General features: G+C 74.8%; 52 protein-coding genes (1 of these 52 only partly in view). 32 read left to right on the top strand and 20 right to left on the bottom strand.

The window, feature by feature from the left end:
• The 4 genes from MJ876_RS14835 to MJ876_RS14820 form a co-directional block, all read right to left on the bottom strand.
• Window positions 1-418: the start of an FtsX-like permease family protein gene (locus MJ876_RS14835; protein WP_240237376.1), read on the bottom strand. Its footprint begins 2,069 nt before the window's first position; the window shows 418 of its 2,487 coding nt (coding positions 1-418); its start codon is at window positions 416-418; the stop codon falls past the left edge of the window.
• Window positions 415-1,191 (bottom strand): ABC transporter ATP-binding protein, encoded by a 777-nt coding sequence (locus tag MJ876_RS14830; protein WP_240237374.1) that lies wholly within the window; start codon window positions 1,189-1,191, stop codon window positions 415-417. The genes MJ876_RS14835 and MJ876_RS14830 overlap by 4 nt, the downstream gene beginning before the upstream one ends.
• Before the next feature lie 598 nt (window positions 1,192-1,789).
• Window positions 1,790-2,434 (bottom strand): response regulator transcription factor, encoded by a 645-nt coding sequence (locus tag MJ876_RS14825; RefSeq protein WP_240237386.1) that lies wholly within the window; start codon window positions 2,432-2,434, stop codon window positions 1,790-1,792.
• A 29-nt stretch (window positions 2,435-2,463) separates the two neighbouring features.
• Window positions 2,464-3,636 (bottom strand): sensor histidine kinase, encoded by a 1,173-nt coding sequence (locus MJ876_RS14820; RefSeq protein WP_240237372.1) that lies wholly within the window; start codon window positions 3,634-3,636, stop codon window positions 2,464-2,466.
• Between the two features lie 70 nt (window positions 3,637-3,706).
• Between MJ876_RS14820 and MJ876_RS14815 the strand changes: the two genes are divergently transcribed.
• The 5 genes from MJ876_RS14815 to MJ876_RS14795 all read left to right on the top strand — a co-directional run bounded on the left by MJ876_RS14815 (window position 3,707) and on the right by MJ876_RS14795 (window position 6,722).
• Window positions 3,707-3,865 (top strand): DUF4177 domain-containing protein, encoded by a 159-nt coding sequence (locus MJ876_RS14815; protein WP_240237370.1) that lies wholly within the window; start codon window positions 3,707-3,709, stop codon window positions 3,863-3,865.
• A gap of 9 nt (window positions 3,866-3,874) precedes the next feature.
• Complete coding sequence (locus MJ876_RS14810; RefSeq protein ID WP_240237368.1) at window positions 3,875-4,345, top strand: RidA family protein; 471 nt, start codon at window positions 3,875-3,877, stop codon at window positions 4,343-4,345.
• Complete coding sequence (locus MJ876_RS14805) at window positions 4,345-5,226, top strand: NUDIX hydrolase (RefSeq protein WP_240237366.1); 882 nt, start codon at window positions 4,345-4,347, stop codon at window positions 5,224-5,226. The genes MJ876_RS14810 and MJ876_RS14805 overlap by 1 nt, the downstream gene beginning before the upstream one ends.
• The gene (locus MJ876_RS14800; protein ID WP_240237365.1) at window positions 5,223-6,035 is read left to right on the top strand and encodes an MBL fold metallo-hydrolase; all 813 of its coding nucleotides are present in this window, start codon (window positions 5,223-5,225) and stop codon (window positions 6,033-6,035) included. Before MJ876_RS14805 ends, MJ876_RS14800 begins: the two co-directional genes overlap by 4 nt.
• 249 nt (window positions 6,036-6,284) lie before the next feature.
• Window positions 6,285-6,722, top strand: coding sequence for a DUF6069 family protein (locus MJ876_RS14795; protein ID WP_240237364.1), 438 nt, complete (start codon window positions 6,285-6,287; stop codon window positions 6,720-6,722).
• A gap of 64 nt (window positions 6,723-6,786) precedes the next feature.
• Here the strand turns inward: MJ876_RS14795 and MJ876_RS14790 are convergent, their stop codons facing one another.
• Window positions 6,787-7,464 carry a Crp/Fnr family transcriptional regulator gene (locus MJ876_RS14790; RefSeq protein WP_240237363.1) on the bottom strand — a complete coding sequence of 226 codons (678 nt, stop codon included), beginning with the start codon at window positions 7,462-7,464 and terminating at the stop codon, window positions 6,787-6,789.
• A gap of 189 nt (window positions 7,465-7,653) precedes the next feature.
• On the opposite strand from MJ876_RS14790, the gene MJ876_RS14785 reads away from it, so the two are divergent.
• The 5 genes from MJ876_RS14785 (at window position 7,654) to MJ876_RS14765 (ending at window position 12,620) form a co-directional block, all read left to right on the top strand.
• On the top strand, window positions 7,654-9,168 hold the full coding sequence (locus MJ876_RS14785; protein ID WP_240237362.1) for a hypothetical protein: 1,515 nt from the start codon (window positions 7,654-7,656) through the stop codon (window positions 9,166-9,168).
• A gap of 62 nt (window positions 9,169-9,230) precedes the next feature.
• A complete protein-coding gene (gene nth / locus MJ876_RS14780; RefSeq protein ID WP_374202479.1) occupies window positions 9,231-9,923 on the top strand; it encodes an endonuclease III in 693 nt (230 codons plus the stop codon).
• The gene (locus tag MJ876_RS14775) at window positions 9,920-10,573 is read left to right on the top strand and encodes a TlpA disulfide reductase family protein (RefSeq protein ID WP_240237361.1); all 654 of its coding nucleotides are present in this window, start codon (window positions 9,920-9,922) and stop codon (window positions 10,571-10,573) included. Before nth ends, MJ876_RS14775 begins: the two co-directional genes overlap by 4 nt.
• The gene (locus MJ876_RS14770; protein ID WP_240237360.1) at window positions 10,570-11,448 is read left to right on the top strand and encodes a CoA pyrophosphatase; all 879 of its coding nucleotides are present in this window, start codon (window positions 10,570-10,572) and stop codon (window positions 11,446-11,448) included. Before MJ876_RS14775 ends, MJ876_RS14770 begins: the two co-directional genes overlap by 4 nt.
• Window positions 11,445-12,620 carry a MarP family serine protease gene (locus tag MJ876_RS14765; protein ID WP_240237359.1) on the top strand — a complete coding sequence of 392 codons (1,176 nt, stop codon included), beginning with the start codon at window positions 11,445-11,447 and terminating at the stop codon, window positions 12,618-12,620. Before MJ876_RS14770 ends, MJ876_RS14765 begins: the two co-directional genes overlap by 4 nt.
• Window positions 12,621-12,669: 49 nt before the next feature.
• Here MJ876_RS14765 and MJ876_RS14760 read toward each other — a convergent pair whose 3' ends face one another.
• Window positions 12,670-13,074 carry a phage holin family protein gene (locus MJ876_RS14760; RefSeq protein WP_240237357.1) on the bottom strand — a complete coding sequence of 135 codons (405 nt, stop codon included), beginning with the start codon at window positions 13,072-13,074 and terminating at the stop codon, window positions 12,670-12,672.
• 67 nt (window positions 13,075-13,141) lie between these two features.
• Entirely contained in the window at window positions 13,142-14,464 is a 1,323-nt protein-coding gene (gene nhaA / locus MJ876_RS14755) for a Na+/H+ antiporter NhaA (protein ID WP_240237355.1), read from the bottom strand.
• A gap of 236 nt (window positions 14,465-14,700) precedes the next feature.
• On the opposite strand from nhaA, the gene MJ876_RS14750 reads away from it, so the two are divergent.
• Complete coding sequence (locus tag MJ876_RS14750) at window positions 14,701-16,032, top strand: S1 family peptidase (RefSeq protein WP_240237353.1); 1,332 nt, start codon at window positions 14,701-14,703, stop codon at window positions 16,030-16,032.
• Window positions 16,033-16,326: 294 nt separating this feature from the next.
• On the opposite strand, the gene acs is transcribed toward MJ876_RS14750, so the two are convergent.
• The 3 genes from acs to MJ876_RS14735 form a co-directional block, all read right to left on the bottom strand.
• On the bottom strand, window positions 16,327-18,315 hold the full coding sequence (gene acs / locus MJ876_RS14745; RefSeq protein ID WP_240237351.1) for an acetate--CoA ligase: 1,989 nt from the start codon (window positions 18,313-18,315) through the stop codon (window positions 16,327-16,329).
• 108 nt (window positions 18,316-18,423) lie between these two features.
• Window positions 18,424-20,019: a cation acetate symporter gene (locus MJ876_RS14740; protein WP_240237350.1), complete on the bottom strand. Its 1,596-nt coding sequence runs from the start codon at window positions 20,017-20,019 to the stop codon at window positions 18,424-18,426.
• Complete coding sequence (locus MJ876_RS14735; RefSeq protein WP_240237349.1) at window positions 20,016-20,378, bottom strand: DUF485 domain-containing protein; 363 nt, start codon at window positions 20,376-20,378, stop codon at window positions 20,016-20,018. Before MJ876_RS14735 ends, MJ876_RS14740 begins: the two co-directional genes overlap by 4 nt.
• Window positions 20,379-20,766: 388 nt before the next feature.
• Between MJ876_RS14735 and MJ876_RS14730 the strand changes: the two genes are divergently transcribed.
• From MJ876_RS14730 to MJ876_RS14695, 7 genes are read left to right on the top strand one after another with little or no spacing between them, the layout of a single operon-like run.
• Window positions 20,767-22,269 carry an MFS transporter gene (locus tag MJ876_RS14730; RefSeq protein ID WP_240237348.1) on the top strand — a complete coding sequence of 501 codons (1,503 nt, stop codon included), beginning with the start codon at window positions 20,767-20,769 and terminating at the stop codon, window positions 22,267-22,269.
• Window positions 22,269-24,350 carry a molybdopterin oxidoreductase family protein gene (locus tag MJ876_RS14725; protein WP_240237347.1) on the top strand — a complete coding sequence of 694 codons (2,082 nt, stop codon included), beginning with the start codon at window positions 22,269-22,271 and terminating at the stop codon, window positions 24,348-24,350. Before MJ876_RS14730 ends, MJ876_RS14725 begins: the two co-directional genes overlap by 1 nt.
• Window positions 24,347-25,795 (top strand): FAD-dependent oxidoreductase, encoded by a 1,449-nt coding sequence (locus tag MJ876_RS21840; protein WP_275695047.1) that lies wholly within the window; start codon window positions 24,347-24,349, stop codon window positions 25,793-25,795. The genes MJ876_RS14725 and MJ876_RS21840 overlap by 4 nt, the downstream gene beginning before the upstream one ends.
• The gene (gene nirB, locus MJ876_RS14710) at window positions 25,792-28,362 is read left to right on the top strand and encodes a nitrite reductase large subunit NirB (RefSeq protein ID WP_240237346.1); all 2,571 of its coding nucleotides are present in this window, start codon (window positions 25,792-25,794) and stop codon (window positions 28,360-28,362) included. The genes MJ876_RS21840 and nirB overlap by 4 nt, the downstream gene beginning before the upstream one ends.
• A gap of 8 nt (window positions 28,363-28,370) precedes the next feature.
• Window positions 28,371-28,742 (top strand): nitrite reductase small subunit NirD, encoded by a 372-nt coding sequence (nirD, locus tag MJ876_RS14705; RefSeq protein ID WP_240237345.1) that lies wholly within the window; start codon window positions 28,371-28,373, stop codon window positions 28,740-28,742.
• Window positions 28,743-28,764: 22 nt separating this feature from the next.
• Entirely contained in the window at window positions 28,765-29,898 is a 1,134-nt protein-coding gene (locus tag MJ876_RS14700; protein ID WP_240237344.1) for a uroporphyrinogen-III synthase, read from the top strand.
• A 17-nt stretch (window positions 29,899-29,915) separates the two neighbouring features.
• A complete protein-coding gene (locus tag MJ876_RS14695) occupies window positions 29,916-30,581 on the top strand; it encodes a sirohydrochlorin chelatase (RefSeq protein ID WP_240237342.1) in 666 nt (221 codons plus the stop codon).
• On the opposite strand, the gene MJ876_RS14690 is transcribed toward MJ876_RS14695, so the two are convergent.
• The 6 genes from MJ876_RS14690 to MJ876_RS14665 form a co-directional block, all read right to left on the bottom strand.
• Window positions 30,562-31,995, bottom strand: a complete 1,434-nt coding sequence (locus MJ876_RS14690; protein WP_240237382.1) for an NCS2 family permease — start codon at window positions 31,993-31,995, stop codon at window positions 30,562-30,564. The genes MJ876_RS14695 and MJ876_RS14690 overlap by 20 nt on opposite strands.
• Before the next feature lie 223 nt (window positions 31,996-32,218).
• Entirely contained in the window at window positions 32,219-33,268 is a 1,050-nt protein-coding gene (locus MJ876_RS14685; protein WP_240237340.1) for an MFS transporter, read from the bottom strand.
• A 156-nt stretch (window positions 33,269-33,424) separates the two neighbouring features.
• The gene (locus MJ876_RS14680) at window positions 33,425-34,945 is read right to left on the bottom strand and encodes a cation acetate symporter (RefSeq protein ID WP_240237338.1); all 1,521 of its coding nucleotides are present in this window, start codon (window positions 34,943-34,945) and stop codon (window positions 33,425-33,427) included.
• Window positions 34,942-35,322, bottom strand: coding sequence for a hypothetical protein (locus MJ876_RS14675; RefSeq protein ID WP_240237336.1), 381 nt, complete (start codon window positions 35,320-35,322; stop codon window positions 34,942-34,944). The genes MJ876_RS14680 and MJ876_RS14675 overlap by 4 nt, the downstream gene beginning before the upstream one ends.
• A gap of 7 nt (window positions 35,323-35,329) precedes the next feature.
• The gene (locus tag MJ876_RS14670; RefSeq protein WP_240237334.1) at window positions 35,330-36,082 is read right to left on the bottom strand and encodes a LytTR family DNA-binding domain-containing protein; all 753 of its coding nucleotides are present in this window, start codon (window positions 36,080-36,082) and stop codon (window positions 35,330-35,332) included.
• A complete protein-coding gene (locus MJ876_RS14665; protein WP_240237332.1) occupies window positions 36,079-37,212 on the bottom strand; it encodes a sensor histidine kinase in 1,134 nt (377 codons plus the stop codon). Before MJ876_RS14665 ends, MJ876_RS14670 begins: the two co-directional genes overlap by 4 nt.
• Window positions 37,213-37,320: 108 nt before the next feature.
• Here MJ876_RS14665 and MJ876_RS14660 point away from each other — a divergent pair, with 108 nt between their 5' ends.
• Window positions 37,321-38,076 carry an oxidoreductase gene (locus tag MJ876_RS14660; RefSeq protein WP_240237330.1) on the top strand — a complete coding sequence of 252 codons (756 nt, stop codon included), beginning with the start codon at window positions 37,321-37,323 and terminating at the stop codon, window positions 38,074-38,076.
• Window positions 38,077-38,746: 670 nt separating this feature from the next.
• Here the strand turns inward: MJ876_RS14660 and MJ876_RS14655 are convergent.
• A complete protein-coding gene (locus MJ876_RS14655) occupies window positions 38,747-39,235 on the bottom strand; it encodes a MarR family winged helix-turn-helix transcriptional regulator (protein WP_240237328.1) in 489 nt (162 codons plus the stop codon).
• Between the two features lie 67 nt (window positions 39,236-39,302).
• On the opposite strand from MJ876_RS14655, the gene MJ876_RS14650 reads away from it, so the two are divergent.
• The gene (locus MJ876_RS14650) at window positions 39,303-39,743 is read left to right on the top strand and encodes an OsmC family protein (protein WP_240237326.1); all 441 of its coding nucleotides are present in this window, start codon (window positions 39,303-39,305) and stop codon (window positions 39,741-39,743) included.
• Between the two features lie 136 nt (window positions 39,744-39,879).
• Here the strand turns inward: MJ876_RS14650 and MJ876_RS14645 are convergent, their stop codons facing one another.
• Window positions 39,880-40,680 (bottom strand): HAD family phosphatase, encoded by an 801-nt coding sequence (locus tag MJ876_RS14645; protein WP_240237324.1) that lies wholly within the window; start codon window positions 40,678-40,680, stop codon window positions 39,880-39,882.
• Window positions 40,681-40,810: 130 nt separating this feature from the next.
• On the opposite strand from MJ876_RS14645, the gene ssd reads away from it, so the two are divergent.
• The 7 genes from ssd (at window position 40,811) to MJ876_RS14610 (ending at window position 45,673) form a co-directional block, all read left to right on the top strand.
• Window positions 40,811-41,887, top strand: coding sequence for a septum site-determining protein Ssd (ssd, locus tag MJ876_RS14640; RefSeq protein WP_240237322.1), 1,077 nt, complete (start codon window positions 40,811-40,813; stop codon window positions 41,885-41,887).
• Window positions 41,884-43,062, top strand: coding sequence for a TadA family conjugal transfer-associated ATPase (locus tag MJ876_RS14635; RefSeq protein ID WP_240237320.1), 1,179 nt, complete (start codon window positions 41,884-41,886; stop codon window positions 43,060-43,062). Before ssd ends, MJ876_RS14635 begins: the two co-directional genes overlap by 4 nt.
• Window positions 43,059-43,865, top strand: coding sequence for a type II secretion system F family protein (locus MJ876_RS14630; RefSeq protein ID WP_240237318.1), 807 nt, complete (start codon window positions 43,059-43,061; stop codon window positions 43,863-43,865). The genes MJ876_RS14635 and MJ876_RS14630 overlap by 4 nt, the downstream gene beginning before the upstream one ends.
• On the top strand, window positions 43,862-44,584 hold the full coding sequence (locus MJ876_RS14625) for a type II secretion system F family protein (RefSeq protein WP_240237316.1): 723 nt from the start codon (window positions 43,862-43,864) through the stop codon (window positions 44,582-44,584). Before MJ876_RS14630 ends, MJ876_RS14625 begins: the two co-directional genes overlap by 4 nt.
• Window positions 44,585-44,733: 149 nt before the next feature.
• Window positions 44,734-44,925 carry a DUF4244 domain-containing protein gene (locus MJ876_RS14620; protein WP_240237315.1) on the top strand — a complete coding sequence of 64 codons (192 nt, stop codon included), beginning with the start codon at window positions 44,734-44,736 and terminating at the stop codon, window positions 44,923-44,925.
• Entirely contained in the window at window positions 44,922-45,305 is a 384-nt protein-coding gene (locus MJ876_RS14615) for a TadE family type IV pilus minor pilin (protein WP_240237314.1), read from the top strand. Before MJ876_RS14620 ends, MJ876_RS14615 begins: the two co-directional genes overlap by 4 nt.
• A complete protein-coding gene (locus tag MJ876_RS14610) occupies window positions 45,302-45,673 on the top strand; it encodes an Rv3654c family TadE-like protein (RefSeq protein ID WP_240237313.1) in 372 nt (123 codons plus the stop codon). The genes MJ876_RS14615 and MJ876_RS14610 overlap by 4 nt, the downstream gene beginning before the upstream one ends.
• Window positions 45,674-45,702: 29 nt before the next feature.
• Here the strand turns inward: MJ876_RS14610 and MJ876_RS14605 are convergent, their stop codons facing one another.
• Window positions 45,703-48,027, bottom strand: coding sequence for a DEAD/DEAH box helicase (locus tag MJ876_RS14605; RefSeq protein ID WP_374202478.1), 2,325 nt, complete (start codon window positions 48,025-48,027; stop codon window positions 45,703-45,705).
• A gap of 250 nt (window positions 48,028-48,277) precedes the next feature.
• Between MJ876_RS14605 and MJ876_RS14600 the strand changes: the two genes are divergently transcribed.
• From MJ876_RS14600 to MJ876_RS14585, 4 genes are all read left to right on the top strand, one after another.
• A complete protein-coding gene (locus tag MJ876_RS14600) occupies window positions 48,278-48,616 on the top strand; it encodes an STAS domain-containing protein (RefSeq protein ID WP_240237312.1) in 339 nt (112 codons plus the stop codon).
• A 192-nt stretch (window positions 48,617-48,808) separates the two neighbouring features.
• Entirely contained in the window at window positions 48,809-51,151 is a 2,343-nt protein-coding gene (locus MJ876_RS14595; protein ID WP_240237311.1) for a sodium-translocating pyrophosphatase, read from the top strand.
• A 100-nt stretch (window positions 51,152-51,251) separates the two neighbouring features.
• Window positions 51,252-52,739: a methyltransferase gene (locus MJ876_RS14590; protein WP_240237310.1), complete on the top strand. Its 1,488-nt coding sequence runs from the start codon at window positions 51,252-51,254 to the stop codon at window positions 52,737-52,739.
• A gap of 10 nt (window positions 52,740-52,749) precedes the next feature.
• A complete protein-coding gene (locus MJ876_RS14585) occupies window positions 52,750-53,274 on the top strand; it encodes a hypothetical protein (protein ID WP_240237308.1) in 525 nt (174 codons plus the stop codon).
• On the opposite strand, the gene MJ876_RS14580 is transcribed toward MJ876_RS14585, so the two are convergent.
• Complete coding sequence (locus MJ876_RS14580; protein ID WP_240237306.1) at window positions 53,271-54,047, bottom strand: hypothetical protein; 777 nt, start codon at window positions 54,045-54,047, stop codon at window positions 53,271-53,273. The genes MJ876_RS14585 and MJ876_RS14580 overlap by 4 nt on opposite strands.
• Before the next feature lie 164 nt (window positions 54,048-54,211).
• Here MJ876_RS14580 and topA point away from each other — a divergent pair, with 164 nt between their 5' ends.
• Window positions 54,212-56,947: a type I DNA topoisomerase gene (gene topA, locus MJ876_RS14575; RefSeq protein WP_240237304.1), complete on the top strand. Its 2,736-nt coding sequence runs from the start codon at window positions 54,212-54,214 to the stop codon at window positions 56,945-56,947.
• The last annotated feature ends 122 nt before the right edge of the window (window positions 56,948-57,069 follow it).

Genomic DNA, 57,069 nt, shown 5'->3' with positions numbered 1-57,069 from the left:
GGGTCTCGGCGGTCCGGGCGGCGACGACGGCCTCGCCGTCCGCGGCGGGGAGGCGGCCGTCGACGACCTCGGGCCAGGCGGGGGAGTCGGTGAGGCCGGGCACCGCGCCGACGAAGAGGTCGTCGGGGACGCCGTCGTCCGGGGTGACCGGCAGCTGCGCGGACCCGATGACGGAGAGGCGCGCGCCGTCGTCCGCGGCGAGCTCCTGGACGCGGTCCAGTCGCCGCGGGTCGACGTCGGTGGCGACGACGTCGGCGCCCTCGAACGGCGCGCCGACCGAGGCCGACAGCCCGTCGCGGGTGGCGCTCGTGATGGCCCCCGTGACCACCACGAACGCCACCCCGATCCCGACCGCGACGCCCACGGCGACGTAGCGCCGCAGGTGCGACCGCAGCGCGGCCAGCAGCACGGTCCTCATCGCCCGGCCTCCCCGGCCAGCGCTGCGACGAGCAGGTCACGGTCGGGCGTGACCAGGTGCTCGCGCACCCGCCCGTCCGCGAGGACGACGACGTCGTCGGCGTACGCCGCCGCCTCGAGTTCGTGGGTGACCATCACGACGGTCTGCCCCATCTCCCGCACGCTGCGCCGCAGGAAGCCGAGGACCTCGGCGGACGTCGTGGAGTCGAGGTTGCCGGTGGGCTCGTCGGCGAAGACGATCGAGGGGCGCCCGACGAGGGCGCGGGCGATGGCGACGCGCTGCTGCTGGCCGCCGGACAGCTCGCCGGGGCGGTGGCCCAGGCGGTCGCCCAGCCCCAGCACGTCGACGACCTGCGCCAGCAGCTCCGGGTCTGGCGTGGTGCCGCCGAGGGCGGCGGGCAGCGCGATGTTCTGCGCGGCGGTCATGGTCGGCAGCAGGTTGAACGCCTGGAACACGAAGCCCAGCTGCTCCCGCCGGAACCGCGTGAGCGCGGCGTCGTCCATCCGGTGCAGCGGGTGCCCGGCGACGGTGACGCTGCCGCCGGACGGTGCGTCGAGGCCGGCCAGGCAGTGCATCAGCGTGGACTTGCCGGAGCCCGACGAGCCCATCACCGCGGTGAACCGGCCGGCGGGCAGGTCGAGGTCGACACCCCGCAGGGCGTGCACCTCCGCCGAGCCGGAGCCGTAGGTCTTCGTCAGGCCGCGCGCCTGCGCGGCGAGGTGGTCGGTGTCGCGGGGTGGCTGGGTGAGTTCCCCCGAGCTGGTCGTCGTCATGTCCCGGACGCTATTTCGGCGAGGACCCCCGCGGCGTCCGGCGACGGGATGGTCCCGAGCCCTTCGCGGGGACCCGGTGTCATCCCGTGGTCGTACGTCCGCAGGGGCGTCGAGTCGGCCCGAACAGGCGTCTCAGGGGTGTCGAGTCGGCCCGAACGGGTGTCTCAGGGGTGCCGAGTCGGCCCGAACGGGTGTCTCAGGGGTGTCGAGTCGGCCCGAACGGGCGTCTCGGGGGCGTCGAGTCGGCCCGAACGGGTGTCTCAGGGGCGTCGAGTCGGCCCGGACGGGCGTCTCGGGGGTGTCGAGTCGGCCCGGACGGGCGTGTCAGGGGCGTCGTGCCGGCCCGAATAACCGTGGCACCACGGTCTTGATCGGCCCGACCAGTGCTGGCCGGGCCCATGGGGGCTTCGGGGAGGGGAGTTCGGGACGACTCGGCGTCGTACCGGGGGCGCGTTCGGGACGGCTCGGCGTCGTCCGGGGGTGCATTGGGGACGACTCGGCGTCGTCCGGGGGTGCATTGGGGACGACTCGGCGTCGTACGGGGGTGCGTTGGGGACGACTCGGCGTCGTACGGGGGTGCGTCGGGGACGACTCGGCGTCAGGAGCCGGTGACCAGGCCCGTCTCGTGGCCGAGGACGACGAGGTGCACGCGGTCGCGGGAGCCGGTCTTGTGCAGCAGGCGCGAGACGTGGGTCTTCACCGTCGCCTCCGCGACGACGAGGTCGGCGGCGATCTCCGCGTTCGAGCGGCCGCGGGCCACGAGCACCAGCACCTCGCGCTCCCGCTCGGTGAGGCCGGCGAGGCGGGCGTCGTCCGCGGCGGAGGCGGTGGCGGAGGCGGTGGGGGAGGCGGGCTGGGCCGCGGCCACGTGGTCCAGCAGCCGCCGCGTCGTGGACGGCGCGACGACGGCGTCCCCGGCGTGGACGACGCGGATCGCGGCGAGCAGGTCGGGCGGTGTGGCGTCCTTGAGCAGGAACCCCGAGGCGCCGGCGCGGATGGCGGCGAAGGCGTACTCGTCGAGGTCGAACGTGGTCAGCACCAGCACCTGCGGCGCCCCGGGGCGGGCGGTGAGCAGGCGGGTGGCCTCGACGCCGTCCAGGCGGGGCATCCGGACGTCCATGAGGACGACGTCGCACGCCACGTCCGCCAGCAGGTCGAGGGCCTCCTGCCCGTCGCCCGCCTCGCCGACGACCTCGAGGTCCGGCTGGGACTCCAGGAGCATCCGGAACCCGGCGCGCACCATCTGCTGGTCGTCGACGAGGAACACCCGGATCACAGCGGGATCCTCGCCGACACGGCGAAGCCGCCGCCCGACGCGGGTCCGGCGGACACCTCGCCGCCCAGCGCGGTCACCCGCTCGCGCATCCCGACCAGCCCGTGCCCGGGCCCGTCCGTCCCGGTCGGGGTCGCCGCCGCGCCACGGCCCCGGTCGCGCACCCGGACGACGACCTCGGTGGCCCCGACCTCGACGTCCACGGTGGCGCCGGCGTCGGGGCCCGCGTGCTTGCGGACGTTCGTCAGCGCCTCCTGCACCACCCGGTACGTCGTCAGCGCCACCACCCCGGGCACGTCCCGCTCGAGGCCCGCCAGCCGCGCCGGGACCTGCGAGTCCTCGACGAGCGCGCGCAGCGAGCCGAGGTCCGGCACGGGCGCCGTCCCGGTCTCGCCCTCCCGCAGCAGCCCGAGCATCCGGCGCATGTCGGCGAGCGCCTCGCGGCCCGTCCGCGCGATCGTGCCGAGCGCCGTGGGCGCGGCGGCGGGGTCGTGCTCGGCGGCGTAGCGGGCGCCGTCCGCCTGCACGATGATCACCGACAGGCCGTGGGCGACGACGTCGTGCATCTCCCGGGCGATCCGCGTCCGCTCCTCCGTGGCCGCCAGCGCCACCCGCTGCTCGGCCTCCCGGCGGATCTGCTCGTTGCGCTCCAGCAGCGCCCCGACGTACGACGCCCGCACCCGCCCCAGCGTGCCGAGCACCCACGTCGTGGCCACGATGCCCAGCAGGGCGAGCAGCCAGGGGGTGACCGTGCTCGCGTTGACCACCGCGGTGTCCGCCGTCGTCCAGTCGTACCCGGCGAACCACGCCGCCAGCACGCCGACGCCGAGCGCCACCCACCCGGTCGCGGGCGCCCCGAAGCGCGCCGCCGAGTAGACGGCGATCGGGAACGCCGGCTGGGTGACGAGCGGGATGTCGAGGACGGGCAGCTGGGCCGCCGAGGCCACCGACACCGCAACGAGGACGACGGCCGGGTACCGCCGGCGCCACCAGAGCGGGAGCGCCTGCGCGAGACCGAGGGCGAGCCAGGACAGCGGCGCCCCGGCGAGGACGACCACGGCGGCGGCCGCCACGACCAGGACGGCCACGATGGTGGCGTCCAGCGCACGGCGGAGGGGCTCGGGCAGGCTGCGCGGCGGGCGCACCGGCTCCAGGGCGGTGCCGTCGGTCACGGGTTCACCGTAGGCCGGTGCGGCGGCCGAGGCGTCCGCCCACGGGATGACGTGCGGCATAGTGACCGCCATGACGAAGTGGGAGTACCTGACCGCCCCGATCCTCACGCACAACGCGAAGATGATCCTCGACAACTTCGGCTCCGACGGGTGGGAGCTCGTGCAGGTCGCGCCGGGGATGAACCCGGAGAACCTGGTCGGCTACTTCAAGCGCCCGGTCCAGGGCTGAGGCCGCGCCGTGAGTGACGCGAGCACGCCCGAGGAGCGCCTCGCCGCGCTCGACCTCGCCGTTCCGGAGGTGGCCACGCCGGTGGCGTCGTACGTGCCCGCGGTGCGCAGCGGGGACCACGTCTTCACCTCCGGCCAGCTGCCGATGCGGTACGGCGAGCTGCTGCTCACCGGCAAGGTCGGGGCCCAGGTCGGGCTCGAGGAGGCGCAGCGCTGCGCCCAGCAGTGCGCGCTGAACGCGATCGCCGCGGTGAGGTCCGTGATCGGCGACCTCACCCGGGTGCGCCGGGTCGTCAAGGTCGTCGTCTTCGTGGCCTCGACGCCGGACTTCACGGGCCAGCCCCAGGTCGCCAACGGCGCGTCCGAGCTCTTCGGCCAGGCCTTCGGCGACGCCGGCGTGCACGCCCGCTCCGCGGTCGGCGTCCCGGTGCTGCCGCTGGACGCCCCGGTCGAGGTCGAGCTGGTCGTCGAGGTCGACTGATGTCGACGGGTCGCCGCCCGGCCCTGCCGCAGAAGCTCGTCGAGCAGGCCGCGGCGTTCGCGTCCGGCGAGGCCACCCCGGCCGAGCCCCGCAACGCCGCGACCGTCGTCCTGCTGCGTCCCGGCGCCGACGGCGGGTCCGAGGTCTACCTGCTGCGGCGCCAGACGTCGATGGCGTTCGCCGGCGGGATGTGCGTCTTCCCCGGCGGTGGGGTGGACCCCCGCGACTTCGGGGACGACGGCGGCGACCTGCGCTGGGCCGGCCCCACCCCCGAGGAGTGGGCCACCCGCCTCGGTGTTCAGGTCCCGCTCGCGCGGGCCCTGCTGTGCGCCGCGGTGCGCGAGACGTTCGAGGAGTCCGGCGTCCTGCTCGCGGGGGAGGGCCCCGACTCGGTGGTCGCCGACACCGCCGGCGACGACTGGGAGGCCGACCGCGTCGCCCTCGAGGACCGCGACGTCTCCCTCACCGAGCTCTTCGGTCGACGTGGCCTCGTCCTGCGCACCGACCTGCTCGGCGCGTGGTCCGCCTGGTGCACCCCGGTCTTCGAGCCGCGCCGCTACCGCACCTGGTTCTTCGCCGCCCGCCTCCCCGACGGCCAGCGCACCCGCGACGTCTCCTCGGAGTCGTCGGCGGTGATGTGGGTGCCGACCGCCGAGGCGCTGCGGATGGCCGACGACGGCGAGGTCGGGATGATGCCGCCGACCTGGTTCAACGTCCTGGACGCCGACGCCCACGACGGCCCGGACGCCGTCCTCGCGGCCTCCCGCGACCGCAGGGTCGAGGTCTTCATGCCCGAGGCGGCGCAGGTCGACGGCGAGTGGCGGCTGACCTCCCCGCCCGGGTTCGAGGCGCTGCTGGCCGCCCGCGGGGTGGAGGCATGAGCACGCCGGGTGACGCCTGGGCCGGCGGCACCTTCGGCGAGCGGGCGACCTGCCTGCTCGCCCCGAACCCCTCGATGATGACGTTGGACGGCACCAACACCTGGGTCCTGCGCGAGCCCGGCGCCCAGCGCTGCGTCGTGATCGACCCCGGCCCCGTCACCGACGGCCACCTCGAGCTGCTCACCGAGTCCCTCGACGACGTCGCGCTGGTGCTGCTGACGCACCACCACCTCGACCACTCCGAGGTCGCCGCGACGTTCGCGGACCGCAAGCACTGCGCCGTCCGCGCCCTCGACCCCGACTGGTGCCACCGCGGCGAGCCGCTGCGCGACGGCGAGGAGATCGACGTCGACGGCCTCGGGCTGCGCGTCGTGACCACCCCGGGGCACACCGCGGACTCCGTGTCGTTCGTCGTGCCCGCCGAGCGGGCGCTGCTGTCCGGCGACATGGTGCTCGGTCGCGGCACGACCGTCGTCGCCCACCCGGACGGCCAGCTCGGCCCCTACCTCGACTCGATCGCCAGGATGCGCGCGCTCGCCGAGGACGAGGTCGACGTCGTGTGGCCCGCCCACGGCCCCGTCCTGGACGACGCCGCCGGCGTCCTCGACTTCTACGCCGCCCATCGCCGCGACCGCCTCGCTCAGGTCGAGGCCGCCCTACTGGAGCTGGGGGAGCCCGCCTCCTCCGAGGACGACGGCCTCCCGCGACGGGTCGTCGAGGTCGTGTACGCCGACGTCGACCGGTCGCTGTGGGTGCCGGCCGAGCTGTCCGTCAGGGCACAGCTGGCGTACCTGGCGTCGGGGTCCTAGTCCCGAGCGGCCAGGCCGACACTCGTCCCGCCAGGTCTCGACACGCCCCGTCGCCGGGGACCGACCTTCGTCTCGCCGGGACTCGACACGCTCCGTCGCGACCTCGTTCCTCGGTCGCGGTCGCTGCTCGACCACCATCGAGAGCGAGTTCGTTCCTCACTCGCTCTCAGCCGCGTACGCCGATCTGCGTACGCCGCGGCCTCCCCGCGCCGGACGACCGCCGCGTCGTCGCCGACGAGCCTGGTCGCCATGACCACTCTCCAGCAGACCAGCACCCCGACCACCACCACCGCGGGCCGCGTGGCCACCGGGATCGCCGCCGCGATCGCAGCCGCCGCCGTCGTCACCACGGCCGTCGCCCTCGCCGCCGGCGCGCTCGGCGCCTCCTCCGAGTTCGCGCCCCTGCAGGCGCCCGGCTACGTCGTCGCCGGCGCGATCGGCGTCGTCGCCGGCGCGGTCGGCTGGGCCGTCGTCCGCCGGCGGGCGCGCGACCCCCGCGCGGTGCTGCGCTGGCTCGTCCCCACGGTCGTCGCCGTCAGCCTCGTGCCCGACGCGCTCCTGCTCGTCACCGGCGAGCCCGGCGCCGACGCGCTCGGCGTGGGCGCGCTCATGGTGATGCACGTGCTCGTCGCCGCCGTCGCCGTCCCGGCGCTGGCGTGGGGGATGCCGCTCGGGCGGCGGGGCTAGGCCGGAGCCAGCCCGACGTCCGCGTCGCCGGGTCTCGACCACCAGTGGTCGCGTCGGCGTTCCTCTAACGCGACCGACGGCCCAGGCGCTCGATGTCCATGATCACGACGGAGCGGGGCTCGAGGCGGAGCCAGCCGCGCGACGCGAAGTCGGCCAGGGCCTTGTTGACCGTCTCGCGGGAGGCGCCGACCAGCTGGGCGAGCTCCTCCTGGGTGAGGTCGTGGTGCACGTGGACGCCGTCGTCGGCGGTGCGACCGAAGCGGTCGGCGAGGTCGAGCAGGGCCTTCGCGACGCGGCCGGGGACGTCGGAGAACACCAGGTCGGCGACCACGTCGTTGGCCTTGCGCAGGCGCGCGGCGAGCTGCGAGAGCAGGCCGCGGGCGACCATCGGGCGACCCTCGAGCCAGCGCAGCAGGTCCTCGTGCGACAGCGAGGCGAAGCGGGAGTCGGTGACGGCGGTGACCGTCGCGGAGCGGGGGCCCGGGTCGAACAGCGACAGCTCGCCGAACATCTGGCCGGGGCCCAGGACGGCGAGCAGGTTCTCGCGACCGTCGGACGACGTCCGGCCCAGCTTCACCTTGCCGTCGAGGACGACGTACAGCTTGTCGCCCTCGGCGCCCTCGTGGAACAGCACCTCGCCGCGCGAGAGCGTGCTCTCCGTCAGCGAGCCGAGGAGCGCGGTCGCCGCCTCGTCGTCCAGGGCGCTGAACAGCGGCGCCTGACGCAGTACGTCGTGGTTCACGCTGCCTCCACTCCGGGCGCGGCACGGGGACCGACCCTCGACATGAGATTTCTCTCGATCCTATCCAGCGCGCGCCGGTGGGGCGAAGGCGACGCGGCCACGGGCTGGCACTCGTCGGGCGCGTGACGCATGATCACCTCGCGCACGAGACATCGGTATGGGGCCGGTGTCCCTCGGGGGAGGTGACGTGTGGCGGCCGGTCGGAACGCGAACCAGCACGAGGACGAAACGCCGCTCAACGGCGCCCACCCCGACGTCGCCGCCCGCATCGGCTGGCTCATGCGCACCGCCCGAGTGCTGCACGGCGGGGAGTCGCTGCGCCGCATCGAGGACATGGCGCGCGCCACCGGCGCCGCGGGCTCCCGCGTCCAGCGGCTCGAGGCGGGGCGGCTGCGGGACGCCGACCTGGTCCTGGCCTGCGAGAGGACGCTCGGCCTGAGGGAGGGGCAGCTGCTCGCCCCGGTCGAGGTCCTCTGCCGCACCTTCCCGGCGGTCAGCCCCCGGGAACGGGCCGTCGCCGGACCGCCACCGGACCCCGCCGTCCTGTCGGCGCTGACCGAGCGGCTCATGGACGACGGCATCCCGACGACGGCGGGGGAGTGGCTGCGCTGGTCGCGGCTCATGGCGGCGCACGGGGGCATCAGCCTGCCCCACCAGATGGCGTCGGCCCTCGTCGTCCGGCTCATCGGGGAGCTGTCGCGGGCCGCCGCGCTGGGGTACGTCGGCCGCTACGAGGCCCTCGCGCTGCTGCGGTGCGGCGGGTACGGCGGGCTGGTGCTCGACCGCGCGCGGGCGTGGGTGGCCGACCCGGACGTGCAGGCCATCGCGGACCTGGTGAGCGCGGTCGGCGAGCGGCACACGCCGGAGGCGGTCGGGTGGTTCCTGGACCTGCTGGACTCCGACCGCGACCGCCTCGTGGTGTCCGGCGCACTCGGGATCGAGGCCTCCGCCGCGGTCACCGACGAGCCCGACTTCTGGTCGGCCCTCCTGCCCGAGCTCGCCCGCCGCCTCGACGCCTCGACACCCCAGTCGGTGCGCTGGGAGTGGCTCAGCCACCTGGTGCGGCTCGTCCCGGCAGGATCCTGGCGCACCGCCGGCGTGCGCCTGGCGCGGCCGTTGGCGCCGAAGCCCGTCGTCCGCGACTGGAGCCAGTCGCGGGCCAACGCGCACTGGCTGCACTGCCGTGGCCGGGCGGAGGCCGTGGCCGCCCGGATCGGCCTGCCGCCCGCGGACACGATGCTCGCCCGGCTGCTGTTCGACGTCGCGGTGAGCCCGCGGGAGACGCACGCGGTGACGTCATACATGCTCCTGGGCGGCCTGCCGCGGCTCGCCCACGAGGTGGGGTGCGAGCTGGCCGCGATGGCCGAGTCCGAGCAGGACCCCGTGCTGCGCGCCCGGGTCCTGCGACGGCTGCCCGGGATGCTCCCCGCGACCGTCCCGCCCCAGATCGACCGGTGGATCGCCTCCGTCGACCAGCCCGACCTCCGCCGGGCCGGCCTGCACATCGCCGGCTCCGCGGGGCACCCGGTGGCGGCCGGGGTCCTCGCCGCCGAGACCGGGCAGCCCGGGTTCCCCGCGGGGGCCATGTACTGCGCCGGGATGACCGGCCACCCGATCCTCGCCGACTGGCTCTCCCACGAGCGTCCCGACGTCCGCGGGGCCGCACGCTGGTGGTTGCGACGCGGCTCGAGGGTCGTGGACTGAGCGGGTGCGCCCCACGCCGCTCCGGCCCGGCCCGGTCGCGGCGGGGTCCGTACCCTGGGGCCGTGCCCGACACCTCTCTGGTCCGCCGGGCCCGGAAGATGAACCGGGTCCTCGCCGAGACCTATCCCGACGCGCACTGCGAGCTCGACTTCGCGAACCCCTTCGAGCTGCTCTGTGTCACCGTTCTGTCCGCGCAGACCACCGACCGGCGGGTCAACGCCGTCCGCCCCGTGCTGTTCGCGACCTACCCCGACGCGGAGGCGATGGCGGCCGCGGACCGCGGAAAGCTCGAGGGCATCCTCGGCCCGCTGGGGTTCTTCCGCGCCAAGACCGAGTCGATGCTGAAGCTGTCGGCGCAGCTGGTCGAGCAGCACGGCGGCCAGGTGCCGCCGCGCCTGGAGGACCTCGTGAAGCTGCCCGGCGTGGGCCGCAAGACGGCCAACGTCGTCCTGGGTGACGCGTTCGGCATCCCCGGCATCACCGTCGACACCCACTTCGGTCGGCTCGCGCGCCGCTTCGGATGGACCACCCAGACCGACCCGGTGAAGGTCGAGCACGAGATCGGCGCCCTGTTCCCCAAGAAGGACTGGGTGAAGCTCAACCACCAGGTCATCTGGCACGGACGTCGCCGCTGCCACGCCAAGAAGCCCGCCTGCGGCGCCTGCCCGGTCGCCCGCTGGTGCCCGTCGTACGGCGAGGGCCCGACCGACGCGGAGACCGCGGAGAAGCTCGTGAAGACGCAGGGCCCCGCGTGACGCGGACCGGGCGGCTGACCGCGCGGCGGGCGGTCTCGCTGGTCGCCGTCCTGCTGCTCGTCGGTGCCGCCGTCGTCGCCTGCTCGGGCGAGGACGGCGGCTCCAACTGGTCCATCCCCGCGATCGGCCCGCCCGACGTCGAGGTCGACACCCCCGAGCTGCGGGAGGCCAAGGCGGACGCCGGCATCGAGGACTGCCCCGAGACCACCGGGGACGTCACCGGTGAGCTCCCCACGCTCACCCTCGAGTGCTTCGGCGGCGGCCCGTCGGTCGACCTCTCCGAGCTCCGCGGGCCGATGGTGATCAGCGTCTGGGCACAGTGGTGCACGCCGTGCCGCAACGAGATGCCGGAGCTCGAGAAGTACCACCAGCGCTACGGCGACGAGGTGCCGGTCCTGGGCATCGACTTCCAGGACCCGCAGGCCGACGAGGCCATGGACTTCCTGGCCGAGACCGGCGCGACGTACCCGCAGCTGGCCGACCCGGGCGGGGTCATCGACGGGGCGGAGCCGTTCCCGCGGCTGCAGGGCATCCCCTTCCTGCTGTTCCTGGACGCCGACGGCCGGGTGGCGAGGAAGCAGTTCGTCATCATCGACTCGCCCGACGAGCTCAAGGGTCTCGTCGAGGAGAACCTCGGGGTCAGCCTGTGATCCCCGAGTGGCTCCGCCCGGTCGAGGACGGCGCCCGCACCATCACCGCCGAGCAGCTGACGCGGTTCACGGTCCCGCCCGGCGAGGACGCCCGGCCGTGCGCCGTCCTCGTGCTGTTCGCGGACGGGCCCGAGGGGCCCGAGGTGGTCCTCACGGAGCGCGCCCACGACATGCGGTCCCACCCGGGCCAGGTCTCCTTCGCGGGCGGCGCGCTCGAGCCCGGCGAGAGCGTCGAGGAGGCCGCGCTGCGCGAGGCGTGGGAGGAGATCGGGCTCGAGGCGGACGGCGTCGAGACGTTCGGCCGCCTGCCGGAGCTGTGGATGCCCCCGTCGAACGCCGCCGTCACCCCGGTGCTCGCCTACTGGCACACCCCGGGGCCGCTCACCGTCAGCAGCCCCGCCGAGGTGCACGCCATCCACCGCGAGCCGATCGCGCACCTGCTCGACCCGGCGTCCCGCTACACGGTGCGGCACCCCAGCGGCTTCCGCGGACCGGCGTTCCGCATCGGTCCCGACCGCGACGTCGTCCTGTGGGGGTTCACGGGCGGGATCCTGTCCCGCACGTTCGACCACGTCGGCTGGACCCGGCCCTGGGACGAGTCCGTCGTCGAGGACCTCCCCGAGCACATGCTGGAGGACGGCCCGCGCCGCCGCCGTCTCAGCCCGCAGCAGGAGCAGGCGCTCCGCGACAGCGGGACCCAGGGCCCGGAGCAGCGGACGCAGGGCGAGGATCCCCGCCCTGCCGAGCCGGCCCAGGTCGACGACGGGGCGGCCGACCTCGAGGGCATCGCCGACGACAGGCCGGAGGGGGGTGAGCCGGGTCCGTCGGTGCCCTCTGGCACGATCAGCGCGAGCCCGGCGGAGGAGGCGCGGTGAACCTGCTGGACTGGCTGCTCGTCGTCCTGCTCGGCGCCTACGCGCTGTCCGGCTACTGGCAGGGTTTCATCACCGGCGCGTTCGCGACGGTGGGCCTGCTGCTCGGCGGCCTGCTCGGGATCGTCCTGGCGCCCATCGCCCTCGGCGACGCCGAGCCGTCGCTGTGGGTCTCGCTCGGCGCGCTGTTCATCGTCATCCTCGGCGCCACCCTGGGCCAGGCGGCGATGCAGTACACCGGGGCGCGCCTGCGGGACCGCGTCACCTGGCAGCCCGCCCGGGCCCTGGACGCCGTCGGCGGGGCCGTGCTCTCGGCGGCCGCCGTCCTCGTCGTCGCCTGGGCGCTCGGGCTGGCCGTCACGGGCAGCCGGATCGGCTCCGTCACGCCGCTGGTGCGCGACTCCACGATCCTGTCGGAGGTCGACCGGGTCCTGCCCGACCAGGCCGGGCAGGCGCTGCAGGCGTTCAACGGCGTCGTCGGGACCACCTTCTTCCCCCGCTACCTCGAGCCGTTCGCCGACGAGCAGATCCGTGAGGTCGGCCCCGGTCCGCGCCGCCTGCTCACCGACCCCGACGTGGTCGACGCCGCCGAGAGCGTGCTCAAGGTCCGCGGCGCCAACGAGTGCGGCCGCGGCGTCGAGGGCAGCGGCTTCCTGTACGCCGACGACCGGCTCATGACCAACGCCCACGTCGTCGCCGGCGTGGACGACCCCGAGGTCGAGATCGGGGACACGACCGTCGCCGCGGACGTCGTCCTCTACGACCCGGGGCTCGACATCGCCGTCCTCGCCCTCGACGACCAGGACCGGCCCACCCTCGAGTTCAGCACCGAGGGCCGCCGCGGCCAGGGCGTCGCCGTCCTCGGCTACCCCGAGGACGGCCCGTACGACGTCCAGCCCGGCCGGATCCGCGCGCAGCAGTCGCTGCGCTCGCCCGACATCTACGGCGAGGGCACCGTCGTCCGCGACACCTTCTCGATCCGGGCGCTCGTGCGCCCCGGCAACTCGGGGGGACCCATCGTGTCGTCGACCGGCAACGTGCTCGGCATGGTCTTCGCGGCGTCCGTCAACGACGACGACACCGGCTACGCCCTCACCGCCGACCAGGTGGCCCAGTCCGCGGCCACGGGCGTCAGCAGCACGGCACCGGTCGACACCGGCACCTGCACGGGCTGACCCCCGCGACCGAGCCCACGAGGTCGTGACCCGGTGGGACGGGCGACCGTCAGGAGCGGTTGGTCAGCGCCTTCTTCGTGTCCTGCGCCTGCTTGATCGCGCGCTGGGGGCCACGGACCTTCTTGACCTTGCGGACGCCCAGCAGGGCGAGGACCGCGGCGATCAGGACGTAGCCACCGAAGACGATGAGGAAGGCCCAGTGCAGCGCCAGGCCGTCGCCGTTCCAGTTGATGAAGTAGGCGATGGCGACCGACAGCATGATGATCGCCAGCACCGCGAGGAAGCCCGCGACCGCGAAGAAGCCGACCCCCACAGCCCCGTTGCTGACGCTCACCTTCAGCTCGGACTTCGCGAGCTGGATCTCCTTGGAGACCAGGGTCGAGATGTCCCGGCTGACGTCGGCGACGAGCTTGCCGATGGTGGGCTCGGTGTCCGGTGCCGGTGCGTGTGCCATCTGCGTCCTCGTGTCGGCGGCGGTGGTGCGCCACGACCCTACAGAAGGGGGGCCCCGGCGGGCGCGATCAGGTGTCGCGCTGGTAGACGTCCGGTACCCCGTCCGCGTCCTCATCGAGGGACTCGCGCGCGGCGATCCTGCGGTAGACGCCGTTGCGGAGACGCAGGACGACGCTGGCGAGCAGGACCGCGGTGAGGGACCCGAGCAGCACCCCGACCTTGACGTGCTCGTCCCGCTCGCTGCCCTGGCCGAACGCCAGCTCGCCGATCAGCAGGGACACGGTGAAGCCGACCCCGGCCAGCATCGCCATCCCGATGACGTCGATCCACGCGAGGTCGTCGTCCAGGTCGGCCCTGGTGAACCGGGCCAGCAGCCACGTCGAGCCCGCGATGCCGACCGTCTTGCCGACGACCAGGCCCGTGAGGATGCCCAGCGCGACCGGGTCGCGGAGCGAGTCCAGCAGGCCGGAGAGGCCGCCGACGGTCACGCCGGCGGCGAAGAAGGCGAACACGGGGACGGCGATACCCGCCGAGATGGGGCGCACGAGGTGCTCCAGGTGGCTGGCCAGCCCGTGGTCGGGCCCGCTGCCGTCGCGCGCGAGCACCGGCACGGTGAAGCCCAGGAGGACGCCGGCGACGGTCGCGTGGACGCCGGACTCGTGGACCAGGCCCCAGGTGAGCACCGCGAGCGGCACCAGCAGGAGCGGGTGCGTGACGCGCTTCTGGACCAGCAGCGCGAAGAGCCCGAGCGGGACCAGTGCCGCGAGGAGGAACAGCGGGGCCAGCTCCTCGGTGTAGAAGAGCGCGATGATCGTGATGGCCAGCAGGTCGTCGACGACCGCGAGGGTCAGCAGGAAGGTCCGCAGGCCGGTCGGGAGGTGGGTGCTGATCACCGCCAGGATCGCCACCGCGAAGGCGATGTCCGTCGCGGTCGGGATCGCCCAGCCGCGCAGGTCACCGCCCGGCCCGACGTTCCAGGCCACGAAGACCAGCGCGGGCGCGACCATCCCGCCGACCGCGGCGGCCATGGGCAACGCGGCGCGTCGGGGGTCGCGGAGGTCGCCGGCGACGAACTCCCGCTTGAGCTCGAGGCCGACCACGAAGAAGAAGATCGCGAGGAGACCGTCGGCCGCCCAGGTGCCGATCGAGAGGTCGAGGTGCAGCGACGCCGGGCCGACCACGACGTCGCGGGCGCCCTCGTACAGGTGGGCCCAGGGGGTGTTGGCCCAGACGATGGCGACGACCGCCCCGGCGATGAGGAGCATCCCGCCGGCGGTCTCGGTGCGCAGCACCGCGGCGATGCGGGAGTCCTCCAGCCACGAGCCGCGCGTGAGCAGGCGGCGGCGCCCGGAGGCGGGCGGGGTGCCGGGTGGGGTGCTCGGCGCGGTCATCGGGTCCTCCCAAGGGGTCGGCGGCAGACTGCCGACCAGACTTCCCGGCGCACCGCCCACCAGCGTAGGTGATGGTGGGGCGCGGAGGTTTCGTACCGCCAACCTCGGGTATCCGACGCAGAGGCCGTGGCAGGGTGTCCTCCGGACACCGCCGCCCCCGGGCAACCTCCCGGGGGTCACGGCGCGTACTGCAGACACGGGCGCCTCGGGCGCCGCCCCACAGACTGGAGGTCCCCATGGGGAGCACACGCACGGCAGGGAGGCGGTTCGTCGCCGTCTCGGCGACGCTCGGGATCGCGGCCTCGTTGACCGCGGCCTTCTCGCTGAGCGCGTCGGCCGCCGACGAGCCCGGCCAGGACGGCGCCGCCGCGCAGGGCCCGGACGTGCTCGTCCGCGAGGCCCCGGCCCGCACCGGCTCGTTCGTCGTCCGGGCGCAGCGCGCGTCCACCGACTCGGTGTCGCCGGCGCTGATGGAGGACCTGCGCACCTACGCGCGCTCCTCCGGCGAGGACCTCGCCGACCTGGTCGAGACCCACCGCGGCGTCGACGCGTTCGCGGCGTACCTCGACTCCTACGCGCAGCGGAACCCCGACCAGTACGTCACCGGCGGCATCGCGTCCGAGCCGGGCGAGCCGAACTGGATCCAGACCACCACGCGCCCCGGCGCCTCCGAGGTCGCGCGGATCGAGAAGCTGCCCGTCGACGTCGAGGTCACCTTCGGCGCCCCGGCCAGCTACCGCGAGCTCGAGGAGCTCTCCCAGGAGCTCGTCGAGTCGGCCGGCGGCGAGGCCCTGCAGTCGGTGACCGCCGGGTACGACGCCGAGACCCAGACGATGGACCTGGAGTACACCCCGGCCGAGGGTGCCGCGGGTCGCGCGGTGGAGGGGGCCGTGGACGGCGTCCTCGGTCGCGCCTCGCAGGCGCTGCCCGGCGCGGCCCTCCCGCTGGAGGTCACGACCACCGAGACCGACAGCCCGCTGACGTTGCAGCGCAAGATCGTCGGCGGCCGCCCGGTCAACAGCAACAAGTTCATCTGCACCGCCGGCTTCACGGCGAAGCGCAAGGGCCGCCCCGGCGTCATCACCTCGGGCCACTGCCCGAACCGCCTGCGCTACATCAACAAGCCGGGCACCCTGAAGAAGGCCGTGAAGGCGAAGAGCCGCCGCACCGACCTGCAGTGGAACCAGGTGAACCGCAGCAACGGGCACAAGGCCGTCGCGAAGTTCCGCTACAAGAGCGGCCGCAAGGACCGCGCCGTCCTGAAGGTCCGCAACGCCCCGCGCGGCGCGACGGTCTGCAAGTGGGGCCGCACCAGCGGCTACAACTGCTCGAAGATCGTGCGCACCAACATCTGCGGTCGCTTCACCAACGGTGAGACCTACTGCGGCCTGGACAAGACCCGCCGGAAGATGAGCAGCCCCGGCGACAGCGGTGGCCCGAACTTCTCCGGCAACACCGCCCGCGGCATCACCACCGGCGGCACCAACAGCTACAGCCTCATCACCCGGGTGGCGCGCATCGACAACATCGGCAGGACCCACATCATGAGGAAGAAGCGCCGGCGCTGACCCCTCGCGACGTAGGACGGCCCGTCACCCCTCCGGGGTGGCGGGCCGTTCGTCGTTGCGGGGTCTCGGTCAGCGTGAGCGATGCCGTTCCTGACGTTGTGACCCTCAGGGGGGCCTCTCGAGGGTCGAGACGTCAGGAACCGGACACGGTGGACTCGATGGAGGACGTCGTCGTCGCGTGAGCGGGGCGCTCGACCAGCGGAGGTCGGCGGGGCAGGACGCGGAACGGGGCGGGTCCGGCGCCGTGCGCCGGTCCCGCCCCGTCCTCCCCCCGGACCCCGGGGGAGCGAGGTGCTAGCCCTCGTCCTTGCCGCTGGAGGCGCCCTGCTGGATCAGGTCCATCACCGTGGAGTCGGCCAGCGTGGTCACGTCGCCGACGTCCCGGTTCTCGGCGACGTCGCGCAGCAGGCGGCGCATGATCTTGCCCGAGCGGGTCTTCGGCAGCTCGGGGACGATCATCACCTGACGCGGCTTCGCGATGGCGCCGATCTGGGTGCGGACGTGGTTGCGGAGCTCCTCGACGATGTCCTCGCCGCCGTCGCCGGCCTCGTCACGCAGGATCACGAACGCGCAGACCGCCTGGCCGGTGTCGTCGTCCGCCGCGCCCACGACGGCCGCCTCGGCGACCTTCGGGTGCGAGACGAGGGCCGACTCGATCTCGGTGGTCGACAGGCGGTGGCCGGAGACGTTCATGACGTCGTCCACGCGGCCCAGCACCCAGACGTCGCCGTCGTCGTCCTTCTTCGCGCCGTCGCCGGCGAAGTAGAAGCCCTGCTTCTTGAAGCGCGACCAGTAGGTGTCCTGGAAGCGCTGGTCGTCGCCGTAGATCGTGCGCAGCATCGAGGGCCACGGCTCGGTGAGCACGAGGTAGCCGCCGGAGCCGTCCGGCACCGAGTTGCCCTCGTCGTCCACGACGTCGGCGGAGACACCGGGGATGGCGATCATGGCGGAGCCCGGCTTGCCGTGGGTGACGCCGGGCAGCGGGCTGATCATGATCATGCCGGTCTCGGTCTGCCACCAGGTGTCGACGACGGGGACCTTCCCGCCGCCGATGACCTCGCGGTACCAGACGTACGCCTCGGGGTTGATCGGCTCACCCACCGAGCCGAGCACGCGGATCGACGACAGGTCGCGCCCGTCGGGGATCTCGCGGCCCTGCTTCATGAACGACCGGATCGCGGTCGGCGCGGTGTAGAAGATCGTCACCTTGTACTTCTCGATGACGTCCCACCAGCGGCCCTTCTCCGGGTGGTCGGGGGTGCCCTCGTACATCACCTGGGTGACGCCGTTCGCGAGCGGCCCGTAGACCAGGTAGGAGTGCCCGGTGATCCAGCCGACGTCCGCGGAGCACCAGTAGACGTCGGTCTCCGGCTTCAGGTCGAAGATCGCCCAGTGCGTGTACGACGTGCCGGTGAGGTAGCCGCCCGTCGTGTGCAGGATCCCCTTCGGCTTGCCGGTGGTGCCCGAGGTGTACATGACGAACAGCGGGTGCTCGGAGTCGAACGACTCCGCCGTGTGCTCCGGGGACGCCGAGCCGACCGCGTCGTGCCACCAGACGTCGACGTCGTCGTCCCAGCCGATGTCCTGGCCGGTGCGCTGGACGACGAGGACCTTGCGGACCTTGTCGGTCTTCGTGCGCGCCTCGTCGACGGCGGGCTTCAGCGAGGACGCCGAGCCGCGTCGGTAGCCACCGTCGGAGGTGATGACGACCTCGGCGCCGCAGTCCTCGATGCGCGAGGCCAGCGCGTCGGCGGAGAACCCGCCGAACACCACGGTGTGGGGGGCGCCGAGGCGGGCGCAGGCGAGCATCGCGACGGCGACCTCGGGGATCATCGGCATGTAGATGGCGACGCGGTCACCGGCCTTGACGCCCAGCTCGGTCAGCGCGTTCGCGGCGCGGCAGACCTCGTCCTGCAGCTCGGCGTAGGTGATGGACCGCTCGTCCTCGACGGGCTCGCCCACCCAGTGGATGGCGACCTGGTCGCCCTTGCCGGCCTCGACGTGCCGGTCGACGCAGTTGTACGACGCGTTGAGGCGGCCGCCCACGAACCACTTCGCGAACGGCGGGTCGTCCCAGTCGAGGACGCGGTCCCACCGGGTCTCCCAGCTCAGGCGGTCGGCCTGCTCGGCCCAGAAGGCCTCGCGGTCGTTCTTCGCGCGCTCGTAGGCCCCCTCCTTCAGGTTGGCCTCGGCGGCCAGCTCCGCCGGCGGCTCGAACCGGCGGTCCTCCTTCAGCAGGTTGGACAGGGTCTGCTCGGACTTCTCGCTGCTCTCAGTGCTCACGTCTCTCCTCCGACGACGGTGGTACGGCGAGCCTAGGGCGGTACGCGGACGGCGGGGACCCTCCGAGGAGAGGGTTCCCGCCGTCCGTGGCCCTGGGCCGGTGTGGGGTCAGTGCTGGCTGGCGCCCTCGGCGCCCGCGCCGGTCAGGGCGCGGACCTCGAGCTCCGGGTACAGCCGCTCCGAGGCCGGCTCCCGCGCGGTCAGCGTGCCGATGATGCCGAGCAGGAAGCCCAGCGGGATCGACACGATGCCCGGGTTGTTCAGCGGGAAGATCGCGAAGTCGGCGTTCGGGAACAGCGAGGTCTCCGCCCCGGACATCACCGGGGACAGGACGACCAGGCCGACGCACGAGATCAGGCCGCCGTAGATGCTCCAGCAGGCGCCGCGGGTGTTGAAGCGGCCCCAGAACATGTTGAAGAGGATGGCGGGCAGGTTCGCCGACGCCGCGACCGCGAAGGCCAGGGCGACGAGGAAGGCGATGTTGAGCTGCTGCGCCGGGATGGCCAGCACGATCGCGACCGCGCCGATGACGACGGCCGCGAGCTTCGCGACGCGGACCTCGTCCTTCTCGGTGACGGCCTTGTCCTTCTTGAACACGCCCTTGTAGAGGTCGTGCGCCACCGAGGACGACGACGCCAGGGTGAGGCCCGCGACCACCGCGAGGATGGTCGCGAAGGCGACCGCCGCGATGAGGGCGAGGAGGATCGCGCCGCCGACGGAGTCCGCACCGCCGCCGACCTCGCGGGCCAGCAGCGGGGAGGCGAGGTTGCCGGTCGCGCCGGCCTCGTCGGTGTCGATGAGCGCCGCGGCGCCGAACCCGAGGACGAGCGTCATCAGGTAGAACGCACCGATCAGGCCGATGGCCCACAGCACCGACTTCCGCGCGTCCTTCGCGGTCGGGACCGTGTAGAAGCGGATGAGGATGTGCGGCAGGCCCGCGGTGCCGAGCACCAGCGCGATGCCGAGGCTCAGGAAGTCGACCTGCGAGGTCAGCGTCGCGCCGTACTGCAGGCCGGGCTCGAGGAACGCGTCCCCGGCGCCGGACTTCTCCGCGGCGTCGCCGAGCAGGGCGGAGAGGTTGAAGTTGTAGCGCAGCAGCACCAGGAACACGATCAGCGCCGAGCCGGCCATCAGCAGGACGGCCTTGATGATCTGCACGTACGTCGTGCCCTTCATGCCACCGACGGTGACGTAGAAGATCATCAGCGCGCCGACGCCCACGATGACCAGGTTCTGCACGGCCTGGCTGTCGACGTCCAGCAGCAGCGCGACGAGCACGCCCGCGCCGACCATCTGCGCGAGCAGGTAGAAGATCGACACGACCACGGTCGAGACGGACGCCGCGGTGCGGACCGGGCGCTGACGCATCCGGAACGCGAGCTGGTCGGCCATCGTGTAGCGGCCGGCGTTGCGCAGCATCTCGGCGACGAGCAGCAGGGCCACGAGCCACGCCACGAGGAAGCCGATGGAGTAGAGGAAGCCGTCGTACCCGTAGAGCGCGATGGCGCCGGAGATGCCCAGGAAGGACGCGGCGGACATGTAGTCGCCGCCGATCGCGAGGCCGTTCTGGAAGCCGGAGAAGCCGCGGCCGCCCGAGTAGAAGTCGGCGGCGGTCTTGGTCTGGCGGCTGGCGTAGAAGGTGATCCCGACCGTCAGCAGGACGACGGCGAGGAACAGGCCGGTGGTGAGGAACTGCTGGTTCACTGGCCGGCCTCCCGGGCGTAGCGCTCGCCGAGGGAGGTGGCGAGCGGGTCGAGGGCCTTCGACGAGTGCTTGGCGTAGAGGTACGCGATGCCGAAGGTGGTGACGAACTGCAGCAGCCCCAGCACGAGGGCGATGTTGATGTTGCCGATCACCTTGATGCCCATCAGGCCGGGCGCCCAGTTCGAGAGGACGACGTAGAGCAGGTACCAGACCAGGAACGCGACCGTGGCCGGGATGGCCCAGCCGCGGTACTTCTTGCGCAGCTCCGCGAACTCCGCGGTCTCGTGGAGCTCCTTGTAGATCGGGGCGGAGTCCGCCCGGTAGTGACCCGCGTCTGGGTCCTTGTCGACGTGCGCCATCGTGCCTCCTGGGGACAGGGCTGGGTGATGGCAGCAACCTAGGAGTGATCACCGTCACGTGACGCGCGCCACGGCGCACGGCGCGACGAGCGGTCGGCTGGGTGCGACGAGCGGCACCCGGCCCCCTCGGGAGGCCGGGCGCAAGTGGTCGGGCGGGGCTGAGCCTCCGCGAGGACCGGTGAGCCGGTCTCGACGCGGCCCATCCTCGAGGGGCTCGTCCCCGCTCGACCGCCGCAGGGGTTCTCCGGCGGCCCCGCCGGCGTTCCGATGCCGCTCTGCGGGGCGGTGTGAGGTCGTGAGGGGAAGTTGACACCGGCCTCACACACGACGACACACGGGCGACACACGGGTTGCCGAGGATCAGGGCACACCGACCCGAGGAGCCCGCATGACCCTGATCGACGACCCCCGGGCGTCCGCTGACGAGGCCGCCGCGCCGAGCGGCCGCCGTACCGGACGCTGGATCGACGACTGGCGCCCGGAGGACCCCGAGTTCTGGGAGACCCGGGGCCGCGCGGTCGCGCGTCGCAACCTGGCGTGGTCGGTCTTCGCCGAGCACCTCGGCTTCTCGGTGTGGCTGATCTGGAGCGTCAGCTCGGCGTTCCTCGTCTCCATGGGCTTCGACTTCTCGCCCCAGCAGCTGTTCGTGCTGGTGGCGCTGCCGAACCTGGTGGGGTCGCTGCTGCGGGTGCCCTACACGCTGGCGGTCCCGGCCTTCGGCGGTCGCAACTGGACGGCGGTCTCCGCGGCGCTGCTGCTGATCCCCACGGTGCTGTTCGCGATCGCGGTGCAGAACCCGGACACCCCGTTCTGGGCGTTCTGCCTGATCGCCGCCACGGCGGGCTTCGGCGGCGGCAACTTCGCGAGCTCGATGGCGAACATCAACTTCTTCTACCCGGCGGCCAAGAAGGGCGCCGCGCTCGGTCTCAACGCCGCCGGTGGCAACCTCGGGGTCGCGCTCATCCAGTTCTTCCTGCCGGTCGTCGTCGGCGGCGCCGGGATCTTCGGGCTGGTGCAGGCCAGCTCGTCGGGCATCAGCCTCGAGCGCGCCGGCTGGCTGTACGCCGGCCTCGCGCTCGTCGCGACCGCCGCCGCCTGGTTCTTCATGGACAACCTCGGCACCGCGGTCTCCCGGCCGCGCGACCAGCTCGTCGTGGTGCGCGAGCGCCACACCTGGATCATGGCGTTCCTCTACATCGGCACCTTCGGCTCCTTCATCGGCTACTCCGCCGCGATGCCGCTGCTGATCCGCCTCAACTTCTGGGTCCCGGAGCCCGCACCGCTAGGCACCGGCATCTACTTCGCCTACTTCGCGTTCCTCGGCGCCCTGATCGGCTCCGCGACCCGCCCGCTGGGCGGCTGGATGGCGGACCGCTGGGGCGGCGCGAAGGTCACCCTCGCCGCGTTCGCCGGGATGATCGTGTTCACGCTGCTCGTGCTGGCGACCCTGCTGCAGCTGACCCCGAACCCGACGGCCGACCCGGCGATCGCGACCGAGAACCAGTCGTGGTTCGCCCCGTTCCTGGTCTGCTTCGCGGTCGTCTTCGCCTGCACCGGGATCGGCAACGGCTCGACGTACAAGATGATCCCCGCGATCTGGCGCACCCGGGCGGAGCGCTCGACCGAGGAGGGCACCCCGGAGCGGCACGCCGCGCTCGCCCGCTCCACGAAGGAGGCCTCCGCGGCCATCGGCGTGATCGGGGCCGTCGGCGCCATCGGCGGGTTCCTCATCCCCATCGCGTTCTCCTCGCCCTGGGTCGCCGACCCCCGCTCCGCCACGGTCATCGCCTTCACCACGTTCACCGCGTTCTACGTGGTGTGCGCGGTCGTGACGTGGGCGGTCTACCTGCGCCGGGCGCGGCCCGACAGCCTCGCCCACGCCGGGATCTGATGACGCGCGAGACCCGCTCGGGCGGCCCCACCGCCACGCACTGTCCCTACTGCAGCCTGCAGTGCGGGATGGTCCTGACCCCCGGCCGCGGCGGCCGGACCCTCACCGTCGCGGCCCGCGAGGACCACCCGGTCAGCGAGGGCGGTCTGTGCCGCAAGGGCTGGACCGCCGCCGGCCTGCACGGGCACCGCGAGCGGCTGACGACTCCGCTCGTGCGCGACCGCGCCACCGGCGACCTCCGGGCCGTCGACTGGGACGAGGCGCTGGACCTGGTCGCCGAGCGGCTGCGTGCCGTCCAGGCCGCCCACGGCCCCGACGGCGTCGCCGTCTTCGGGGGTGGCGGCCTGACCAACGAGAAGGCCTACCAGCTCGGCAAGCTCGCCCGGGTCGCGCTCGGCACCAGCCAGGTCGACTACAACGGCCGGTGGTGCATGTCGTCGGCGGCGTCGGCCTCCAACCGGGCGTTCGGGATCGACCGGGGACTGCCGTTCCCGCTCGCCGACGTCGAGCACGCCGACGTCGTGGTGCTGGTGGGGTCGAACCTCGTCGAGACCATGCCGCCCGCGGCCCGCCACCTCGACCGCTGCCGCGCGAACGGGGGCACGGTCGTGGTGATCGACCCCCGTCGGACGGCCACCGCGGAGCGCGCCGACGTCCACCTGCAACCCGTCCCGGGCACCGACCTCCCGCTCGCGCTGGGCGTGCTGCACGCCGTCGACGCGGCCGGCGGGGTCGACGCGGCGTACGTCGCGGAGCGGACGGTCGGCTGGGAGGACTCCCGGGCCTCGGCGAGCGCCTGGTGGCCCGAGCGCGTGGAGCGGGTCAGCGGCGTGCCGGCCGACGAGGTGCGGGCCCTCGCGTCCCTGCTCGCCGGGGCGGGCTCGGCCGTCGTCCTCACCGCCCGGGGTGCCGAGCAGCACGCCCAGGGCACCGCCACCGTGCTGGCCTGGATCGACGTCGCGCTCGCCCTGGGCCTGCCCGGCCGGCCGCACTCCGGCTACGGCTGCCTCACCGGTCAGGGCAACGGCCAGGGCGGTCGGGAGCACGGCCAGAAGGCCGACCAGCTGCCCGGCTACCGGATGATCGACGACCCCGCGGCGCGGGACCACGTGGCCGCCGTCTGGGGCGTGGACGCCGCGTCGCTGCCCGGGCCGGGCCGCTCGGCGTACGAGCTGCTCGACGCGCTCGGCACCCCGGGCGGGCCGCGCGCGATGCTCGTCCACGGCTCCAACATCGTCGTCTCGGCGCCGAACGCCGCGCACGTCACCGACCGCCTCGCGGCCCTCGACCTGCTCGTCGTCTGCGACCTCGTGATGAGCGAGACCGCGGCACTGGCCGACGTCGTGCTCCCCGTGACCCAGTGGTCGGAGGAGAGCGGGACGACCACCAACCTGGAGGGGCGCGTGCTGCTGCGGCAGCGCGCCGTGGCCCCGCCCGCGGGGGTGCGCAGCGACCTCGAGGTCATGGCCGGGCTCGCCGAGCGGCTCGGGGCGCCGGGCACCTGGTCGACCGACCCGGCGGAGGTCTTCGACGAGCTCGGCCGCGCCTCGGCCGGAGGGCGGGCCGACTACGCCGGGATCAGCCACGCCCGGATCGCCGAGTCCGACGGCGGCGTCTTCTGGCCGTGCCCCGACGCCGACCACCCCGGGACGCCCCGGCTCTTCGCCGACGCCTTCGCCCACCCCGACGGCCGCGCCCGCTTCGTCGCCGTCGACCACCTCGGCCCCGCCGAGCCGGTGGACGAGGCGTTCCCGGTCCACCTGACCACCGGGCGGGTCCTCGCGCAGTACCAGTCCGGCGCCCAGACGCGCCGCGTCCGCGAGCTGCCCGACACCGGGCCGTACGTCGAGATGCACCCGATGCTGGCCGACCGGATCGGCGCGTACGACGGCGAGCCGGTGGTCGTCACGACCCGTCGCGGCGAGCTGAAGGCACCCGCACGGCTGACGACCGCGATCCGGCCCGACACGGTGTTCGTGCCCTTCCACTGGGTGGGCGCGAACCGGCTGACCAGCGACGCGCTCGACCCGGCCAGCCGGATGCCGGCGTTCAAGGTCTGCGCCGCGGCGGTGCGCGCATGACGGCCCCGACCACCTCCGCCGCCGCGGGGCCGGTGGTCGTCGTCGGCGCGGGCATGGCCGCCGTCCGCCTGGCGGAGGGGCTGGCGGCGCGCGGCGTCGGCGTCACCCTGCTCGGCGACGAGGACGCCGCGCCGTACAACCGCATCCTGCTGTCGGCGGTCCTCGAGGGGTCGTGCGACCCCTCGCTGCTGGCGCTGCACCCGCCGAGCTGGTACGCCGACGCCGGGGTCACGCTGCGGACGGGTGCCCGCGTCGTCGACGTCGACCGCGACGCCCGGGAGGTGGTGCTCGCCGACGACGAGCGCGTGGCCTACGAGCACCTGGTCCTCGCCACCGGTTCCCTGCCGACGCTGCCGCCGATCCGGGGCGTCGTGCGCCCCGACGGCGGCCTGCACCCGCGGGTGCACCCGTTCCGCAGCCTCGCCGACTGCCGCCGCCTGCAGGAGGCGGTCGCGCAGCCCGGCACCCGCCGCGCCGTCGTCGTCGGTGGCGGCCTGCTGGGTCTGCAGGTGGCGCGCGCCCTGGCGGTGCGCGGCCTGGCGGTCGAGGTCGTCGAGGGCGGCGAGCACCTCCTGCGCTCCCAGGTCGGCGCCCCCGCCGGCCGGATCCTGGCCCGCGACCTGCGCCGCCTCGGCACGGAGGTCTACACCGGCGCCCGCGCGACCCGGCTGCTCGCGGGCCCGGACGGCGACGGGTCGGTCACGCTCGTCCTCGACAACGGCGCCACCCTCGGCACCGACCTCGTCGTCCTCACCGCCGGCGGTCGCCCCAGCACCGCCCTGGCCCGGCGGGCGGGGCTCGCCGTCCGCCGCGGCGTGGTCGTGGACGGCCACCTCACGACCTCGGACCCCCGGGTCCACGCCCTCGGCGACTGCGCCGAGCACGACGGCGTCGTCACCGGGTTCGTCCCCCCGGCCTGGGACCAGGCGGCCGCCCTGGCCGCCCACCTGTCGGGGGAGACGGGCCCGCACGCGTCGTACGCCGGTCACCGCTCGGTCGCCCGCCTGCGGGCCACCGACCTGGACGTCGCCGTGCTCGGCGACCCGCGGACCGCCGTCGGCGACGTCGTCGAGGTCACCAACCCCGTCGCCGGCTCCCACCGTCGCCTGGTGGTGCGCGACGGCCGCATCGTCGCCGCCACCCTCGTCGGCGACCTGTCGCGGGTCGGGCTGATCACGGGCCACTACGACCGCGGCACCGTCCTCGGCCCCGCCGAGCCCGCCGCCCTGCTCGCCGGTGACCGTCCGCCGGCGCCCCGCACGCTCGCCGACGACGCCGAGGTCTGCACCTGCGCCGGCGCCACCGCGGGAGCCGTCCGCGCCTGCACCTCGCTCGAGGACGTCCGCGCCACCACCCGCGCCACCACCGGCTGCGGCGGCTGCGCCGACGACGTCCGCGCCCTGCTCGCCTCGCGCCCGCTCGCCCCCCAAGGAGGATCCCGATGAGCACTCCCGCCCCCCGGACCCCGGACCGCCCGCGCCTGGTCGTCGTCGGCCACGGCATGGTCGGCCACCGTCTCGTCCAGGCCGCCATCGAGCGCGGGCTGACCGAGACCCACGACGTCGTCGTCATCGGCGACGAGACGCACGCGGCGTACGACCGCGTCGGGCTCACCACCTTCTTCGAGGTGGGCGCCGAGGCGCTGTCGCTGCTGCCCACCGGCGTGTACGACGACCCGCGGGTCCGGCTCGTGCTCGGCAGCGCGGTGACCGGCATCGACACCGCCTCCCGCACCGTCCGCTTCGCCGAGGGCGACCTGGCGTACGACGAGCTGGTGCTCGCCACCGGAGCGGCGCCGTTCGTGCCCCCGGTCGAGGGTCGCGACCTCGAGGGGTGCTTCGTCTACCGCACCCTGGGCGACCTCGAGGCGATCCGCGACGCCGCGACCGCCGGCGCCCGTGTCGGCGCGGTGGTCGGCGGCGGGCTGCTGGGCCTCGAGGCCGCCAACGCGCTGCGCCAGCTCGGCCTGGAGACCCACGTCGTCGAGATGGCCACGCGCCTGATGGCCGTGCAGGTCGACGACGCCGGCGGCGCCGTGCTGCGTCGCCACGTCGAGGCGCTCGGACTCACGGTGCACACCGACGCCCGGACCACGGCGGTCCTGGGCGAGGACGGCCGGGTCACCGGGCTCGGCCTGGCGGACGCCGACGACCTCCCCGCCGACCTCGTGGTCTTCTCCGCCGGCATCCGACCGCGCGACGCGCTCGCCCGCGAGGCGGGGCTGGAGGTCGCCGAGCGCGGCGGCGTCCTGGTCGACGAGCGGTGCCGCACCTCCGACCCCCACGTGTGGGCGGTCGGGGAGTGCGCCGCACCCGCGGGCCGGGTCTACGGGCTGGTCGCCCCCGGCTACGCGATGGCCGAGGTGGTCGTCGACGCGCTGGTCGGCGGGCCCGGCACGTTCACCGGCGCCGACATGTCCACCAAGCTCAAGCTGATGGGCGTCGACGTCGCCTCCTTCGGTGACGCGTTCGCGGCGACGGAGGGCTCCCTCGAGCTCGTGTACGCCGACGCCGTCGCCGGGGTCTACAAGAAGCTGGTGGTCAGCGACGACGGCCGGACCCTCCTCGGCGGGATGCTGGTGGGCGACGCCTCGGCGTACGGGGTGCTGCGGCCCATGGTCGCCTCCGGGATCGCCCTGCCCGACAACCCGGAGGACCTCATCCTCCCCGCCGGGCGGGGGGCGGCGACCGAGGTCGGCCTCCCCGACGAGGCGCAGGTCTGCTCGTGCAACGACGTGTCCAAGGCCGACATCACCGCCGCCGTCGCCCGCGAGGACGACCCGTGCGACTCGGCGTCCTGCGTGACCCGCTGCACCGGGGCAGGCAGCACCTGCGGCTCGTGCAAGCCCGTGGTCAAGAAGATCGTCGAGGACTTCTTCGCCGAGCAGGGCCGGGTCGTCGACCGGAGCCTGTGCGAGCACTTCGCGATGACGCGCCAAGAGCTCTTCGACGCGATCGCGGTGGGCGGCCACACCGGCTTCGACGCGGTCGTCGCCGCCCACGGCACCGGTCGCGGCTGCGACGTCTGCAAGCCCACGGTGGCCTCGATCCTCGCCAGCCTGCTGAACCACCACGTGCTGGACGCCGCCAACCGCGTCGTCCAGGACACCAACGACGCCTACCTCGCGAACATCCAGAAGAACGGCACCTACTCCGTCATGCCCCGCATCGCCGGCGGCGAGGTCACCCCCGAGGGCCTGGTCGTGCTCGGGGAGGTCGCCCGCGACTTCGGTCTCTACACGAAGATCACCGGCGGCCAGCGGATCGACCTCCTCGGCGCCCGGATGGAGGACCTGCCGGCGATCTGGCGTCGCCTGGTCGACGCGGGCTTCGAGTCCGGTCATGCGTACGGCAAGTCGCTGCGGACGGTGAAGTCGTGCGTCGGCTCGACGTGGTGCCGCTACGGCGTCCAGGACTCGACCAGCCTCGCGATCATGCTGGAGCACCGCTACCGCGGCCTGCGCTCGCCGCACAAGATCAAGGGCGGTGTCTCGGGCTGCGCACGGGAGTGCGCCGAGGCGCGCGGCAAGGACTTCGGGGTCATCGCGACCGAGAAGGGCTGGAACCTGTACGTCGCGGGCAACGGCGGCGCGAACCCGGTGCACGCCCGGCTGCTGGCGCAGGACCTCGACACCGAGACGCTCGTGCGCTACCTCGACCGCTTCCTCATGTACTACGTCCGCACCGCCGACCGCCTGCAGCGCACCGCGCCCTGGGTCGAGGGCCTGGACGGCGGTCTCGACCGGGTCCGGGAGGTCGTCGTCGACGACGCGCTGGGGCTCGGCAGCGAGCTCGAGGCCGCCATGGACGCCCACGTCGACACCTACGTCGACGAGTGGGCCGCCACCCTGGAGGACCCCGAGAAGCTCGCGCGCTTCACCTCGTTCGTCAACGCCCCCGACGTGCCCGACCCCAACATCAGCTTCGGGGTCACGCGCGGGCAGGCCGAGCCCGTGCTCCACGAGGGTCCCGTCGACCTCGGGGCGACCATCGGTGTCGGGGCTCCCCGGTGAACGAGACGGTGAGGGAGACGGTGGGTGGGTCGGCGAGCGGCACGGGGACCTGGACGCCCGTCTGCCCGCTGAGCCGCATCGACGTCGAGGGCGGCGTGACCGCCCTGGTCGGCGGCCGGGCCGTGGCGGTGTTCCGCACGTTCGCCGACGAGGTCTTCGCCCTCGACAACGTCGACCCGTTCAGCCGCGCCTCCGTGCTGGCCCGCGGGATCGTCGGCACCCGCGGCGACGTGGACTTCGTGGCCTCCCCGATGCACAAGCAGGCCTTCGCCCTGCGCACCGGCGAGTGCCTGGACGACCCGACCGTCCGCGTCGCCGCGTACGACGTCCGCGTCGTCGACGGCACCGTCGAGGTGGGGGGCGTCCGTGGGGCTCGCTGAGGCGCCGCGGGAGGATGAGGGGGTGGACGACGGCAGCGGGGCGCTCCCGCTCGCGGGTTTCCGGATCGGTGTGACGGCGGCCCGCAAGGTCGACGAGCAGATCGCCATGCTCGAGCGCCGGGGTGCGACCACCCACTGGGCGCCCGCCCTGTCGAGCGACCCGAACCGGGTGGACGACGCCGAGCTGCGGGCGGCGACGGAGGGCGTCCTCGCCCGCCCGGTCGACCTGTTCCTGGCCACCACCGGCATCGGGATGCGGACCTGGTTCGACGCCGCCGAGTCGTGGGGCCTGCTCGACGACCTGCTCGCCCACCTGGGCCGGGCCGAGATCCTCGCGCGCGGCCCGAAGAGCGTGGGCGCGCTGCGACGGCGGGGGCTGCGCGAGCTGTGGGCGCCGGAGTCGGAGGCCTTCGACGACGTGCTCGGCCACCTCCGCGGCCGGGACCTCACGGGGGCCGGGATCGTGGTGCAGGAGCACGGGCAGTCGCTGTCGATGGCGGCGCACGCGCTGCGGCGCCAGGGCGCCGACGTCACCACCGTCACCGTCTACCGGGTCGCCTCCGCCGAGGACCCGGGCCCGATGTTCGGCCTCATCGACGAGGTCGCCGAGCGGCGTCTGGACGCGGTGACCTTCACCTCCGCCCCCGCCGTGGCCGCGCTGATGGAGGCGGCGACCTCCGTCGGCCGGCGCGACGAGGTCATCAGTGCCTTCACCGCCGACGTGCTCGCGTCCTGCGTCGGGCCGGTGACCGCGGCGGCGTTCGAGATGTGGGGCGTGCCGACCATCTGGCCCGACCGCTCCCGCCTGGCGGCGATGGTCAAGCAGCTGGAGGTCGAGCTGCCGTCCCGCTCGTGCGGGACGATGCTGAGCGTGGCGGGGCGTTCGCTGCTCCTGCACGGGGACGCCGTCGTGGTGGACGGGGCGGACGTGACGCTCTCGCCCGCGCCCTACGCCGTCCTCGCCGCGCTGGCGGTCAACCCGGGCACCGTCGTCTCCCGGCGCGAGCTGCTGGCCGCCCTCCCGTCGGGCACGGCCGGCTCCGAGCACGCGGTCGAGATGGCCGTCGCCCGGCTGCGGGCGGCGATCGGGACCCGCGCCGTGCAGACGGTGGTGAAGCGGGGCTACCGGCTGGCGGTGGACGACGGCGTGCAGTGAGACCGGATGATGGGGGCATGAGGCTCGTCACCGTCGCCCACGGCACCCGCAAGACGTCGGGCAACGTGATCGCCGCCGAGCTGACGGCGCTGGCGGCGGACCGGCTGGGCGTCGAGGCGGTCTGCTCGTACGTCGAGCTGTCCGAGCCCCTCTTCGCGGACGTGGTCGCCGGCTCGGGAGAGCCGACGGTCGTCGTCCCGCTGCTGCTGTCGACGGGGTTCCACATCCGCACCGACCTGCCGTCGATGGCGGAGGGCGCGGGCGGCCCGCTGACGCTCGGGCGTCCGTTCGGGCCCCACCGCCAGGTCGCGCGGGCCCAGGCCGCGCGGCTGCTCGAGGCGGGCGCGGAGCCGGGCTCGCGCGTCGTGCTCGTCGCGGCCGGGTCGAGCGACGAGCTCGCGACCCGCGACCAGGAGCGGGCCGCCGAGCTGCTGGCCGAGGAGTGGGGCGGCGAGGTGGAGGTCGCCACGCTGACCGCCCGTGGTCGTCGTCCGGCCGAGGTCGTGCGCGACGGCGACGCGGTCTCGCCGTACCTGCTGTCGCCCGGCTACTTCGCCGACAAGGCGGCCGGCCAGGCGCGGGAGGCGGGGGCGGGGGTGGTCGCCGACGTCCTCGGGACGCACCCGCTGCTCGTCGACCTGCTCTGCTCGCGGTTCACCGCGCTCAGGTCAGCAGCGCGGTGAGCGGGGCGATGGCGAACCAGAGCAGGAACGCGACGGCGATGCCCCACATCAGCGGCGAGACGTCCTGCGGCTTGCGGCGCACCACCTTGATGAGCACGTAGGACAGGAAGCCGGCGCCGATGCCGACGGTGATGGAGTACGTGAACGGCATCAGGATGATCGTGAGGAACGCCGGGAGGGCGACCTCGAGGTCGTCCCAGTCGATGTCCTTGACGCCGCGCAGCATGAGGAAGCCGACGAGGACGAGGGCGGGCACCGCGGCCTCGGACGGGATCGAGGCGACGACGCCGACGAACAGCGTGGTCAGCAGGAAGAGGACCCCGGTGACGATCGAGGCGATGCCGGTCCGGGCGCCCTCGCCGACGCCCGACGCGGACTCGATGTACGACGTGTTCGACGACACGCCGCCCGCGCCGCCGGCGATGGCGGCGACCGAGTCCACGACGAGGATGCGCTGGGTGTTCGGCGGGGAGCCGTCCTCGTCGTTCAGGCCCGCCTCGGCGCCGATGGCGGTCATCGTGCCGATGGTGTCGAAGAAGTCGGCGAGCAGCAGGGTGAAGACGAGGAGGACCGCGGCGACGACCCCGGCCTTCTCGAAGGACCCGAGGAGGTTGAACTGGCCGAGGGTGCCGAGGTCGGGGACGCCGAACCACTGCTCGGGCGGGGCGGGCACGGTCAGTGCCCAGCCGGTGGGGTTGTCGGCTCCACCGGGCCCGATGTCGAGGACGGCCTCGAGCACGAAGGCGAGGACGGTCCCGACGGCGATGGTGATGAGGATCGAGCCCTTCACGCGCAGCGACCACAGGGCGATCAGCAGCACGAGCCCGACGGCGAAGACGACGATCGGCCAGCCGTCGAGCGCGCCGTTGGGCCCGAGCTGCACGGGCACGGTCGTCATCGCGGCGTCGGGGTAGCGGCGTGAGAACCCGGCGTCCACGAACCCGATGAAGGCGATGAAGAGGCCGATGCCGGCGGAGATGGCGATCTTCAGCTCGCGGGGCACGGCGAGGAACACGGCCTTCCGCAGCCCGGTGAGCACCAGGACCAGGATGATCACGCCCTCGATGACCACCAGCCCCATGGCGTCGGCCCACGTCATCTGTGAGGCGAGGACGACGGCGACGAACGCGTTGAGCCCGAGACCGGTGGCCAGCGCGAGCGGGAAGTTCGCGACGGCGCCCATGAGGATGCTCATCACGCCGGCGATCAGCGCGGTCCCGGCGGCGATGGCCGGCAGGTTCGGCTCGCCGTTGCTGCTGCCGAGGAAGGACCCCTCGACGTCGGGCGCGAACCCGAGGATCAGCGGGTTCAGCACGACGATGTACGACATCGTCACGAAGGTGACGACCCCGCCGCGGACCTCCCGGCCGAGGGTGGATCCGCGCTCGCCGACCTTGAAGTAGCTCTCCAGCATGCTCACGAGCAGCACCCTGGCACGGAAGCGTGTCGGCGTTGTTTCACGACGCGGGGGTTTTCGCACAAGCCGCCGGTGGTCGCACCGGGAGGCGCCAGATCCGCCACCGCAGGGCGAGGAGCAGCGAGGCCAGCAGGCCGGTGCCGACGACGGCGATCGCGCCGCGGGCACCCAGGGGACCGACGAGCGCCGCGGCCAGCGCCGCCCCCAGCGGCAGCGCACCCTAGGCGATCATGCGGGCCGTGGTGTTGACCCGTCCCTGGAGGTCGTCCGGGGTCACCTGCGCGCGGGCGACGATGCCGTTGACGATCACGAGGGTGACCACGCACGAGTACGCCGTGAGGGCCGCCACCGCGGTCGCCAGGCCCGGGGAGGCGGCGAGGGCGAGCAGCAGCAGCCAGCCGGCGCCGTACCCCACCGTGGCGACCGTCCCCGGCCCGAACCGGGCCTGGACCCGGGACACCAGCAGTCCGGCGACCGCGGAGCCCACGGCGCTGCCGGTGGCGAGCAGACCGATGCGGCCGTCGTCCGCGGTGAGGCCGAGCTCGGTCACGGCGAGCACGGCGTAGAGGCCGAGGACGGCGCCGCCGGCGAGGGACAGGCCGACGCCGAGCAGCGTGAGCGGTCGCACCAGCTCGTGGGTGAGCACGAACCGCAGGCCCTCGGCCACGGTCTCGCGCCACCCGGTGCTCGTGGCCGCGCCCCCGCCGCCGACGCGCAGCCCGGCGTAGAGGACCGCGGACACGACCAGGGCGGCGGCCTCGCACCACAGCACGCCGGCGAGGGCCAGCGGGCCGATCAGCACCCCCGCGACGGCCGGGGCGAGGATGCCCGTCAGTGTCCCGGCGGTCGTGAGGAGACCCTGCGCGGCCGCGAGCCGCTCGCGGCCGACCAGGGCGGGCAGGGCGCCGAACGTCGCGGAGTCGGCGAAGACGTTCAGCGCCGCCACGACGACGGCCGCCGCGGCGACGTGGCCGACCCCGAGGGCGTCGCGCGCCGCGGCGAGCGGCACGGAGCCGAGGGCGAGCGCCGCGCCGACCGCGCACGCCACGAGCGTCGCCCCGCGGGGGAGCCGGTCCGCGACGGCGCCGGCGGGCAGGCCGAGCAGGAGGTAGGCGCCGGCGGGCGCGGCGACCAGGACGGCCGCGAGGGCGGGGCCGCCGCCGAGGTCGAGGACCAGCAGCGGCAGCACCACCAGGGTCATGCCCGCGCCGGCCCAGCCGAGCAGCCTCGCGAGGGCGAAGCGGAGGAAGGCCGGGTCCCGTGCGAGCATGCTAGCAACCTACCTCATGGTGTGCCCGGATGGAACGCGTGCCGTGGCTGCGCGGTGGCGCCCGCCGCGCGGTCGTGGTCACGGCTGCAGACTGTCATGAGAATCGTTATCACCCTGCCACGGGCACCCCCGGGAGCCCGCGACCCGACCCCACGCTCAGGTCCGGACGGACTCCGGGGTGTGGAGGCGGGCGAGGAAGCGCCCGGCGTGAGGGGGGACGCGGTCGCGGGTGGCGAGGGAGACGCCGACCATGACGACGACGGCCAGCGGGACGCTCCAGGCGGCCGGCTGCTCGAGCAGGACCCCGGCCCACCCGGAGAGCCGGGCGGGGGAGAACGTCGTCACGATCGCGCCACCGCAGCCGAGGCCGCCGGCGACGAGCCCGGCGACCGCGCCGGGGGCGGTCAGGCCGCGCCACCAGATCCCGAGCACGAGCAGCGGGCAGAAGGTGGAGGCGGCCATGGCGAAGGCGAGGCCGACGGAGCGGGCGACGCCCAGGTCCGGCACCAGCAGGCTGACCCCCAGCGGCACGGTCACGGCGATGACGGCCCCGAGCCGGAACGCGGGGACGCCGTCGAGGCGGGTGCGGGACCCGAGGAGGGGCAGGCGACCGGTGACGTCCTGGCCGAGCACGCCGGCGACCGCGACCGCGAGGCCGGACGACGTCGAGAGGAACGCGGCGAAGGCCCCGGCGGTGACCAGCGCCGTGAGCAGCTCGCCGCCGACGCCCGGCAGCACCAGCCGGGGCAGCTCGAGCACCATCACGTCGCTGCGTCCCGCGGCGGCCAGCGACTCGCCGTACACGCGGCCGAGGAAGGCGTACGCCGGCGGCAGCAGGTAGAAGACGCCGAGCAGGACCAGGACCACCAGCGTCGTGCGCCGCGCGGCCCCGCCGTCCGGGTTCGTGTAGAAGCGGACGGCCACGTGGGGCAGGCCCATGGTGCCGAGGAAGGTGGCGACGATGAGGGAGTACGTCGCGTAGAGACCGGCCCCGCCACCGGCGGCGAGGGGCAGCGACCACTGGGCGGTGTCGGTCGCGGCGACCGGGCCCGGGGCGCCCTCACCGACCCACACGACGATCAGCACGGCGAGCGGGACCAGCAGCGCGGTGAGCTTGAGCCAGTACTGGAACGCCTGCACGAAGGTGATGGCCCGCATGCCGCCGGACCCCACGCCCACGACCACCACGACGCCGACGACGACCGCGCCGACCCACCGCGGGGCGCCGACCGCCGCCGCGAGGGTCAGCCCCGCCCCCTCGAACTGGGGCAGCAGGTACAACCAGCCGACCGCGACGACGAGCACCGAGCACGCCGCGCGCACGCCGCGCGAGCCGAGGCGGGCCTCGGCGAAGTCGGGCAGCGTGTAGGCGCCCGAGCGGCGCAGGGGCGCCGCGACGAGCACCAGCAGGACGAGGTAGCCGGCGGTGAAGCCGACCGGGTACCAGAGCATGTCGGCGCCGAAGACGAGCAGCAGCCCGGCGATGCCGAGGAACGAGGCGCCGGACAGGTACTCGCCACCGATCGCCGAGGCGTTCAGCCCGGGCCGGACCGTCCGGGAGGCGACGAAGAAGTCGCTCGTCGTGCGCGAGAACCGCTGCCGGTAGGTGCCGATCGCCAGCGTCACCGCGGTCACGAGGACGACGGCGACGACGCCGGGCACGACGTCGAGGCTCACCCGCGCCGCTCGTCGAGCAGGTCGGCGAAGTCGCGCTCGTTGCGCTCGGCCCGCCGCACGTAGCGCCAGCCGAGGACGACGAGCAGCGGGTAGACGCCCACGCCCAGCAGCAGCCACGGCAGGCCGAGGCCGTGGACCTGGACGTCGGCCAGCCCGGGCAGCAGGTGGAACACCAGGGGCAGCGAGCCGACGAGCGCCAGCAGCAGCCCGAGCACGCGGAGGGCGAGCCTGCCCTGCTCGCGCAGCAGCGAGCCGAGGTAGACCCCGCCGAGGGTCGAGGAGTCGTCCAGCGGCGGGCGGGGGGTGCCGGGGCGGACGTGGCGCGGCGGGCCGGTGACCCGCACCCGGGCCGGCCGGGCGGGTCTGGACTCGCTCATCGCCCGCTCACCGCGTGGCCCGCCTGGTCAGCAGCTCCCGCAGCTCCCGGGCGTGGCGGCGGGCGACCGCCAGCTCGCTCTGAGGTCCGTCGAGGCCGCGGCGGACGACGACGCTCGTGCGCCCGCCCGTCGAGCGCAGCTCGGTGACGTGCGCCAGCGACACCAGCAGCGACCGGTGGACGCGGACGAAGCCGTCGCCGGCCCACTCCTCCTCCAGCGTCGACAGCGCGGCGCGCAGCAGGTAGGCGTCTCCGCCGGTGTGGAGGCGGACGTAGTCGCCGTGCGCCTCCACGTGGGTGACCTCGGAGAGCTCGAGGAAGCGGGTGGCGCCGCCCCGCTCGACGGGGACGGACCTCGTCTGGGCCCCCGCCCCGGGACCCGCCGGCGCCCCCTCGCCGAGCCGGGCCACCCGTCGTACGGCCTCGGCGAGGCGCTCGGCACGGACCGGCTTGAGCACGTAGTCGACGGCGCTGAGCTCGAACGCCGCGACGGCGTGCTGGTCGTGGGCCGTCACGAACACCACGGGCGGCGGGTCGGCGAGCCGCGCCACCTCCGCGGCGAGGTCCAGGCCCGTCGTCCCCGGCATCTGGACGTCGAGGACGAGGCAGTCGGGCGGGTCCGCGTGCAGGCGGCGGAGGGCCTCCGCGGCCGAGCCGACCGTCTCGACGGCGGACACCCGGTCGTCACGCCCGAGGAGGTAGGCGAGCTCGTCGCGGGACGGTTGCTCGTCGTCCACGACCAGGACCCGCAACCCGGTCACGCGCTCACCCCGGGGGCGAACTTCGGGACCCGCACGAGCACCCGGGTGCCGGCGCCCGGGGCGGTCTCGACGACGAGGCCGAAGTCGTCGCCGAACGTCGTCCGCAGCCGCGCGTCGACGTTGCCGAGGCCCACGGAGTCGAGGTCCGCGTCCCCGGCCAGGGCCCGCCGGACGCGCTCGGGGTCCTCGCCGACGCCGTCGTCCTCGACCTCGATGAGGGCCTCCGTGCCCCGGTCGTGGGCGACGATGCGGATGTGGCCGACGCCCTCGGCGGCCTCGAGCCCGTGGCGGACGGCGTTCTCGACGAGGGGCTGCACGCAGAGGAACGGGACAGCGACGCCCAGCACCTCGGGCGCCACGTTGAGGGTCACCTGGAGGCGGTCGCCGAAACGGGCCTGCTCGAGCAGCAGGTACCGCTCGACCGACCGGAGCTCCTCGGCGAGCGTGGTGAAGTCGCCGTGGCGGCGGAAGGAGTAGCGGGTGAAGTCCGCGAACTCGAGCAGCAGCTCGCGGGCCCGGTCGGGGTCGGTCCGCACGAAGCTGGCGATGGCGCCGAGCGAGTTGTAGATGAAGTGGGGGCTGATCTGCGCACGCATGGCGCGGACCTCCGCCTCCATCAGGCGGCGGCGGCTGGCGTCGAGCTCGGCCAGCTCGAGCTGGCCGGAGACCCAGCGCGCGACCTCGTCGGTGGCGCGGGCGAGGCCCGCGGTGGTGCGGGTGGTGAAGGCCTGGAGCGTGCCGACCACCCGCTCGTCGACGACCAGCGGCGCGACGACGACCTCGTCGACGGGGCAGGCCAGCACGTCGCACGACAGCAGGGCCGCCTCGCCCCGCCGGGTCGTGCCGTGGCGGACGACGGGCTCGGCGAGCGCGCCGCACACCCCGGCGTGGTGCTCGCCCTCGCCGTCCCAGCCGAGGGCGGCGGAGGTGTCGGTGAGCGCGACGGCCGGGGCGCCCAGCAGGGCTCGCAGGTGCTTGATGCTCCGGCCCGCGCTCGCGACGGTCAGGCCCTCGCGCAGCGCCGGCGACGCCAGCGAGGCGGTGTGCAGCGTGCGGAACGTCGCGCGGTCGGCCTCGCTGCCCAGGTCGGTGCCGCGACGGGGGACGCCGTGGCGGATCCGGGTGCGCACCCGCGCACGCTACTCCGCGCCTGGCTCCCCGGGGCGCGCCCGAGGGTGCGCCGAGCGTGGGCCGAGGGTGTGGTGGGGGAGTGCTGGGGGTGGCTCTAGCGTGGCCCCGTGCCCGACCCGTCGCCCTCGCCGCAGGACTCCCCGCTGGCGGCGCTCGCCGCCCTGGAGGGCGTGGCCTCGGCGTTCGCCGCCGCCCGCGACGGCCTGGACGCGATCCTGCGCGACCGCGGCCTGCGTCGTACGCCGCCCTCGACGACGTCGGAGTCGCTGCTCCGCGGCGCCTGCGCCTCCGCCACGCTCGAGGGCTCCGCGTCCCCGGTCGAGGCGATGCGGGACGGCGAGGGGGACGCCGTCGCCGTCGCGGCGCTGCGGGTCTCGGGGGAGCTGCTGGGGCTCGGACCCGTGCTGGAGCGCTCGCCGTTGCAGGCGTTCGCCCGCATCCACGCGCTCGCCGGCGCGGGCGCGGTGGACGCCGACGAGCTCGGCCGGCCGCGCGGCGCGGCCGCGGCGGAGCGGCTGCGCGGCGTCGCCGCGCTGCTGTCCACCCCGACCCAGGCGCCCGCGATGCTGACCGCGGCCCTCGTGCACGCCGAGATCGCCACCGGGACGCCCTTCGCCTCCCACAACGGGATCGTGGCCCGCGCCGCCGAGCGCCTCGTCCTCGCCTCCCGGCGCGTCGACGCCACCTCGCTCTCGGTGCCCGAGGCCGGCCACCTCGCGCTGCGACCCCAGTACGAGTCGAACCTGCGCGGCTACCGCGACGGCGGACGCGCCGGCGTTCACGCGTGGCTGCTGTACGCCGCCGAGGCCTACGCCGCGGGCGTCGAGGCCAGCCCGCTCGTCCTGCGCCCGACGTCCGACTGACCGCGACCCCGCCGGTCGCCGAGGTGGGCGAGCGGCGCTCCTGAGGTGGTCGAGCGGCGCTCCTGAGGTGGTCGAGCAGGGAGCGAGCCCTGGCGGGCGCCGCATCTGAGGTGGTCGAGCAGGGAGCGAGCCCTGGCGAGCGACCGCGTCGAGACCGCCGGCCCGCTCGCGCCGTCGTCCGTCTCACCGGCCCGGGTCGCGCCCGCAGTCCGTCTCGCCGGGTCTCGACCCGCCGACGCGACCTCGTTCCTCGGTCGCGTCGCTTGCTCGACCTCCTCGGGTCGCGAGTCCAGCTCCTCCGTCGCCGGCCTCGCGCCTCGGACCTCGGTCGCGTCGCTCGCTCGACCTCCTCGCCTCAGGACCTCGCAGGCTCGGTCGTGGCTCGGACAAGCCAGCGGCCCCCGGACCGCGTAGGTCGGGGGCCGCTGCTGACACGTGACCGGGCGGGGCTACCAAGCGTGCTCTCGTTGTGCCGCCCCGCGGGTCTGGCCGCGGGGGCGTGCTCCCAGGTGCGATGGGTGGACGCCGCGTGGGTACCCCGGGTCACGTGCTGCTCTGGAGTTCTGACCCCAGGTCTACTCCCGCTCGGTGGCTCGTACAAGGCTTGACTTGACCAACGACCTGTGAGTGTCCTGAGTCACACTGTGCGACTCGCGGAGTCACCCTGGGTTCACCCCAGACTGACGTCCGAGTCGTCGGTCAGCAGGTTCGACGTCACGGTCCGCAGCAGCCCCTGCAGCTGCTCCACCTGCTCGGGCGGCAGCCCGATCGCCTCGTTGATCCGGCAGTAGACGTCGTCGCGCACCGTGTGCAGCGCGGCGCCGCGCTCCGTCGTCCGCACGAGCACGGACCGCTCGTCGGTCGTGCTGCGCTGGCGCTTGATGAGCCCGGCGGCCTCCATGCGGCGCAGCAGGGGCGACAGCGTCGCGTGGTCCAGCCGCAGCGTGGTCGCGAGCTCCTTGATCGAGCACTCCCCGCGGGTCCACAGCACCGTGAGCACCAGGTACTGCGGGTAGGTCAGCCCGAGGTCGGCCAGGATCGGCCGGTACGCCGCCGTGACCAGGCGCGACGCGGCGTACAGGTCGAAGCAGACGAGCGCGTCGAGGGCGTCGGAGGACGCCGTGGCGCCGTCCCAGGGGCCGTCGGGGTGGTCGCTCATGGGTTCCATCGTAGGGCCCGGTGCGGTATGTTGTGCACGAAACATCCACGATCCCCGGGAGGAACCCATGCCCACGCGTACCGCTCGTACCGCCTGGAACGGCGGCCTGCAGGACGGTTCCGGCCAGGTCGAGCTCTCCAGCTCGAAGGTCGGCACCTACGACGTCTCCTTCCCGAAGCGCGCGGCCGACGAGGCCGGCGGCACCACCAGCCCCGAGGAGCTCGTCGCGGCCGCCCACTCCTCCTGCTACGCGATGCAGCTGTCGGCGTTCATCGCCGAGGCCGGCGGCACGCCGCAGGCGCTCGACGTCAAGGCCGACGTGAGCCTCGGTGAGGACCCGGCCGGCGGCTTCAAGCTGACCGGCATCACCCTCACCGTGCGCGGCGAGGTCGAGGGCCTCGACGAGGACGGCTTCAAGGCCGCCGCCGACAAGGCCAAGGAGCAGTGCCCGATCAGCAAGGCGCTGACCGGCGTCGAGATCACCCTCGACGCGGCGCTGGAGTCCTGAGCGTCCCATCCCCCGAACGCCCGGGCCGGCGTCCGGCCACGAGCCTCGCCGGTCCGGGCCCGGTGACCACGAGGCGGTCACCCGCGAGACGACGCGGGTGGCCGCCTCGGTCCGTTCGTCGGACGTCCGGGCCGCCTCAGCCCGACCGTCGGCGCCGCGCGGCCCACGCCAGGCCGCCGACCGCGGTGATCCCGCCGATCGAGAACGCGGCGATGCTCGGCACGGTCCGCGGCAGCGGCAGGCGCCGGCGCAGGGCCACCGGCTTGGTGAACACCAGCACCGGCCAGCCGCGCTCGGTGGCCGCACGCCGCAGGTCGCGGTCCGGGTTGACGGCGTGCGGGTGCCCGACCGCTTCGAGCATCGGCAGGTCGGTGACCGAGTCGCTGTAGCCGAACGAGCGGTCGAGGTCGTAGCCGCGCTCGGTGGCCAGCGCGCGGATCGCGGTGGCCTTCTCCTCGCCGAACGCGTAGTACGCGATCTCGCCGGTGTACTTGCCGTCGACGATCTCGAGCCGGGTCGCGACCACGTGGTCGGCCCCCAGCATGGCGCCGATCGGCTCGACCACCTCGCTGCCGGACGCCGACACCACGACCACGTCGCGGCCCGCGAGGTGGTGCTCCTCGATGAGGGACACCGCCTCGTCGTACACGAGCGGGTCGACCACGTTGTGGATGGTGTCCGCGACGATCTCGCGCACCGTCGCGACGTCCCAGCCCGCGCAGAGGTCGGAGAGGAACGAGCGCAGCTTCTCCATCTGGTCGTGGTCGGCGCCACCCACCAGGTAGACGAACTGGGCGTACGCCGAGCGCAGCATCGCCCCTCGCGAGATGAGGCCTCCGGCCTGGAAGGGCTTGCTGAAGGCCAGCGTGCTCGACTTCGCGATGATGGTCTTGTCGAGGTCGAAGAACGCCGCGGTGCGGATCGCCGGGGCCGGCATGGCCGCAGTCTAGGCCGCGGCCGTCCGCGGCCCGGCCGTCTTCCGTGCACAGGCGCGGCGGAGGTCGGCTCCTGCACAGGCGCGCGCCGCTCGGCCCCACGGTGGCGACCGGCCGGGGCAGCCTGCCGTCATGACACGTCCCCTGCTGGTCACCGGCGACGAGACCCTGCTCGAGGAGCTGCTGCGCCTGGCCGCGGCCGCCGGCGTGACGCCCGAGATCGCCGCCGACCCCGCCGGCGTGCTGCGGGCCTGGTCGACCGCGCCCTGCGTGCTGGTCGGTGGCGACGTCGTCGCCCGGGCCGCCCGGGCCGCGCCGGAACGACGAGACGGCGTCCACGTCGTCGCCTGGCAGGCCGGCGCCGACACCTTCCGGGCCGCGCTCACCCTCGGCGCCCGGGAGGTCTGCGAGCTGCCGCGCGCGGAGAGCCACCTCGTGGCCCTGCTGCTCGAGCTGGCGGACGCGGGGCGTCCGCCGGGCCCCGTGGTCGGGGTCGTCGGGGGCAGCGGCGGGTCGGGGGCGACGACCCTCGCGTGCACCCTGGCCCAGGTGGGGGCCGCGCACGGCCCGACCCTGGTCCTCGACTGCGACCCCCAGGGGCCCGGCGCCGACCGGGTGCTCGGCCTGGAGGGGCGGCCCGGTGTCCGCTGGGACGTCCTGGCCCGGGGCGGTGGACGGCTCGGCGCCGGCGCCCTGCGCGACGCGGTGCCGTCCCACGGCGGGGTCGGCGTCCTGACGTGGCCGCCGGACGTCGCCGCCGTCGACGCTGTGGACGGCGTCGCCCACCGGGAGGTCGCACGGGAGGCGGTCGCGGCCGGCCGCCGCGGGCACGCCCTCGTCGTCCTCGACCTGCCGCGGGGCGGCGACGACCACGTGGTCGAGCTGGCCGGACGCTGCGACCTGGTCCTCGTGGTCGTGGTCGGGTCCGTGCCCGCCGTCGCCTCCGCGCTGCGGACCTGCGCGCGCCTGCGCGACGCAGCGACGCTGGGGCTCGTCGTCCGCGGGCGGGGCCTGGCGCCCGAGGAGCTCGCACGGGTCGCGGACCTCCCGGTCGTCGGGGTGCTCCCCGAGGCGCGCGGCATCGCCGAGTCCGTGGACCTCGGGCTCGGGCCCGTCCGCTCGGCGCGGGGGCCGCTGGCCCGCGCCGCCCGGGACCTGCTGGCCCTGCCTCAGGTCGGTCTCGTGCCGGGGCGGGGGCGCGCGGCGTGACCGGGGTCCGCACGGCGGCGGAGGACGACGTGGTCGCGGCGCTGGTGGAGGCGGTCCGCGACCGCCTCGCCACCGAGCCCGGCGACCTCACCCCGCACCGGGTCGCCGCCGCCCTGCGGGAGACGGGCCGCCCGGTGGGTGACGCGACGGTCCTCGCGGTCCACGAGGTGCTGCGCCGCGACGTGGTGGGCGCGGGCCCGCTGGAGCCGCTGCTGCGCACGCCGGGGGTCACCGACGTGCTGGTCAACGGGCCGGACCAGGTGTTCCTCGACCGGGGTGACGGCCTCGAGCCGACCGGGGTGCGGTTCGGCTCGGACGCCGCGGTGCGCCGTCTCGCCCAGCGGCTCGCCGCGGCCGCCGGCCGGCGACTCGACGACGCCACCCCGCACGTCGACGTTCGGCTGCCCGACGGCACCCGCTTCCACGCCGTCCTGGCCCCCGTGGCGCGCCCGGGCACGGTCCTGTCGCTGCGGGTCCCGCGCGGGCGGTCCTTCACGCTGGACGAGCTCGTCGCCGTCGGGTCCCTCAGCGCGGACGGCGCCCGTCTGCTCACCGACCTCGTCGCCGCCCGGGCCGCGTTCCTCGTCTCCGGCGGCACGGGGTCGGGCAAGACGACGCTGCTCGCCGCGCTGCTCTCGACGGTGCCGGCGGGTGAGCGGATGGTGCTCGTCGAGGACGCCAGCGAGCTGCGCCCCGACCACCCCCACGTCGTCGGGCTGGAGGCGCGACCGCCCAACATCGAGGGCGCGGGCGAGGTGACCGTGCGGACCCTCGTGCGGCAGGCCCTGCGGATGCGTCCCGACCGCCTCGTCGTCGGGGAGGTCCGGGGCGCCGAGGTCGTCGACCTGCTCGCCGCCCTGAACACCGGGCACGACGGCGGGTGCGGCACGCTGCACGCCAACTCGGCCACCGACGTGCCCGCGCGGGTGGAGGCCCTCGCGCTCGCGGCGGGCCTGCCCCGGGAGGCCGCCCACAGCCAGCTCGCCTCCGCGCTCGACGCGGTGCTGCACGTGTCACGGCGGGCCGACGGGGTGAGGTTCCTGCGCGAGGTCGGGGTCCTGGTCCGGGGCGCCGACGGCCTCGTCGCCACGGTGCCCGCCCTCGTCTTCGACGGCGCCGGCGAGGTGCGGACCGGCCCGGGCGTCGACGTCCTCGAGGCGAGGCTCGCGCGGTGAGCCCGGTGGGTGCCGCGTCCGTGCTCGCGGTCGTCGCCGCCGCGGCGGCGGGCGCGCTGGCCCTCGCGCCGCAGGCGGGCGTGCTGCCCCGCCGGCGAGCCTCCACCTCGTGGGCCGGCTCCCGGGCGGTGCCGGTGCTCATCGGCGCCGGGGCGGCCGGGGCCGTGCTCGCCGGTCTGCCGGGCCAGGTCGTCGCGCTGAGCGCGATCCTGGCCGCGGCCGGGTGGGTGACCGCACGGCTGGTCCGACGGCGACGGCGGCGGCGGGACGCCGCGGGGACGGCGGAGCGCGTGCGGGAGACGTGCGAGACCCTCGCCGCCGACCTGCGAGCCGGCCGCCCCGCGGGCTCCGCGCTCGACCGTGCGTGCGAGGCGTGGCCCCCGTTGGCGCCGGTCGCCGCCGCCCACGCCGTCGGCGCCGACGTCCCCGCGGGCCTCCGGGCGCTCGCCGGCGAGCCCGGGTGCGGTGACCTGCGGCTCGTGGCGGCGGCCTGGCAGGTCGCGCACCGGACGGGCCACGGGTTGTCGGCCGCCCTGACGCGGGTCGCGGACGGCCTGCGGGCCCGCCAGGCGACCCGGCGCGTCGTCGGCTCCGAGCTCGCCTCCGCCCGCTCGACCGCCCGCCTGCTCGCCGGGCTCCCCGTCCTCGCGCTGCTGATGGGGACCGGTTCCGGCGGCGACCCTTGGTCGTTCCTGCTCGGGACGGCGGCCGGCCTCGCCTGCCTCGCCGGCGGTCTCGGGCTCGGGCTGGCGGGGCTGTGGTGGATCGAGGTCATCGCGGACGAGGTCGAGGGGGCCACGTGAGCCCGGCCGTGGTGCTGTCCGCGGTCGCCCTCGGCTGCGCGGTGCTGCTCGCCCGCGTCTCCCCGGTCGGGTCCCACGGTCGCGCGCAGGCCACGACGTCCTCGACGGGGGCGCCCGCGGACCTCCTCCGGCGCACCCGCTGGGCCACCGCCCCGCTCGCGGCGGTCGGCGCCCTCGTGGTGGTCCCCGGGCCCGTCGCCCCGGTCGCCGCCCTCGCGGCCGGCGCCGGCGTCTGGGTGCTGGCCTCCCGCGCGGAGCCGTCCTCGGCCCGCCGCGCGCGGGAGGCCGCCCGCCGCGACCTGGCGTCGCTGGTCGACCTGTTCGCGGGGGCGCTGGCGGCCGGGGCGCCGCCGGGGCGCGCCGTCCGGGTCGTCTGCGAGGCGCTCCCCGGTCCTGCCGCCGACCGGCTGGCCGGCGTCGTCGCCCGGCTGGAGCTCGGGGTCGCCCCCGAGCAGGTGTGGTCCGACCTGGCGGCCGACCCCGTCCTCGGGCCGCTGGGCCGCACCCTGGCCCGGGCGGAGTCCAGCGGAGCGTCCGTCGCGACCGCGGTCGGTGCGCTCGCCGACGACCTCGCCGGGCAGGCCCGCGCCGAGGTCGAGGACCGCGCCCGCGCCGTCGGCGTCCGTGCGGCCCTCCCGCTCGGCCTGTGCCTGCTGCCGGCCTTCCTGCTGCTCGGCGTGGTGCCGATGGTCGCCGGCATGGTCGCGGGGCTCCTCTGACCGCGACGGTCGAGCCGCTGGTCGTCCACCGGCGCCGGACGTACCCGCTCCTGCACAGGCCGGGCGCCGAGCCGCCCGCGGCGGGGTGCTGCGGACCCACGCTCGTCCGGACGGCCGCAGGGTGCGGTCGTCGGAGAGGAGTCACGACCATGGGAACGAGACGGACCACCCGGCCGAGGGCGCGGGACGAGCGGGGCATCACCACCGCCGAGTACGCCGTGGGGACGGCGGCGGGCGCGGGGCTCGCGGGCCTGCTCTACACGCTGCTCACCGGCGGGCTCGGCAACAGCCTGCTGCGCACGCTGTTCGACCACGTGCTCGGGCTGCTGGGCATCGGGTGAGCGGGCCGCGTCGACGGGTCGAGCGGGACGAGCGGGGCGCGGTCACCGCGGAGACGGCCATGGCCCTGCCGCTGCTGGTGGCGGTCACGGTCGGTCTCGTCTGGCTGCTGGCGGTCGGGGTGGCGCAGGTGCGGGTGGTCGACGCCGCCCGCGAGACCGCCCGCGCCGCGGCCCGGGGGGACTCCGACGCCGAGGCGGTCGCCGTCGGTCGCCGGGTCGCCCCGGACGGCGCCTCGCTCGGGGTGTCGTCGCTGGGGGAGCGGGTCGAGGCGACGGCCGCCGCGCCGGTCGCGGGCCCGGGCGGGATCTTCGGCTTCCTGCCGACGGTCACGGTGCGGGCCGAGGCGGTCGCGGTCGCCGAGCAGCGGGACGCCCCGTGAGCCACCCCGGCACTCGTCGGGCCCGTCGGCGCGGGGAGGAGGGCGCCGCCACCGTCGTGGTGTGCGCCCTCCTCGGCGTCCTGCTCCTCGTCGCGGGCGCCTGCGGCGTCGTCGCGGCGGCCTTCGCGGACCACCGTCGCGCCCAGGCCGCCGCCGACCTCGCCGCGCTCTCCGGCGCGACCGTCCACCAGCGGGGCGAGGACGCCTGCGGCGAGGCCGCCGCCGTCGCGGTCGCCAACGGGGCCCACCTCCTCGCCTGCCGCGTCGAGGGGTACGACGTCCTCGTCGCCGCCGAGGTCACCGGCCCCCGGTGGCTCGGCTTCACCGGCGACCCCGTCGCCCACGCCCGCGCCGGCCCGGAGCAGTAGGGCGGCGGCGGCGGCCGGCCGGCCCCACGTCAGGACAGCAGGAGGCCCAGCAGGTCTGCGGCGGCGTGCTTGTCGAGCGGGTTGTTCTGGTTGCCGCACTTCGGGGACTGCACGCACGACGGGCAGCCCGACTCGCAGCGGCAGGCCAGGATCGTCTCGCGGGTGGCGCTCAGCCAGGCGCGGGCGGCGGCGTACCCGCGCTCGGCGAAGCCCGCGCCGCCGGGGCGGCCGTCGTGGACGAACACCGTGAGCTCCCCGGTGTCGGGGTGGCGGGCCGTGGAGACCCCGCCGATGTCCCAGCGGTCGCAGGTGGCGAACAGCGGCAGCAGCCCGATCGCGCAGTGCTCGGCGGCGTGGGCGGCGCCGGGGCGGTCGACCTCGGCGAGCCCCGCGGCGTCCAGGACGTCGTCGGGCACGGTCCACCACACGGCGTGCGTGCGGTGGGTGCGCACGGGCAGGTCCAGCGGCTCCTCGCCGAGGACCTCGCCGCCCGGGTCGCGGCGGCGCAGGAAGGAGACGACCTGGTGGGACACCTCGACCGTCCCGTGCGCCAGCCGGCACGAGCCCCACCGCTGGGCCTCGCTCTCCTCGACCACCTGGATGTCGGTGACCTCCCGCGCGCTCGTCGAGTACGGCGGGTCGGCGCGCGCCATGGTCGCCGCGTGGCCTTCGAGGTCGAGGTCGTCGACCAGCCATCGCTCGCCGCGGTGCACGTAGACCGCGCCCGGGTGGACCGTGGAGTGAGCCCGATCGCCGTCCACGGTGCCGACCACGCGGCCGGTGCCGGTCTCGACCAGGGAGACGGCCGCGCCGCCGGTGGAGCGCAGGTCGGCCAGGTCGCACGGCCTGCCGTCGGCGGTCGTGCCGCTCCAGAACCAGCCGCGGGGTCGACGGCGGAGCAGTCCGGCCTCGCACAGGGAGCGGATCGCGTCGCGCGCGCCCGGGCCGAACAGCTCGAGGTCGGGCGCGGTCAGCGGCAGCTCGCCCGCGGCGGCGGCCAGCTGGGGGCCGAGGACGTAGGGGTTGGCCGGGTCGAAGACCGACGCCTCCACCGGCCGGCCGAACAGCGCCTCGGGGTGGGTGACGAGGTAGGTGTCCAGCGGGTCGTCCCGGGCGACGAGGACGCCGAGCGCGTCGCCGCCGGCGCGACCGGCGCGCCCGACCTGCTGCCACAGCGCGGCCCGGGTGCCGGGGAACCCGGCGACGAGGACGGCGTCGAGCCCCGAGACGTCGATGCCGAGCTCGAGCGCGGTCGTCGCCGCGAGCCCCGTCAGGCGCCCCGAGCGCAGGGCGGCCTCGATCTCGCGGCGCTCCTCCGGCAGGTAGCCGCCGCGGTACGCCGCGACCTGGCCCGGCAGGGCCGGGTGCACCTCCGCGAGGAGGGCCTGCGTCGTCGTCGCCACCCGCTCCACACCCTGGCGCGAGCGCACGAACGCCAGCGTCGGCACCTGCGCCGCGACGAGGTCGGCGAGCAGGTCGGCGGTCTCGGACGACGCCGCACGCCGCACGGGGGCGCCGTTCTCGCCGGCGTGCTCGCCGAGCGGCGGCTCCCACAGGGCCATGGCGAGCTCGCCGCGCGGCGAGGCGTCGTCGGTGACGGCCGTGACCGGAAGCCCGGTCAGGCGCCCCGCCCACTCCTCCGGCGCCGCCACCGTCGCCGAGGCGAGCACGAACGTCGGCTCCGCGCCGTACGCCGCCGCGATGCGTCGCAGGCGGCGCAGCACGTGGGCGACGTGCGCGCCGAAGACCCCGCGGTAGTGGTGGCACTCGTCGACCACGACGTACTGCAGCGAGCCCAGGAACCGGGACCACCGGGCGTGGTCGGGCAGCAGCGAGCGGTGCAGCATGTCGGGGTTGGTCAGGACGTACTCGGCGTGGTCACGCGTCCAGTCCCGCTGCTCGCGGGGGCTGTCGCCGTCGTGGGTCGACACCCGCAGCCCCAGGTCGAGGTCGCACACCGACGCCAGCTGGTCCTGGGCGAGCGCCTTGGTGGGGGAGAGGTAGAGCGTCGTCGCCCCGCGCTGGCCCCGGCGGCCCCGCGTCTCCAGGGCGGCCGTGAGGGCCGGAAGCAGGTAGGCCAGCGACTTGCCGGACGCCGTGCCGGTGGACACCACGACGTGCCGCCCGTCGCGGGCGGCCTGGGCCGCCTCGACCTGGTGGGCCCAGGGCTCGAGCACCCCGCGGCCGGCGTACGCCGCGCGCACGCGGGGGTCGACCCACTCCGGCCAGGCGGCGGAGCGGGCGGCCCGGGCGGGCAGCACCTCGAGGTGGGTGAGCCGGTCGTCGCGACCCGTCGGCCCCACCAGGTGCGCGAGGAGCTCGCGCGCGCTGCGGGCCAGGGTCGGGGTGCTCACGTCGCCGAGTCTGGCAAAGCCCGCCGACAACGCCCTGCCGACGCCCGTCCTCGTACCGGGGGCGCGCCCGTCCCACCCCGCGGGTCAGCCCGCCGTACCCCTGCGCCGGGGGTCCCATCCGTGGTTTCATTGACCCCGGCACTCAGTCCGGGGGGGTTGGTCGCCAACCGTGTCACTCGCAGCATGCTTCCTCGGGCGCACCGCTGACGACAGTGACGACTGACGGCCCAGACGCCCGTATGGAGTTCCCGTGGAGCTGACGCTCGAGACCCGCGACCTCGGTGGCCGGACCGTCGTCGTCGTGGGCGGCGAGGTGGACGTCTACACGGCCCCCGAGCTGCGCGACTGCCTCACCGGCCTCGTCGGCTCGGGCCACCGGCACCTCGTCGTGGACATGACCGGCGTCGGCTTCCTCGACTCGACCGGTCTGGGCGTGCTCGTCGGCGGCCTGAAGAAGGTCCGCGCGGAGGACGGCAGCCTCGAGCTCGTCTGCAACTCCCAGCGCCTGCTGCGCATCTTCTCCATCACCGGTCTGGCCTCGGTCTTCACGATCCACGCCAGCACCGACACGCTCTCCGCCGCCGGCTGACCCGGCGCCGGCCCGCTCGGGCCAGGGCGGCCGACGCGCAGGACACGGTGTGCCCCACGTCACACCTCCCTCGTCGGCGCCGGTCCGGCGTGGTTACATGCATCCGGTCGTGCGACGTGGCTCACACCCCCGCGCACGGGCCCCGGCCTCGTCGCCCGGCTCGGCACGCCACCTCCAGGAGGAAGCACCCACATGTCAGCAACCCTGATCTCGGCCTCGTCGGCCGAGAACGCCGCCGTCGAGGTCGCGGGCGGCAACCTGGTCCTCGTCGGCATCGTCGCCGCGATCGCCGTTCTCGCTCTCGTCATGGCGGTCGTGTTCCGCCGCGAGGTGCTCGCGGCCGCCGAGGGCAGCGAGAACATGCGCACGATCGCACGAGCCGTGCAGGAGGGCGCGAACGCCTACCTCACCCGGCAGTTCCGCACCCTGGCCGTCTTCGCGGCCCTCGCCTTCTTCCTCCTGCTCGCCCTACCGGCCGACGACGTCGTCGTCCGCGTCGCGCGGTCCATCGCCTTCGTGTTCGGCGCGGGCTTCTCCGCGGCGATCGGCTACCTCGGCATGTCGCTCGCGGTGCGCGCGAACCTGCGCGTGGCCGCCGCCGCCGAGTCCCAGGGCCGCAACCCGGCGATGAACATCGGCTTCCGCACCGGCGCCGTGGTCGGCATGGCCACGGTGGGTCTCGGCCTCCTGGGCGCCGCGGTCGTCGTCCTCCTCTTCCAGGACGAGGCCTCGATCGTGCTCGAGGGCTTCGGCTTCGGGGCCGCCCTGCTCGCCATGTTCATGCGCGTCGGCGGCGGCATCTTCACCAAGGCCGCCGACGTCGGCGCCGACCTCGTCGGCAAGGTCGAGAACAACATCCCCGAGGACGACCCCCGCAACGCCGCCACCATCGCCGACAACGTGGGCGACAACGTCGGTGACTGCGCCGGCATGGCCGCGGACCTGTTCGAGTCGTACGCCGTCACGCTGGTCGCCGCGCTGATCCTCGGCGGCATCGCCTTCGGTGACGCCGGCCTCGTCTTCCCGCTGCTCGTCCCGGCGATCGGCGTCCTCACCGCGATCGCGGGCGTCTACCTGACCAAGCCCCGCGAGGGGGAGAACGGCCTCACCACGATCAACCGGGCCTTCTACATCTCCGCCGCCGTCGGTGCCCTCGGCTCCGCCGTCCTCGCGTTCGTCTACCTGCCCAGCAGCTTCGCCGACCTGTCGAACGTCGAGCAGAGCCCGCTGGACGCCCTCGTCGGCGTCGAGCCCAGCGGCAACCCGGCGCTGATCGCCGCCGTGGCCGTCGTCATCGGCGTCGTGCTGGCCGCCGCGATCCTCGCGCTGACCGGCTACTACACCGGCACGGACTTCCGCCCGGTGAAGGACGTCGGCAAGACGTCGCTCACCGGCCCGGCGACCGTCATCCTCTCCGGCCTCTCGGTCGGCTTCGAGTCCGCCGTCTACACGACCCTGGTCATCGGTGCGGCCGTGTTCGGCGCCTTCCTGCTCGGCGCCGGCTCGCTGTCGGTGGCGCTGTTCGCCGTCGCCCTGGCCGGGTGCGGGCTGCTGACCACCGTCGGCGTCATCGTCGCGATGGACACCTTCGGCCCCGTCTCCGACAACGCGCAGGGCATCGCCGAGATGTCGGGCGACGTCAGCGAGGCCGGCGCGCAGATCCTCACCGAGCTCGACGCCGTCGGCAACACCACGAAGGCCATCACGAAGGGCATCGCGATCGCGACCGCCGTGCTCGCGGCGAGCGCGCTGTTCGGCTCCTACATCGGCACCGCGCTGAGCGCGGTCGAGGACGCACGCCTGAACGCCGAGGAGGCCGGGCTGTTCGTCTCCGGCTTCTTCGTCTTCAGCCCCGACGTCCTCGTCGGCGTGCTGATCGGCGTCGCGGTGGTGTTCCTCTTCTCCGGCCTCGCGATCAACGCCGTCGGCCGCGCCGCGGGCGCCGTGGTGATGGAGGTCCGCCGCCAGTTCCGCGACATCCCCGGGATCATGGAGGGCACCGGCCGCCCGGAGTACGGCCGCGTGGTCGACATCGTCACCCGCGACTCGCTGCGTGAGCTGGCCACCCCGGGCATCCTCGCGATCCTGTCCCCGATCGCCGTCGGCTTCGGCCTCGGCGTCGGCGCGCTGGCGGGCTTCCTCGCCGGCGCCATCGGCTCCGGCACCCTGATGGCGGTCTTCCTCGCCAACGCCGGTGGTGCGTGGGACAACGCGAAGAAGCTGGTGGAGGACGGCTTCCACGGCGGCAAGGGGTCCCCGGCCCACGAGGCCACGATCATCGGCGACACCGTCGGCGACCCGTTCAAGGACACCGCCGGCCCGGCCATCAACCCGCTGCTCAAGGTGATGAACCTGGTCTCGCTGCTGGTCGTCGGGGCCGTCGTCTCGCTGACGCTCGGCGAGGACGCCAACCGGCCGGTCGCCATCGCGATCTCGCTGGTGGCCACCGCCGGCATCGTCGTCGCCGTGGTGCTCTCGAAGCGCCGGTCGTCGGTGATCGGCGAGGAGGCCCCGGAGGCCGCCGCCCGCGCCTGACACCCCGGCACGCCCGGCACGAGACGGAGGCGGTCGTCGTCCACGAGGACGGCGGCCGCCTCCGTCGTCGTGGACGGCGTCCGCTGGCAGGATCCGAAGCATGAGCAGCGACCTGCCGCACCGCTTCCGCGAGGCCCTCCTCGCCGCCGACTACACCCACGACCGTGTCGTCGAGCTGCTGGGGGAGGAGGCCCACCGGGCGCTCGAGCGCAACCAGACCGTCCCGGCCCGGCGGCGCACCGGCGGGGGCTCGCCGGTCGAGACCCTCGTGCGGCTGTTCCTGCTGCAGGTCGTCGTCCCCCGCAGCGAGGCCGAGCGGGCGCTGCCCGGCCTCGTCGACCCCCTCGCCGCGGAGGGCCTGCTCGCGGCGAGCGTCGGCGAGGTGGCGGCCCGCTGGGACTGCCGCCCGTACGCCGTCACCGCGCCCGACGGCACCCAGCGCGACCACTGGCTCGTGGCCGACCTGACCCCCGGGATGGACGGCCGCCCCCACCGCACGACGGCCGACCACGTCCTCGGCGTCAGCGCGGCGTCCACGTCGCTGGCCCAGCTGACGCTGCGCCACGAGGTCGGCAGCGCGCTGGACCTCGGCACCGGCTGCGGGGTCCAGACCCTCCACCTCGCGGCCCACGCGGACCGCGTCGTCGCCACCGACGTCAACGCCCGCGCGCTGTGGGCGACGCGGTTCAACGTCGCCCTCAACGACCTCCCGGACGGCCAGGTCGAGGTGCGCGACGGGTCGTTCTTCGAGCCGGTGCGCGGCGAGGCGTTCGACCTGATCACGACCAACCCGCCCTTCGTCATCTCGCCCGCGACCGGCGAGCAGCTGGTCTACCGCGACTCCGGCATCCCCGGGGACCGGGTCGTGGAGGACCTCGTCCGTCGTGCCCCCTCGCACCTGCGGGCGGGCGGGACGTGCCAGGTGCTCGCCAACTGGGCCCACGTCGAGGGCCGCGGCTGGGACGAGCGGCTGTCCGAGTGGCTGGACGCCGACTGCGACGCGTTCGTCGTCCAGCGCGAGGTGCTCGACCCCGCGGCGTACGTCGAGGTCTGGATCGCCGACGCCGGGCTGGTCGGTGAGGAGCGGGACCGCCGCTACGACACCTGGCTGTCGTGGTTCGCCGAGCAGCGGATCACGGGCGTCGGCTTCGGGTGGGTCACCCTGCGCACGCAGGGCAGCGGGCGCCGCGAGCTGCTCGACTGGCCGTGGGAGGTGCAGCAGCCGGTGGCCCCCGCGATCGCGGAGTGGTTCGACGCCCCGCCGTCGGTCGGTCCCGCGGACCGCCTGGTGCGACGCGCCGACGTGCAGCAGGAGAGCGTCGGCGAGCCCGGCGCGGAGGACCCGGCGACGATCGTCCTGCGCCGGACCACGGGCCTGCGCCGCGCGCGCCAGGTCGACACGGCGACGGCGGCCATCGTCGGCGCGTGCGACGGCGACCTGGCGCTCGGGCGGATCGTCGCGGCGGTCGCGGAGCTCACCGGGCAGGACCCGGCGCTGCTCGCGCGGGTGGTGCTGCCGGTGCTCGGCGAGCTGACGAGGGAGGGCTACCTCGTGCGCGTCCCTGGCGCTTCGGGTGCAGCGGTGTAATGATGTAATCATGATTACCCGGGAGGTGCAGGAGCGCCTGGAGGGCTGGTTCGCCGGCCGGCTCCCCGAGGAGTGGCAGCACGAGCCGGCCGAGGTCACGGTCGACCGCGAGGAGATCACCGTCCGGCTCTCGATCGCGGACGTCGACCTGGGCGACGACGCCTCCGACGCCGCCCGCGCGGAGGCGCGCGAGGGCCGCGCCCGGAAGTTCCGGGAGGAGACCCGCGAGGCGCGCATCGAGGTGGCCCAGGAGGCGGAGCGTCGCTACGAGCACGCGATCAGCTGGGGCGTCCGCGTCGGCGACCACACGGAGACCTGGACCTCGGTCGCCACGCCCGTCATGACCCGCCTGCGACAGCCGCAGCGACTCGTCCTCGACACCCTCGTGGACGCCGGGGTGGCCCGCTCGCGCTCCGACGCCCTCGCGTGGTGCGTCCGCCTCGTCGGTGAGCACGAGGGCGAGTGGCTCGGCGACCTGCGCGCCGCGATGGCGTCCGTGGCCGACGTCCGCAGCCGCGGGCCGCGGTCGGCCTAGGTCCCCTCGGGGCGGCGTCGCGCGGCCAGGGCCTCCCGCAACCGGGCGAGCGCGACCGGGCCGACGCCGTGCAGGCCCGCGAGGTCGTCGAGCGGGCGGGCGTCGGGGCCCTCGAGGTCCTCCAGCGTCGTGATCCCGGCCGCGGTCAGGGCGCGGGACGCCGGCGCGCCGACCTTCGGCAGCGGGGTGCCGCCCACCTCGGGCGGCGCGACGCCGAGCACCGCGGCGCCGCGCGGGGAGAGCCGGTAGCCGATGTCGAGCGAGACCGTGAGCCCCTTCTCCTTCAGCTTGCGCACGTCGGTCTTGAACTCCGGGGTGGGCCGCCCGACCATCGCGGCCAGCTCCGGGGCACGGCGTCCCGGGAACTCGTCGATCAGCCGCAGCGTCTCCCGCGTCCACGCGCCGTACGACGAGGCGCGGTCGAGCCGGTCCAGCCCACGGCGGACCTCCGCCGCACCCGCCTCGTCGGGCACCTCCTCGCGCAGCGCCTCGCGGGGGTCGGCGCCGCCGTACGCGACGCCGACGCGCCACACCGGCCCCGGCCGGCCCTCCAGGGCCTGCGTCAGCTCGGCGAGCGAGGCGTGGCCCGCGCGCCGGGCGTCCTCGGCCCGGAGCGAGGCCAGCGGGACCTGCTCCAGCGACGTCACCTCGACCACGCCGACCCCGGTGCGCAGCCGGGTCCCGACCCTCACCCGCGGGCGTTCCCAGCGCCGGAACGCCAGGTCCACCGCGCCGTCGCGGATGCCTGCCTGCACGACCGGGCGGAGCATCATGGACAGCAGTGTGCCCCCAGGGGTGCGTCCCCGGTGCCCGTGGAGAAGGTGCACGGGCCGATTGACCCTCGCGCTACCGTCACCCCCGTGACCCGCCCGGGGCCGTTCGTCCGCCGGGCACTCGTCAAGGCGTCACCCCCGAGCAGAGGCAGGAATCAACAGCAGTGGCACACAAGCTCGTGATCGTCGAGTCCCCGACGAAGGCCCAGAAGATCGGTGGGTACCTCGGCTCGGACTACGTCGTCGAGTCGTCCGTGGGTCACATCCGCGACCTCCCGCAGAGCGCGGCCGACACCCCCGCGAAGATCAAGGACAAGCCGTGGGGCCGGCTCGCCGTCGACGTCGACAACGGCTTCGAGCCGTACTACGTCGTCCCGGCGCGCTCGAAGGACCAGGTCCGCAAGCTCAAGTCGCTGCTCAAGGACGCCGACGAGCTCTTCCTCGCCACCGACGAGGACCGCGAGGGCGAGGCGATCGCCTGGCACCTGCTCGACGAGCTGAAGCCGAAGGTCCCCGTGCGTCGGATGGTCTTCCACGAGATCACGAAGCCGGCGATCCTCGCCGCCGCCGAAAACCCGCGTGAGCTCGACATGGACCTCGTCGAGGCCCAGGAGGCGCGCCGCATCCTCGACCGCCTCTACGGCTACGAGGTCTCCCCGGTGCTGTGGAAGAAGGTCATGTCCGGCCTGTCCGCGGGGCGCGTGCAGTCCGTGGCGACCCGGCTCGTGGTCGACCGCGAGCGGGAGCGCATGCGCTTCCGGGTGGCGTCGTACTGGGACCTCGAGGGCACCTTCGACGCGGGCCAGTCGCACGACCCGCGGATCTTCCCCGCCCGCCTGCACTCGCTGGACGGCGTCCGCGTCGCCCGCGGCTCCGACTTCGGCACCGACGGCGCGATCAAGGCGGGCACCGAGGTCGTGCACCTCGACCGCTCCCGCGCCGAGGCCCTCGTCACCGCGCTGGACTCCACGACCTTCGACGTCCGCTCGGTGGAGTCGAAGCCCTACCGCCGCTCGCCGTACGCCCCGTTCCGGACGACCACGATGCAGCAGGAGGCCAGCCGCAAGCTCGGCATGAGCGCGTCGACGTCGATGTCGGTGGCGCAGCGGCTGTACGAGAACGGCCACATCACCTACATGCGCACCGACTCCACGACGCTCTCCAGCGCCGCGGTCGGTGCGGCGCGCGACCAGGTCCGCGAGCTGTACGGCGCGGAGTACCTGCCCGACGCGCCGCGGACCTACGCGAGCAAGGTGAAGAACGCGCAGGAGGCGCACGAGGCGATCCGCCCCTCCGGCGACACGTTCCGCACCCCGGCGCAGACCGGGCTGACCGGCGAGCAGTTCCGGCTCTACGAGCTGATCTGGACCCGCACCGTCGCCTCGCAGATGCGCGACGCGGTCGGCCAGACCGTCACCGTCCGCCTCGGCGGCGCGGCGTCGTCCGGCGAGGACGTCGTGTTCAACGCCAGCGGCCGCGTGCTGACCTTCCACGGCTTCCTCAAGGCGTACGTCGAGTCGTCCGACGACGCCTCCGCCGCCCGCGACGACGACCAGGCCCGCCTCCCGGCACTGACCGAGGGCGAGACGCTGACCGCGGCGTCGCTCGAGGCCGAGGGGCACGAGACCCGGCCGAAGGCGCGCTACACCGAGGCGTCGCTGATCAAGGAGCTCGAGGAGCGGGAGATCGGCCGCCCCTCGACGTACGCCTCGATCATCAAGACGATCATCGACCGCGGCTACGTCTACAAGAAGGGCACCGCGCTGGTGCCGGCGTGGCTGGCGTTCTCGACGATCCGGCTGCTCGAGGAGCACTTCGGGCGGCAGGTGTCGTACGAGTTCACCGCGCAGATGGAGGACGTGCTCGACGAGATCGCCGCCGGCCGCAAGGACCGCAACGACGAGCTGGGCTCCTTCTACTTCGGCGACGACGAGGTGGCCGGGCTGCAGCGCCTGGTCAACGAGCTCGGCGACATCGACGCCCGCGAGCTGGCGACCTTCCCGGTCACCGAGGACGACGGCACCGACGTCGGCATCCACCTGCGCGTCGGACGCTACGGCCCGTACCTCGAGGGTCCGGACGACGAGGGGAACCCGTTCGCCGTCCGCGCGAACGTGCCGGACGACCTGCCGCCCGACGAGCTGACCGTCGCGAAGGCCCGCGAGCTGCTGGCGAACCCGGCCGGCGAGGAGACCCGCCTCGGTCGCCACCCCGACACCGGCAACGAGGTCGTGGCGAAGAACGGCCGCTACGGGCCCTACGTCACCGAGGTGCTGCCCGAGGACGCCCCCAAGGGCGCCAAGCCGCGGACCGGCTCGCTGTTCAAGTCGATGTCGCTGGACACGGTGACCCTCGACGACGCGGTGAGGCTGCTGTCGCTGCCCCGGGTCGTCGGCACCGACGCCGAGGGCGTGGAGATCACCGCGCAGAACGGGCGCTACGGGCCGTACCTGAAGAAGGGCACCGACTCGCGCTCGCTGACCAGCGAGGAGCAGCTGCTTACGATCACGCTGGACGAGGCGCTGGCGATCTACGCCCAGCCCAAGCAGCGCGGCCGCGCCGCCGCTGCCCCGCCGCTGAAGGAGCTCGGCCCCGACCCCGTCTCCGGCGCGCCGATCGTGCTGAAGTCGGGCCGCTTCGGCGACTACGTCACGGACGGCGAGTACAACGCCACCCTGCGCAGCGGCGACACCGTCGAGTCGATCACCCCCGAGCGCGCCGCCGAGCTCCTCGCCGAGCGCCGCGCCAAGGGGCCGGCGAAGAAGACGGCCAAGAAGGGCGCCAAGAAGGCCCCCGCGAAGAAGACGGCGGCCAAGAAGGCCCCCGCCAGGAAGACCGCGGCGAAGAAGACGGCCGCCAAGAAGACCACCACCCGGAAGACCGCGGCGAAGAAGAGCTGACGTCGGGGTCCCGTCCGCCGGGCGGGTTTCGTAGGCCCGGTCGGGGGGGGGGGGGGGGGGGGGGGGGGGGGCCGCCCCCCCCCCCCCCCCCGCCCCCCGCGCCCCCCCCCCCGCCCCCCCGC

It is taken from the genome of Nocardioides sp. CFH 31398, from assembly GCF_022436705.1.
GTDB lineage: Bacteria > Actinomycetota > Actinomycetes > Propionibacteriales > Nocardioidaceae > Nocardioides.
This window is presented reverse-complemented; position numbering and strand designations above follow the sequence as displayed.

Coding starts and splice junctions, on each gene's coding strand:
- MJ876_RS14805 (WP_240237366.1), top strand. CDS start 4,345: ATGTCGACGGGTCGCCGCCCGGCCCTGCCGCAGAAGCTCGTCGAGCAG.
- nirB (WP_240237346.1), top strand. CDS start 25,792: ATGAGCACTCCCGCCCCCCGGACCCCGGACCGCCCGCGCCTGGTCGTC.
- MJ876_RS14590 (WP_240237310.1), top strand. CDS start 51,252: ATGAGCAGCGACCTGCCGCACCGCTTCCGCGAGGCCCTCCTCGCCGCC.
- MJ876_RS14735 (WP_240237349.1), bottom strand. CDS start 20,378: ATGGCGCACGTCGACAAGGACCCAGACGCGGGTCACTACCGGGCGGAC.
- MJ876_RS14690 (WP_240237382.1), bottom strand. CDS start 31,995: ATGCTGGAGAGCTACTTCAAGGTCGGCGAGCGCGGATCCACCCTCGGC.
- MJ876_RS14725 (WP_240237347.1), top strand. CDS start 22,269: ATGACGCGCGAGACCCGCTCGGGCGGCCCCACCGCCACGCACTGTCCC.
- MJ876_RS14620 (WP_240237315.1), top strand. CDS start 44,734: ATGGGAACGAGACGGACCACCCGGCCGAGGGCGCGGGACGAGCGGGGC.
- MJ876_RS14760 (WP_240237357.1), bottom strand. CDS start 13,074: ATGGCACACGCACCGGCACCGGACACCGAGCCCACCATCGGCAAGCTC.
- MJ876_RS21840 (WP_275695047.1), top strand. CDS start 24,347: ATGACGGCCCCGACCACCTCCGCCGCCGCGGGGCCGGTGGTCGTCGTC.
- MJ876_RS14580 (WP_240237306.1), bottom strand. CDS start 54,047: ATGATGCTCCGCCCGGTCGTGCAGGCAGGCATCCGCGACGGCGCGGTG.
- MJ876_RS14650 (WP_240237326.1), top strand. CDS start 39,303: ATGCCCACGCGTACCGCTCGTACCGCCTGGAACGGCGGCCTGCAGGAC.
- MJ876_RS14750 (WP_240237353.1), top strand. CDS start 14,701: ATGGGGAGCACACGCACGGCAGGGAGGCGGTTCGTCGCCGTCTCGGCG.
- MJ876_RS14645 (WP_240237324.1), bottom strand. CDS start 40,680: ATGCCGGCCCCGGCGATCCGCACCGCGGCGTTCTTCGACCTCGACAAG.
- MJ876_RS14595 (WP_240237311.1), top strand. CDS start 48,809: ATGTCAGCAACCCTGATCTCGGCCTCGTCGGCCGAGAACGCCGCCGTC.
- MJ876_RS14585 (WP_240237308.1), top strand. CDS start 52,750: ATGATTACCCGGGAGGTGCAGGAGCGCCTGGAGGGCTGGTTCGCCGGC.
- MJ876_RS14655 (WP_240237328.1), bottom strand. CDS start 39,235: ATGAGCGACCACCCCGACGGCCCCTGGGACGGCGCCACGGCGTCCTCC.
- MJ876_RS14800 (WP_240237365.1), top strand. CDS start 5,223: ATGAGCACGCCGGGTGACGCCTGGGCCGGCGGCACCTTCGGCGAGCGG.
- MJ876_RS14730 (WP_240237348.1), top strand. CDS start 20,767: ATGACCCTGATCGACGACCCCCGGGCGTCCGCTGACGAGGCCGCCGCG.
- MJ876_RS14815 (WP_240237370.1), top strand. CDS start 3,707: ATGACGAAGTGGGAGTACCTGACCGCCCCGATCCTCACGCACAACGCG.
- MJ876_RS14685 (WP_240237340.1), bottom strand. CDS start 33,268: ATGCTCGCACGGGACCCGGCCTTCCTCCGCTTCGCCCTCGCGAGGCTG.
- MJ876_RS14695 (WP_240237342.1), top strand. CDS start 29,916: ATGAGGCTCGTCACCGTCGCCCACGGCACCCGCAAGACGTCGGGCAAC.
- MJ876_RS14830 (WP_240237374.1), bottom strand. CDS start 1,191: ATGACGACGACCAGCTCGGGGGAACTCACCCAGCCACCCCGCGACACC.
- MJ876_RS14825 (WP_240237386.1), bottom strand. CDS start 2,434: ATGGTGCGCGCCGGGTTCCGGATGCTCCTGGAGTCCCAGCCGGACCTC.
- ssd (WP_240237322.1), top strand. CDS start 40,811: ATGACACGTCCCCTGCTGGTCACCGGCGACGAGACCCTGCTCGAGGAG.
- nhaA (WP_240237355.1), bottom strand. CDS start 14,464: ATGACCGCGCCGAGCACCCCACCCGGCACCCCGCCCGCCTCCGGGCGC.
- MJ876_RS14675 (WP_240237336.1), bottom strand. CDS start 35,322: ATGAGCGAGTCCAGACCCGCCCGGCCGGCCCGGGTGCGGGTCACCGGC.
- MJ876_RS14795 (WP_240237364.1), top strand. CDS start 6,285: ATGACCACTCTCCAGCAGACCAGCACCCCGACCACCACCACCGCGGGC.